40 protein-coding genes and 1 pseudogene are annotated in these 48,334 nt (G+C 72.1%); 24 read left to right on the forward strand and 17 right to left on the reverse strand.

What is annotated here, in order from left to right; translation table 11 throughout:
• The first annotated feature begins 85 nt into the window (after positions 1 to 85).
• Positions 86 to 1,375, forward strand: a complete 1,290-nt coding sequence (tyrS, locus tag G6R24_RS01925) for a tyrosine--tRNA ligase (RefSeq protein WP_163547444.1) — start codon at positions 86 to 88, stop codon at positions 1,373 to 1,375.
• A 170-nt stretch (positions 1,376 to 1,545) separates the two neighbouring features.
• Here tyrS and G6R24_RS01930 read toward each other — a convergent pair whose 3' ends face one another.
• On the reverse strand, positions 1,546 to 2,457 hold the full coding sequence (locus G6R24_RS01930; RefSeq protein WP_163547445.1) for a glycosyltransferase family 2 protein: 912 nt from the start codon (positions 2,455 to 2,457) through the stop codon (positions 1,546 to 1,548).
• A gap of 56 nt (positions 2,458 to 2,513) precedes the next feature.
• Positions 2,514 to 3,782, reverse strand: coding sequence for a glycosyltransferase family 2 protein (locus G6R24_RS01935; RefSeq protein ID WP_225438017.1), 1,269 nt, complete (start codon positions 3,780 to 3,782; stop codon positions 2,514 to 2,516).
• Positions 3,783 to 3,893: 111 nt separating this feature from the next.
• On the opposite strand from G6R24_RS01935, the gene G6R24_RS01940 reads away from it, so the two are divergent.
• Entirely contained in the window at positions 3,894 to 5,108 is a 1,215-nt protein-coding gene (locus tag G6R24_RS01940; protein ID WP_163547446.1) for a glycosyltransferase, read from the forward strand.
• On the opposite strand, the gene pth is transcribed toward G6R24_RS01940, so the two are convergent.
• From pth to G6R24_RS01955, 3 genes are all read right to left on the reverse strand, one after another.
• Positions 5,105 to 5,698, reverse strand: coding sequence for an aminoacyl-tRNA hydrolase (pth, locus tag G6R24_RS01945; protein ID WP_163547447.1), 594 nt, complete (start codon positions 5,696 to 5,698; stop codon positions 5,105 to 5,107). The genes G6R24_RS01940 and pth overlap by 4 nt on opposite strands.
• A 131-nt stretch (positions 5,699 to 5,829) precedes the next feature.
• Entirely contained in the window at positions 5,830 to 6,450 is a 621-nt protein-coding gene (locus G6R24_RS01950) for a 50S ribosomal protein L25/general stress protein Ctc (protein WP_163547448.1), read from the reverse strand.
• Between the two features lie 508 nt (positions 6,451 to 6,958).
• On the reverse strand, positions 6,959 to 7,750 hold the full coding sequence (locus tag G6R24_RS01955; RefSeq protein WP_163547449.1) for a hypothetical protein: 792 nt from the start codon (positions 7,748 to 7,750) through the stop codon (positions 6,959 to 6,961).
• Between the two features lie 295 nt (positions 7,751 to 8,045).
• Here G6R24_RS01955 and G6R24_RS01960 point away from each other — a divergent pair, with 295 nt between their 5' ends.
• Complete coding sequence (locus G6R24_RS01960; protein WP_163547476.1) at positions 8,046 to 9,146, forward strand: 4-(cytidine 5'-diphospho)-2-C-methyl-D-erythritol kinase; 1,101 nt, start codon at positions 8,046 to 8,048, stop codon at positions 9,144 to 9,146.
• A gap of 70 nt (positions 9,147 to 9,216) precedes the next feature.
• The gene (locus G6R24_RS01965) at positions 9,217 to 11,013 is read left to right on the forward strand and encodes an ABC-F family ATP-binding cassette domain-containing protein (protein ID WP_163547450.1); all 1,797 of its coding nucleotides are present in this window, start codon (positions 9,217 to 9,219) and stop codon (positions 11,011 to 11,013) included.
• 249 nt (positions 11,014 to 11,262) lie between these two features.
• On the opposite strand, the gene G6R24_RS01970 is transcribed toward G6R24_RS01965, so the two are convergent.
• Complete coding sequence (locus G6R24_RS01970) at positions 11,263 to 12,405, reverse strand: acyl-CoA desaturase (protein WP_225438018.1); 1,143 nt, start codon at positions 12,403 to 12,405, stop codon at positions 11,263 to 11,265.
• Positions 12,406 to 13,087: 682 nt separating this feature from the next.
• Between G6R24_RS01970 and glmU the strand changes: the two genes are divergently transcribed.
• From glmU to G6R24_RS01985, 3 genes are all read left to right on the forward strand, one after another.
• On the forward strand, positions 13,088 to 14,620 hold the full coding sequence (gene glmU, locus G6R24_RS01975; RefSeq protein ID WP_244957122.1) for a bifunctional UDP-N-acetylglucosamine diphosphorylase/glucosamine-1-phosphate N-acetyltransferase GlmU: 1,533 nt from the start codon (positions 13,088 to 13,090) through the stop codon (positions 14,618 to 14,620).
• A 114-nt stretch (positions 14,621 to 14,734) separates the two neighbouring features.
• On the forward strand, positions 14,735 to 15,709 hold the full coding sequence (locus G6R24_RS01980) for a ribose-phosphate diphosphokinase (RefSeq protein WP_163547452.1): 975 nt from the start codon (positions 14,735 to 14,737) through the stop codon (positions 15,707 to 15,709).
• A gap of 37 nt (positions 15,710 to 15,746) precedes the next feature.
• Positions 15,747 to 16,772, forward strand: coding sequence for a tryptophan--tRNA ligase (locus tag G6R24_RS01985; protein ID WP_163547453.1), 1,026 nt, complete (start codon positions 15,747 to 15,749; stop codon positions 16,770 to 16,772).
• A gap of 39 nt (positions 16,773 to 16,811) precedes the next feature.
• On the opposite strand, the gene G6R24_RS01990 is transcribed toward G6R24_RS01985, so the two are convergent.
• Both G6R24_RS01990 and G6R24_RS01995 read right to left on the reverse strand, forming a co-directional pair.
• A complete protein-coding gene (locus G6R24_RS01990; RefSeq protein ID WP_476695799.1) occupies positions 16,812 to 17,696 on the reverse strand; it encodes a ribosomal RNA small subunit methyltransferase A in 885 nt (294 codons plus the stop codon).
• Positions 17,697 to 17,893: 197 nt separating this feature from the next.
• Complete coding sequence (locus tag G6R24_RS01995) at positions 17,894 to 18,718, reverse strand: TatD family hydrolase (protein WP_163547478.1); 825 nt, start codon at positions 18,716 to 18,718, stop codon at positions 17,894 to 17,896.
• 203 nt (positions 18,719 to 18,921) lie between these two features.
• Between G6R24_RS01995 and G6R24_RS23565 the strand changes: the two genes are divergently transcribed.
• The 3 genes from G6R24_RS23565 to G6R24_RS02005 all read left to right on the forward strand — a co-directional run bounded on the left by G6R24_RS23565 (position 18,922) and on the right by G6R24_RS02005 (position 20,731).
• Positions 18,922 to 19,350: a hypothetical protein gene (locus G6R24_RS23565; RefSeq protein WP_338083880.1), complete on the forward strand. Its 429-nt coding sequence runs from the start codon at positions 18,922 to 18,924 to the stop codon at positions 19,348 to 19,350.
• Complete coding sequence (locus G6R24_RS02000; RefSeq protein ID WP_338083881.1) at positions 19,244 to 20,026, forward strand: type 1 periplasmic-binding domain-containing protein; 783 nt, start codon at positions 19,244 to 19,246, stop codon at positions 20,024 to 20,026. Before G6R24_RS23565 ends, G6R24_RS02000 begins: the two co-directional genes overlap by 107 nt.
• Positions 20,027 to 20,158: 132 nt before the next feature.
• Positions 20,159 to 20,731 (forward strand): YdcF family protein, encoded by a 573-nt coding sequence (locus G6R24_RS02005; RefSeq protein ID WP_163547455.1) that lies wholly within the window; start codon positions 20,159 to 20,161, stop codon positions 20,729 to 20,731.
• On the opposite strand, the gene rsmI is transcribed toward G6R24_RS02005, so the two are convergent.
• Complete coding sequence (rsmI, locus tag G6R24_RS02010) at positions 20,680 to 21,891, reverse strand: 16S rRNA (cytidine(1402)-2'-O)-methyltransferase (protein WP_163547456.1); 1,212 nt, start codon at positions 21,889 to 21,891, stop codon at positions 20,680 to 20,682. The two genes, G6R24_RS02005 and rsmI, sit on opposite strands and share 52 nt — an antisense overlap.
• A 175-nt stretch (positions 21,892 to 22,066) precedes the next feature.
• On the opposite strand from rsmI, the gene G6R24_RS02015 reads away from it, so the two are divergent.
• Entirely contained in the window at positions 22,067 to 23,689 is a 1,623-nt protein-coding gene (locus tag G6R24_RS02015; RefSeq protein ID WP_225438025.1) for a dolichyl-phosphate-mannose--protein mannosyltransferase, read from the forward strand.
• Between the two features lie 362 nt (positions 23,690 to 24,051).
• A complete protein-coding gene (locus G6R24_RS02020; protein WP_163547458.1) occupies positions 24,052 to 24,249 on the forward strand; it encodes a hypothetical protein in 198 nt (65 codons plus the stop codon).
• A gap of 32 nt (positions 24,250 to 24,281) precedes the next feature.
• Here the strand turns inward: G6R24_RS02020 and G6R24_RS02025 are convergent, their stop codons facing one another.
• Entirely contained in the window at positions 24,282 to 24,881 is a 600-nt protein-coding gene (locus G6R24_RS02025) for a hypothetical protein (protein WP_163547459.1), read from the reverse strand.
• A gap of 350 nt (positions 24,882 to 25,231) precedes the next feature.
• On the opposite strand from G6R24_RS02025, the gene G6R24_RS02030 reads away from it, so the two are divergent.
• From G6R24_RS02030 to G6R24_RS02050, 5 genes are all read left to right on the forward strand, one after another.
• A complete protein-coding gene (locus G6R24_RS02030) occupies positions 25,232 to 27,016 on the forward strand; it encodes a glycoside hydrolase family 15 protein (RefSeq protein WP_163547460.1) in 1,785 nt (594 codons plus the stop codon).
• 322 nt (positions 27,017 to 27,338) lie between these two features.
• Positions 27,339 to 29,009, forward strand: coding sequence for an FHA domain-containing protein (locus tag G6R24_RS02035; protein ID WP_163547461.1), 1,671 nt, complete (start codon positions 27,339 to 27,341; stop codon positions 29,007 to 29,009).
• Between the two features lie 82 nt (positions 29,010 to 29,091).
• Positions 29,092 to 30,018, forward strand: a complete 927-nt coding sequence (locus G6R24_RS02040) for a DUF305 domain-containing protein (protein WP_163547462.1) — start codon at positions 29,092 to 29,094, stop codon at positions 30,016 to 30,018.
• A gap of 121 nt (positions 30,019 to 30,139) precedes the next feature.
• Positions 30,140 to 31,723 carry a SulP family inorganic anion transporter gene (locus tag G6R24_RS02045; RefSeq protein WP_163547463.1) on the forward strand — a complete coding sequence of 528 codons (1,584 nt, stop codon included), beginning with the start codon at positions 30,140 to 30,142 and terminating at the stop codon, positions 31,721 to 31,723.
• 66 nt (positions 31,724 to 31,789) lie between these two features.
• Positions 31,790 to 32,929, forward strand: a complete 1,140-nt coding sequence (locus G6R24_RS02050; RefSeq protein WP_163547464.1) for a family 43 glycosylhydrolase — start codon at positions 31,790 to 31,792, stop codon at positions 32,927 to 32,929.
• A 109-nt stretch (positions 32,930 to 33,038) separates the two neighbouring features.
• Here G6R24_RS02050 and G6R24_RS02055 read toward each other — a convergent pair whose 3' ends face one another.
• Together G6R24_RS02055 and G6R24_RS02060 are read right to left on the reverse strand one after the other, a co-directional pair.
• Positions 33,039 to 34,823 carry a regulator gene (locus tag G6R24_RS02055; protein ID WP_225438020.1) on the reverse strand — a complete coding sequence of 595 codons (1,785 nt, stop codon included), beginning with the start codon at positions 34,821 to 34,823 and terminating at the stop codon, positions 33,039 to 33,041.
• 21 nt (positions 34,824 to 34,844) lie between these two features.
• Positions 34,845 to 35,606: pseudogene (locus G6R24_RS02060) on the reverse strand (cysteine hydrolase family protein).
• A gap of 330 nt (positions 35,607 to 35,936) precedes the next feature.
• Here G6R24_RS02060 and G6R24_RS02065 point away from each other — a divergent pair.
• A complete protein-coding gene (locus G6R24_RS02065) occupies positions 35,937 to 36,827 on the forward strand; it encodes an acyl-CoA thioesterase (RefSeq protein ID WP_225438022.1) in 891 nt (296 codons plus the stop codon).
• A 92-nt stretch (positions 36,828 to 36,919) separates the two neighbouring features.
• Here the strand turns inward: G6R24_RS02065 and G6R24_RS02070 are convergent, their stop codons facing one another.
• The gene (locus tag G6R24_RS02070) at positions 36,920 to 38,428 is read right to left on the reverse strand and encodes an MFS transporter (protein ID WP_163547466.1); all 1,509 of its coding nucleotides are present in this window, start codon (positions 38,426 to 38,428) and stop codon (positions 36,920 to 36,922) included.
• A gap of 351 nt (positions 38,429 to 38,779) precedes the next feature.
• On the opposite strand from G6R24_RS02070, the gene G6R24_RS02075 reads away from it, so the two are divergent.
• From G6R24_RS02075 to G6R24_RS02085, 3 genes are all read left to right on the forward strand, one after another.
• Positions 38,780 to 39,604, forward strand: coding sequence for a TetR/AcrR family transcriptional regulator (locus G6R24_RS02075; RefSeq protein ID WP_225438023.1), 825 nt, complete (start codon positions 38,780 to 38,782; stop codon positions 39,602 to 39,604).
• 124 nt (positions 39,605 to 39,728) lie between these two features.
• Entirely contained in the window at positions 39,729 to 40,772 is a 1,044-nt protein-coding gene (locus G6R24_RS02080) for a protein kinase family protein (protein WP_163547467.1), read from the forward strand.
• On the forward strand, positions 40,769 to 42,208 hold the full coding sequence (locus G6R24_RS02085; protein WP_163547468.1) for a hypothetical protein: 1,440 nt from the start codon (positions 40,769 to 40,771) through the stop codon (positions 42,206 to 42,208). The genes G6R24_RS02080 and G6R24_RS02085 overlap by 4 nt, the downstream gene beginning before the upstream one ends.
• A 19-nt stretch (positions 42,209 to 42,227) precedes the next feature.
• Here the strand turns inward: G6R24_RS02085 and G6R24_RS02090 are convergent, their stop codons facing one another.
• Both G6R24_RS02090 and G6R24_RS02095 read right to left on the reverse strand, forming a co-directional pair.
• Positions 42,228 to 42,704, reverse strand: a complete 477-nt coding sequence (locus tag G6R24_RS02090; protein WP_338083879.1) for a hypothetical protein — start codon at positions 42,702 to 42,704, stop codon at positions 42,228 to 42,230.
• A gap of 180 nt (positions 42,705 to 42,884) precedes the next feature.
• A complete protein-coding gene (locus tag G6R24_RS02095) occupies positions 42,885 to 43,394 on the reverse strand; it encodes an NUDIX domain-containing protein (protein ID WP_225438024.1) in 510 nt (169 codons plus the stop codon).
• Positions 43,395 to 43,573: 179 nt separating this feature from the next.
• Between G6R24_RS02095 and G6R24_RS02100 the strand changes: the two genes are divergently transcribed.
• From G6R24_RS02100 to G6R24_RS02110, 3 genes are read left to right on the forward strand one after another with little or no spacing between them, the layout of a single operon-like run.
• The gene (locus G6R24_RS02100; protein ID WP_163547471.1) at positions 43,574 to 43,981 is read left to right on the forward strand and encodes a TOBE domain-containing protein; all 408 of its coding nucleotides are present in this window, start codon (positions 43,574 to 43,576) and stop codon (positions 43,979 to 43,981) included.
• Between the two features lie 39 nt (positions 43,982 to 44,020).
• Positions 44,021 to 45,043: an ABC transporter permease gene (locus tag G6R24_RS02105; RefSeq protein WP_163547472.1), complete on the forward strand. Its 1,023-nt coding sequence runs from the start codon at positions 44,021 to 44,023 to the stop codon at positions 45,041 to 45,043.
• Complete coding sequence (locus G6R24_RS02110) at positions 45,040 to 45,819, forward strand: ABC transporter ATP-binding protein (protein ID WP_163547473.1); 780 nt, start codon at positions 45,040 to 45,042, stop codon at positions 45,817 to 45,819. Before G6R24_RS02105 ends, G6R24_RS02110 begins: the two co-directional genes overlap by 4 nt.
• Here G6R24_RS02110 and G6R24_RS02115 read toward each other — a convergent pair whose 3' ends face one another.
• Together G6R24_RS02115 and G6R24_RS02120 are read right to left on the reverse strand one after the other, a co-directional pair.
• Positions 45,820 to 46,656: a CBS domain-containing protein gene (locus G6R24_RS02115; protein WP_163547474.1), complete on the reverse strand. Its 837-nt coding sequence runs from the start codon at positions 46,654 to 46,656 to the stop codon at positions 45,820 to 45,822.
• A gap of 139 nt (positions 46,657 to 46,795) precedes the next feature.
• Positions 46,796 to 48,142, reverse strand: coding sequence for a phosphoribosyltransferase family protein (locus G6R24_RS02120; protein WP_163547480.1), 1,347 nt, complete (start codon positions 48,140 to 48,142; stop codon positions 46,796 to 46,798).
• Between the last annotated feature and the right edge of the window lie 192 nt (positions 48,143 to 48,334).

The raw sequence follows: 48,334 nt of genomic DNA on the forward strand, positions 1-48,334 counted from the left end.
AATCCGGTGCAGGCGCCCCCCCGCCGGCACCAGCTGGGTGCCCGCGTCTCCGGGGGCGCGGTCGCGTCACTTCTAACATGGCCCTATGACAAACGCGCTCCTGGACGAGCTGTCCTGGCGTGGACTCATCCACGACAGCACCGATCCCGCCGAGCTTCGGGACCACCTGGCGGGCGGTGGGCGGCGCTGCTACATCGGTTTCGACCCCACGGCACCCTCGCTGACCATCGGCAATCTGCTCCCGATCACGCTGTTGATCCGGGCCGCACGGGCCGGGGTCGGCGCGGTGGTGCTGTTCGGCGGCGGCACCGGGCTGATCGGCGACCCGTCCGGCAAGTCGGTGGAACGTGCTCTGCTGTCCGCCGAGGACGTGGCTGGCAACGCCGCCCGACACCGGGAGATCATGGAGACGATCTTCGGCCGGGCACTCGGCGCGGACCAGCAGCCCAGCTTCGTCGACAACGGCGACTGGCTCGGCCGACTCGGCATGATCGAGTTCCTGCGGGACGTCGGCAAGCACTTCCCGGTCACGGAGATGGTCCGGCGGGACTCGGTGCGGCGCCGTCTGAACGATCCCGAGGTCGGCCTGACCTACACCGAGTTCAGCTACTCGCTGCTGCAGGCCTACGACTACCGGCGACTGTGCGAGGACCACGGCGTGACGCTGCAGCTGGGCGCGTCCGACCAGTGGGGCAACATCGTCGCGGGGATCGACTATGTCCGCCGGGTGCTGCGTACCCAGGTGCATGGCCTGACCTGCCCGTTGCTGCTACGCGCGGACGGTACGAAGTTCGGCAAGTCGGAGAGGGGCGCCGTCTGGCTGACCGCCGACCGCACGTCGCCGTACACCTTCTACCAGTTCCTGCTGAACCTCTCCGACGTCGATGCGCACACGTTCGCGCTGTTCTTCTCCCTCACCGAACGGGAGCCGCTGGAGCGGCTGTTCGCCGAGCACGCCGAGGCGCCGGGCAAGCGGGCGCTGCAACGCCATCTCGCCCGCGAGCTCACCACGCTGCTGCACGGTCCGGGTGCGCTGGAGGCGGCCGAGGCGGCCTCGGCGGCGCTGTTCAGCGGGGACGTGAAGGCGATCGGGGCGGACCTGATCTCGGACGTGTTCGCCGATGTCCCCACGGTCAGCGAACCGCTGGACCGGCTGTCCGCGGACGGCGGCTGGTCGGTGGTCGACCTGCTGATCGCCACCGGCCTGGCCAGTAGTCGCCGCGACGCCCGCGAGCATCTCGGCAACGGCGCGGTGCTGGTCAACGGGGACCGGATGGCCGCGGACAGCACCGTCACCGAGAAGGACCTTCTGCACGGCTCGGTGATCCTGATCCGCCGCGGCCGCCGCGAATGGCGGGTGGCCAGGTTCACCTGAGCCGCACCCCCGCCGCCCCGCACCCCCAGGGCATCCCATGGCTCCCCGGGACGGACGGCCCCGGACGGGCACCCGAGGGTCCCCGCCGCACACGACCGTGAACCGGCCAGCCAGCAGGCCAGCTGGCCGGTCGGACCCAGGTGCGGCGGGGTGCGGCCGGGTTCAGTCGGTCAGGGTGCGGGCGGGCCGACGAGCAGGCCCTTGATGTACGCGGCGTGCTCGTCGGCGGTGGCCTTCTGACCGCGGGCCCGGGACAGCACGGTTCGGCCCGCGTAGCCGGCGACCAGCATCGAGCGCATCACGTTCACCCGTCCCGGGGCGTTGTGCTTGCGCAGGTAGCGGACCATCGAGGCGCCCCGCATCTGCAGCATCCAGGTCTTGCCGGCACCGCTGCCGCCGGCTCCGTGCGGCACCAGCAGGTCGGTGCGCAGCTTCTGGCGCAGGCCCGCCTCCCGGATGGCCCGGCCCAGCGCCATGTCCTCGTTGTAGACGTAGAACGTCTCGTCGAAGGCGCCGAGCTCGAGGAACATCGTGCGACGCACGGCCATGCAGGCCCCGGTCAGCCATTCGGGGTTCATCGGCCGGCCCGGCGTCGGGCGGGCGAACAGCGCCGACGTCGGGGCCACCTTGTGCGCGCCCAGGACGTGCAGCAGCACCCGTCGTGGCGTCGGCTCCCAGCCGCCGTTGCCGAGTTCGGGCTTTCCGTCATGACCCTTCATCGTCGCCGCGCTGGTCACCAGCTCCGGGTCGGCGAGCAGATCGTCGACGAGGACGTCGATGACGTCGACGGTGGGGCGGCTGTCCGGGTTGCCGAGCACGACGAACTCGTACCGGGACGACCGGATGCCCATGTTCGCGGCCTTGGAGAAGCCCTTGCCGCCGCCGGAGTCGAGATAGCGGCTGTTCGGCCGGTCGGCGATCAGCTGCTCGACCCCGTCGGCACCGGCGGCGTTGTCGACCACCACCACCGGCATGTCGGTCGGCAGCGTCGCGAACAGACCCTCGAGCTGCTCGCGGCTGTGGTAGCTGACCAGCACGAGTTCGTACTGCCAGGTGGACCGCTTCGGTCGCTCGACGGCCACGGCGACACGCTCCTCACTACCTGATGTGCGGAACTACCTGATGTTCCGGCTGCTGCTCACGGACGGGTGGGGCTCAACGCGTCCGACGTCGAACCCGGCGGCGTCACCGGGGACGATCCGGACGCCGGCGGCAGGCCGGCCGGCGCGGACGCCCCAGCCGGCACCGCACCGGACGCGGTCGCGGTGGGCGCGACCCGCTCGGGCTTGGGCCACACGGCGGGACGGTCACGGGCCAGGAAGCGGCGTACGCCGCCGAGGGCGACGGCCTGCAGGAAGAAGACCTGCGCGACGAGCCTGGTCGGGCCCGGTGGGGTACGCCCGGTGAGCAGGGCTGCGGTGCTCGCGGCGCCGACGGCGTTGCCGGCCAGGAACACCCGGGCGACCCAGCTGTGGCGGGCGGCGGGGACGGCGATCCCGATCAGCACGACCTGGGCGACGGGCCCGAACGACGAACGGACCAGCCGGTGCCCCCACAGCTGCGGGGTGACCGGCAGCGCGCCGGGCACCAGCGCGGCGCGGCGCCGCCAGAGCATGTCCAGGTTGCCGGCGACGATCCTGGTCCGACGTTCCCACTCGCCGTTGTAGTCCGGCGCGGCGGGCTCGAGGGAGTACGCCTCGGGCTCGTAGACGACGCGCAGGCCACCTTCGAGGACGTCCAGGGCGAGCCAGGCGTCGTCGACGGCGGTGTCCGCGGGCAGCGGGCGGAAGGCCTGGCGGCGAAACGCGAGCATCTCGCCGACGACGCCGATCGTGGCCCCGGTCGCGGACTCGCAGCGCTTGAGCCACGACTCGAACTTCCAGTAGAAGCCCTGGGCGCCGTCGGGGTCGTCGACCCGCTTCTCGCCGGCGACCGCCCCGACCGTGTCGTCGGTGAAGTGGCGGGCGGCGGCGCGCAGCGCGCCGGGAGCGAGCACGGCGTTCGCGTCGGTCAGCACGACGACCTCGTGGGAGGCCGCGGCGACCCCACGGTTGACCGCGCGGGCCTTGCCGAGCCGCTCACCGGAGGAGAGCACCCGCACGCCTGGACGGCGCGACGCCTCGGCTGTCTCGGCATCGTCGGCGACGACGATGATCTCCATGGTCCCGGGGTAGTCGGTACCCGCGAGCTCGTCGAGTTTCGTGCCGATGACCGCGGCTTCCCGATAGGCGGAAACGACGACGCTCAGGCCCGGCCAGCCAAGGGGATCGGGGTCCGCCGGCACCGGTGTCTCCAGGCCCCGGCTACGTAGCCCGATATACACCGGGTACAGAACGTGACCGTACACGGTGGCGGCTCCGAGTGCCGCGACGGCGGCACCTCGACTGATGGTCCGGACACCTGTCATGTCGTCAACCGTAGCGTTGCACCGTGGACATCCGGCCATGGGCTCCTCATGCCGCCCGGCGCGCTACCTCCCGCAGGGGCCACCGTCCGCACGCCCGTTACAGTGGGTCGGGTGAGTGACTCCACACGTTGGATCGTCGTGGTCGAGGAACCGTTTCTCCCGGCCGATGCCGGCGGTCGGGTGGAGACGCTGAGTTTCCTGACCGCGGCCGCCGCCGCCGGTATCCGGATGCAGGTCCTCGTCCCCGCGCGCGACGACATCGACATCGCGGCGTACGAGGAGGCGATTCCCGGTTCCGCGGTCACCCGGCTGCGCCGGGACGACAGCCCGCGCGCCCACCTGACGCCGAAACCGTTCATGCACGCCTCCCGGCCGGTGGGTCCGCTGCGCCGGGCGTTGGAGGCGACCCCACCCCGCGCCGACGCCGTGATCAGCTACAGCTGCCGATCGTCGCATCTGGGTGAGGAGATCGCCCGGATCTGGAAGCTTCCCCATCTGGTCCGGGCGCACAACGTCGACTCGGAGTTCTTCCGGGTGCTGGCCCGCAGCGGTTCGGGGCCGCGCGCCCTCGCCTACGAGGTCGAGTACCACAAGCTGCGCCTAGCCGAGCTTTCCCTGCACCATTCGCCGCTGGTCACCTGCATCGCGGACATCTCCCTGGAAGATCACCAGTGGCGGCGGGCCCGGGCGAGTGTGCCGACCTTCCACCTGCCGCCGTTCCTGCCGGTCGGCGCCCTGCGGGCCGGCGTCGGCGCGGATGCGGCCACCGATCCGGCGAACGCCGCGCCCCGCGACGGGCAGCGGCTGGTGTTCGTCGGCTCGCTGGACACCCCGACCAACATCGAGGCGTTGCGCTGGTTCCTCGGCGGATGCTGGCCGTCGGTGCGGGTGCGCCATCCCGAGGCGACGTTCCAGGTCGTCGGACGGCGACCGGAGGATGGCCTGGCCGCCTGGCTCGCCGGCTTCGACGGCGTCGAACTGCACACCGACGTCCCCAGCGTCGTCGGTTACCTGACGGCGGCGACCCTGTCGGTGAACCCGATGCAGTCCGGTTCCGGCGTCAACATCAAGGCCATCGAGGCGATGGCGACGGGAACTCCGGTGGTCAGCACCCCGACCGGCAGCCGCGGGCTGGGCTGGACACCAGGCACCGACCTGCTGGTGGCCGAGGAGCCGGCCGCGTTCGCCGCCGCCGTCAGCGACCTGCTGGCGCAGCCGGCGCGGGCCGCCGAGATCGGCGCGGCCGGGCGTGCCTATGTCCTACGGGAACTCGACCACGGCACGCTGATCCGCACGATCGAGGAGCATCTGAACCCCGCCGTCTAGAGCAGGGCGTGGTAACGGTTCTGGGTGGGCTCGAGGCCGTGGGTGATCAGCATTTCCACCGAGTCGGCGGCATGCTCGAGCAGCAGCGGCAGGTCGCGGCGCTCCGCGGTGCCGAAGTCGCGTAGGACGAAGGCGGCGGCGTCCATCCGACCCGGGGGCCGTCCGACGCCGACCCGAACGCGCAGGTAGTCGCGGGTGCCCAGCGACGAGGTGATCGAGCGCAGGCCGTTGTGACCGTTGTCTCCGCCGCCCTGCTTCAGGCGAACCGTCCCGAAGGGGATGTCCAGTTCGTCATGCACGACGATGATCCGAGCCGGCTCGATCTTGTAGAAGCCCCGAACGGCGGTGACGGGGCCACCGGAGAGATTCATGAACGACAGCGGCCGGGCGAGAACCGCCCGGGCGCCGGCGAGGCGAACCTCGGCCACATCCGCCCGCGAGCGGTGCGACTTCAGCCGCGCCCCGGCCCGCTGCGCCAGCAGATCGACGACCATGAAACCGGCGTTGTGTCGGTTTCCGGCGTAGTCCGGGCCGGGGTTGCCCAGTCCGACGACGAGCCAGGGCCCGTCGTCGGTCGGGATGTTCGTCATGGCCCGTCCATCCGCATGTCGTCATCGGGTGGCATCGCAGGTCCAGTAGTGCGTGTGCGGGTGGTTCGGGTGCAGGTGGTGCGGGTGGTGCGGTGGCGCCGGGTGTCGACGGAGGGATCCCGCCCGCGTGGTTACGCGGACGCGGTCGCCGCGCCGGCTTCCTCGGCCGCCGGGGTCTCGCCGAGCGCTGCCTCAACCTGAGCGGTGGTCCGCTTGGCCAGGCACTGCACGACAACGAGATCCGGATCGGCGTCGAGCACCGAGCCCGCGGGCAGCGCGAGCTGACGGGCCAGCACGCTGGTGCCGGGCTCGAGACCGGTGATGTCGATTTCGATCGGGCCAGGCAGACGGGCCGCGTCAGCCTTGACCGCGATCGTCATGACCTGCTGGTCGATCAGGGTGTCGGGGTGTGCATCCCCGATGACCTGGACCGGGATCTCAGCGACGATCTTCTCGCCCCGGTTGACCAGCACCAGGTCGATGTGCTCGAAGCTGCCCTTGATCGGGTGGCGTTGGACGTCCTTGGCGAGCGCGAGCTCGATACCGTCGCCGAGCTCAAGGGTGAGCAGGACGTTGGTACCGGCGTCGGTCTTGAACGCGTGAAGCAGGTCGTGCGCGGGAAGCGCGATGTGGCGCGGCGGCTTGCCGTGCCCGTAGAGAACGGCCGGTACCTTGCCGGCGCGGCGGGTGCGACGTGCACCGCCTTTACCGAACTCGGTGCGCGGCTCCGCGGCGATGCGGACCTCGGACATGGCGACGCACAGTCCTTCCAGACGTGGGATTCTTCGCCGGAGGGCGGACGAGCCACCGCGGCGCGGTCCTTCACCGTACCGGACTCCACGCGCGCAGGGGCCACCGCCCGGAGTTGTCAAGTTCCGCGCCGCCGGAGACCGCCCCCACGATGGCGCCCCGCACCCCACCGACCCGCCCCGGATGCGCCGTGCTGCTCGCGGTCCGCCCGCCCCGGACCGCGAGCCCGGGCGCCTTCGCAGGTCAGAGGCGACCGTGCGGCGGATTACGCGCAGGTCAGACGGCCTACGAGCCGCCTGGCCCCGCGCTCGGCGCGGCCGCGACCGGCACGTCAGTGCCCCGTACGCAGCCTGACGGTGCACCCGAGCGGCCCGCCCGCGGCCTTCCACCCGCCCGGCGCGGACGGGGTCAGGCGCCCCGTCCCGACCGGGCCGACCGGGCTGTCCGGGCCGATCCGCCGGCTGGCTCATGCCTGGCCGGCCGATCATCCCTGCCACCCTCGGGCCGGCCTCACCACTGCCGGTGATCCCCGCGCAGGTGGCGACGCGCCGACCACCGGCGCCGGTACACCGACCACCGGGACCGTTTCCCCGCCGCCCACTCGCCGGCCGCCCACTCGCCGGCCGCCCACTCGCCGGCCGCCCACTCGCCGGCCGCCCACTCGCCGGGCGCCCACTCGCCGGTCATCCGGTCCGCGGCCGTCCACTCGCCGGCCGCGGGGTCTCCCGAAGTCCGGTCGTCCGCGGCTTCGAGCTCCCTGCGCGCGTTCGCCGCGGCCCGGTCCCGCACGCGTCGGCCACCGGCGATCCGACGGGCCGCGGGACGGCGACCGTGGTGCGACGCCGACCGCCAGCGCCGAGCCGTGGCCGACGCGGCACCGGCACCTGTCGACGGCCGCGCCGAGCTCCGTGACGCGGTCGCGCGGGACCTCGCCGCCGTGGCCTCGGGCTCGGTCTTGGGCTCGGGGGCTGCGGTCATGTCCGCATGCAGCGCGTGCAACTGCTCGACCCGCGTCTGTGGGCTGAGGTCGGGGTCGTGATGGGTGGCGCGGACGAAGGCGCGCAGCTGGGCCCGGCGGCGTGCCGCCTCGACTCCCTCGATGCGATCCGCCGGCGGCCGCGACGCACGCCCGGGCCCACCAGCCGCGGACCCACCAGCCACGGACCTGCCGACCGCGGACCCGCGGGCTCCGGACCTGCCGGCCGCGGCTCCGCCGGAGCGGGAGGTGGTGCTGGTGGAGGTGGTGCTGGTGGAGCCGGCACTCGTGGTGTCGGGCCGGGATGTTCTGGTGGTGATGGTCATGATGATTCCTCCCCCGCCGCGCCTGGTGAGACGGTGGACCGCGGCGCGCGCGCAGCGGGGAGGGAGCCTTCCGTTCGGGGGCACCCACGCCAGCGACTCGTTCGTATCCGCCGCTGCACCAGCCCGACTGTGGGCGTACCCCGTGGCCGGCGGACGTACGCCGTGGGTGGAGCGCGATGCGCCGCGGAGCCGGCGGATAGGTTGGATCGCAGGCCACGCCGCACCGTGAGCCGCCAGTGAGCGTGAGCCCGCGCCCTCGAGGCCGAGCCGACGAGTCCGAGTGAAGGAGCCTCCGCTGACTCGATCCCACCCGGCGCCGCGCCACGGCGCGCACGCCGGTTCCACCGTCACCGTCCGGGCTCCAGCCAAGGTCAACCTGCATCTCGGTGTCGGACCGCTGCGTCCGGACGGCTATCACGACGTGATCACCGTCCTTCAGGCCGTCTCCCTGTTCGACGACCTGACGGCCACCGTGCCCGCGACCGCCCCGGGCACGCCGACGACCGCCAGCACCCCCACGGCCGTCGACCAGCCGGGTTCTGACACGTCCACCGGCCTCGAGATCACCGTGGCGGTGACCGGCGAGGGTGCCGCCGGGAACGGGCCGGCCACGTCCACGCCGGACGTGTCGATCGTCCCGACCGGGCTGGACAACATCGCGGTGCGGGCCGCGCACCTCGTGGCCGAGGCCGCCGGGATCACCTCCGCGCGGCTCCACCTCGCCCTGACCAAGGGGATTCCGGTCGCCGCCGGGATGGCCGGGGGCAGCGCGGACGCCGCCGCCGCCCTCGTCGCCTGCGACGCGCTGTGGCAGACCGGTCTCGACCGGGCCACCCTCGCGGAGCTGGCCGCTCGCCTCGGCAGCGACGTCCCGTTTCCGCTGGCCGGTGGCACGGCCCTGGGGACCGGACGAGGTGAGCAGCTCACCGATGTGCTGGCCACCGGCGAGTACCACTGGGTCTTCGCGCTGGCCGACGGCGGGCTGTCCACGCCCGCGGTGTACGCCGAGTTCGACCGGTTGTCCGAGGGCAGGCTGCGCAGCGGGCCGACGCCGGCGGACGATGTGCTGGCGGCGCTGCGCACCGGGGATCCGCGCCAGCTCGGCGCGGCGCTCGTCAACGATCTGCAGCCGGCGGCGCTGCGACTGCGTCCGGCGCTGCGGCGGGTCCTGTCGACCGGCACCGAGCTTGGCGCGGTCGGCGCGATCGTGAGCGGTTCCGGTCCGACCTGTGCCTTCCTCGCGGCGGGCGCCACCGAGAACATCGAGTTGGCCGCGAGCCTGGCCGGGATGGGCGTGGCCCGTGCGGTCCGTCGCGCCGCGGGCCCGGCCGCCGGTGCCCGGGTCGTCGCCGGTGCGGGCACCGGCCCGGTGGGTCCCACGGGCGACGGACCGTGAGTGTCTGGCGGCTGAGCTCGACGAACGTCCACTCCGATGATCGAATCACCCGAAGGGCTGGGATGCGCTAGTGGCTGTGCCGTTGGTGGGCGCCGAGGCGCTGCACCTGGAGTACCCGACCCGAGTGGTGTTCGGTTCGGTCACCGTTGGAGTGGTCGAGGGCGACCGGATCGGGATCGTCGGGCGTAACGGGGACGGCAAGTCCAGCCTGCTCGGGATGCTCAGCGGCCTGATCGAGCCGCACGGCGGCCGGGTGACCCGCCGGGGCGGGGTGCGCGTCGGGGCGTTGTCGCAGAGCGATGACCTGGACTCGGCGCTCACCGTGGGCCAGTCGATCGTCGGGGATCAGCCGGAGCACGAGTGGGCCGGCGACGCCCGTATCCGCGACGTGATCGGCGGACTCGTCACCGATCTGCCCTGGGATGCGCGGATCGGTGAGCTCAGCGGCGGTCAGCGACGCAGGGTGGCCCTGGCCACCCTGCTGATCGGCGAGTGGGACGTGATCGTGCTGGATGAGCCGACGAACCATCTCGATGTCGAGGGCATCTCGTGGCTGGCCGAGCACGTGAGGAACCGGTGGGCGCGCAACTCCGGCGGGCTGCTGGTCGTCACCCACGACCGCTGGTTCCTCGATGAGGTCTGCACGCAGACCTGGGAGGTCCACGACGAGATCGTCGAGCCGTTCGAGGGGGGTTACGCCGCCTACGTGCTCCAACGGGTCGAACGCGACCGGATGGCCGCGGCCACCGAGAGCAAGCGGCAGAACCTCATGCGCAAGGAGCTGGCGTGGTTGCGCCGGGGCGCGCCGGCCCGCACGTCCAAACCGAAGTTCCGCATCGACGCGGCCAACCAGCTGATCCAGGACGTGCCGCCGGCCCGTAACCCGGTCGAGCTGCAACGGCTGGCGGTCACCCGCCTGGGCAAGCAGGTGATCGACCTGGAGGGTGCCGGGGTTCGCTACGGCGACCGGGAGGTCCTGCGGGACGTCACCTGGCGGATCGCGCCCGGTGAGCGCACGGGGATTCTGGGGGCCAACGGCAGCGGCAAGTCCACGCTGCTGGGCCTGATCGCCGGCACGGTGGCGCCGACCTCCGGGCAGATCAAGCGGGGTAAGACCGTCCGGCTCGGCCTGCTTGACCAGCAGTTCTCCCAGCTCGCGGAGATCGGCGGTGACCGGGTGCGCGAGGTGCTGGCCCGCACCCAGACCACGTTCACCATCGACGGCCGCGACACGACCCCGGCGCAGCTGCTGGAACGGCTCGGTTTCGCCCGCGAACATCTCCAGGCCCGCGTCGGCGAGCTTTCGGGCGGGCAGAAGCGGCGTCTGCAGCTGCTGTTGTTGCTGCTCGACGAGCCCAACCTGATCGCCCTGGACGAGCCCACCAACGATGTGGACGCGGACATGCTGGCCGCGACCGAGGACCTGTTGGACTCGTGGCCGGCGACCCTGCTCGTGGTGTCCCACGATCGTTATCTGCTGGAACGGGTCACCGACCAGCAGTACGCGATCCTCGATGGGCAGCTGCGGCATCTGCCCGGCGGTGTGGACGAGTACCTGCGGCTGCGCCGTGAGCAGGCATCCTCGCGCGCGCCGGGCGAGAGCGGGTCGAAGGCGTCGCAGCCGGGGTCGGGTTCCTCCGGGCTTTCCGGCTCCGAACGTCGGACCGCGCAGAAGGAGGTCTCGGCGATCGAACGTCGCCTCGACAGACTCCAGGCCGAGATGACGAAACTGCACGCCCGGATGGCAGACCACGACCAGAGTGACTACGCGGGCCTGCAGAAGCTCACCGGTCAGGTGCGCGCCGCCGAGCGGGAGACCGTCGAACTCGAGGAGCGCTGGCTGGAACTGTCCGACCTGATCGGCTGATGGCGGCCGGCGCCTTTCCGCGCTTTCCGATCGTGCGGGCAGGCCGCGCGCTTCTTCGGCAATCACCATGCAAACCGCGGTCACCGAAGGGTCACATATTGATTATCGTGGCTCATCGTTGGCGTAGAAGACATGTACCGGGCGCACCGGGCGCACCGGAGGAACCGTCTGACGCTGGGCGAGCGAACGTCGATACCGGCCGGGCCACCGGGCCGGCCGGTATCGACGTTCGGATGGTCGCCGGTCAGGTCACGACGCGGCTCCCTCCGGGGTGGCGGGCCGCGCGGTGACACGCTTGGCGGCCAGGCGGGCCGGGTCCGGCCAGCGGACGTCCCAGACCACGTGGGTGATCTCCATCAGTTTGATCAGGTAGAAGCTGGTGTCGATCTGCCAGGGCCGCACGCCGTGGCGGGCCGAGGTGGGCTCGGCGTGGTGCAGGTTGTGCCAGGACTCGCCCATCGACAGCAGGGCCAGCGGCCACACGTTCGTCGAACGGTCACGGCTGCGGAACGGGCGGGTGCCCAGCACGTGGCAGATGCTGTTCACCGACCAGGTGACGTGGTGCAGCAACGCGACCCGCACCAGACTCGCCCAGAAGAACGCCTGCGCGGCCGCCTCGAACGAGCCACCCCACAGCCCGCCGATCAGCGCCGGCGCGGCCAGGCTGACGAAGGCGCACAGGCCGAACGCGCGGCTGACCCGGACCAGGTCGGGATCGTCGAGCAGATCGGGGGCGAACCGCCGCTGGTCGGTCTGCTCGACATCGAACAGCCAGCCGACGTGCGCGTGGTACAGGCCCCTGAGCATCGGCAGCGTGCCGGGGCCGTAGCGCCACGGCGAGTGCGGATCACCCTCGGCGTCGCTGTAGGCGTGATGCCGCCGATGGTCGGCGACCCAGCGGATGACCGGCCCCTCGATCGCCATGTTGCCGGCGACGGCCAGTGCGATCCGCACCGGACGGGATGTCCGGAAGCCTCGATGGGTGAGATAACGGTGGAAGCCAACCGTTACGCCGTGGCCGCTGATGCCGTAGAACACGACGGCGAGGATGACGTCCCGCCAGGTGATCCAGTGGCCCCACAGGGCGGGAATCGCCGCGATCAGCGCGACCAGCGGAACCAGGATCACAAGCAGCAGCGTGATCTGCTCGGCGCGGGCCTTGGCCATGGACCGCGGCACGGTCGCGTGGCCCTGGGCGTTGGCCGGATCGGCCCGCCGCCGGGACGTCGCACCGTCGTCCGGGCCGGGTTCGTCGTCTGGGCCCCGACCGTCGTCGAGGCCCAGGGCCTGCTCGAGCGCCTGGGCGTCCTCGAGCGGCTGGGCGCCGGCGGCCCGGGCGGCATCGCCCGGCACCCGGCCGTCCCCGGGGCTTACCGTGTCGGTAGCGGTCATGGCCTCGTTCCGTCCGTCGCGGCAGGTCAGTGCACCGGCGGGTCCCATGACCGGCGCAACACGGTCACGGTAGCCCGCCGATATGACAACAGTCCCCACTGTCGACGTCCAGCACGCAAACCGGCGGACCCGTGGGTCGATGGAAGCACAGAAGCCGACCCGAAGCCGACCCGGTGCCCACAGTCACCCACCATCGCTGACGATCCGGCTCGCGCGGGAGCGATCACCGCCTGCGGCCAGGAACGCTACCGCCCTGCTCACGGGGCTGACCCCGAGCGGACTTTCTCTTCTAGGGGACCCTCGATGGTAGAGTTGACGTGTTTTCCCGCAGTCCGCCGTAGTGTAATAGGCAGCACAGGAGATTTTGGTTCTCTTAGTCCACGTTCGAGTCGTGGCGGCGGAGCACTACCAGTAATACCATTCACAAGAATTCATCGAAAGCACCGTGGCTGGCCGGTCACCCCGGGCCGCCGTTTCCGGGGCCGTGGTGGCGTCGGTGCCGCCCCGGTGGCAGCCGGCTGATCGCGTCGGCGGTGTGCCCGCCCTGCCGGGAGACACGGGGTGGGCGCGGTACTGTGTCGGCGTCGCCCCATCGTTGTGTCGACCGAGGATTCGGGGGAATCGTGTGACACCACCACGACCGGCAGCCGTAGTCGTTCTGGCGGCAGGTGAGGGTCGGCGGATGCGTTCGTCGCTGCCCAAGGTCCTGCACCCCCTGGCCGGTCGCACCCTGCTCGAACACGTCCTGCACGCCACGGTCACGCTGGACCCGACGCACACCGCGATCGTGGTCGGGCATGGCCGCGAGCAGGTCACGGCGATGCTCGCCGAGCGGGCGCCGAAGGCCGTCACCGCCGTACAGGAGCGCCAGCTCGGCACCGGGCACGCCGTCCGGGTCGCGCTGGACGCGCTGAGCACCCCCGCGCAGGGCCCGTCGGCGGGGCTCGCGGCGGCGGTGGGGCTCACCGGTGACGACACCATCGTGGTGCTGCCGGGCGACACCCCGCTGCTCACCTCGGCCACGCTGAGCGCGCTGGTCGACCAGCACCACCGTGGCCAGGCCGCGGCGAGCGTGCTGACCGCGGTACTCGAGGACGCCACCGGTTACGGCCGGGTCGTGCGTGCCAGCGGCGGCGACGTGCGGGCGATCGTCGAGCAGCGTGACGCCGACGCCGCCACCGCGGCCATCCGGGAGATCAACACCGGGGTCTACGTCTTCCAGGCCGGCCCGCTGCGTTCCGCGCTCAGCCGCCTGACCACGCAGAACGCCCAGGGCGAGGAGTACCTGACCGACGTCATCGGCCTGCTCGTCAGCGACGGCGCGGTGGTCACGGCGCTGGCGGTGGCCGACCCGGCGGAGGCGGCCGGGGTCAACGACCGGGTGCAGCTGGCGGCCGCCGGACGGGCGCTGCGCGATCGTCTGGTCGACGCGGCGATGCGCGGTGGCACCACCGTCATCGACCCGCAGACCACCTGGATCGACGCGGACGTCACCCTCGAACCCGACACCACCATCGCCCCGCACACCTTCCTGCACGGTCACACCCGCATCGCCAGCGGCGCCGTCGTCGGCCCGGAGTGCACGCTCATCGACACGGTCGTGGGCGCCGGTGCGACGGTCGTACGCACGACGGCGGAGCGCTCCGAGATCGGCGCGGGCGCCACCGTCGGCCCCTACAGCCATCTGCGCGGCGGTACCCGACTCGGCCGCGAGGGCAAGATCGGCTCGTTCGTCGAGACCAAGTCCGCCCACCTCGGGGACGCCACCAAGGTCCCCCACCTGGCCTACGTCGGCGACGCGGTCGTCGGCGACCGCAGCAACATCGGCTGCACCACCGTGTTCGTCAACTACGACGGCGTCACCAAGCACCGCACGGTCATCGGCTCGGACGTGCGGATCGGCAGCGACACGATGATCGTCGCACCGGTGACCATTGGTGACGGCGCCTACACGGGTGCGGGTTCGGTGATCCGCGAGGACGTCCCCCCCGGCGCCCTGGCCATCCGCGAGGGCCAGCAGCGCAACATCGAGAACTGGGTGGCCCGCCGCCGCCCCGGCACACCCGCCGACCAGGCCGCCACCGCGGCCCGTGCCGGTACCGGTACCGACGGTGGCGACGGCGGCGCGGTCGGCGGCGGCCAGGGTGACGTGACGCACAACCAGCCGGAGACGGCCGGCATCACTGGCGTTCCGGGGACTGAAAGCAGAACGTAGAAGCGATCGTCCCAACGCTACGACCAGCGGAGGGAGTCCTGACGCCCGATTCGTCCCCAGGATGTTCGGGGCCTGCGCACGTCCCAGTCGTCCGGCGCGCCCGAGGAGAACGTGGTGGCCTACCAGACCGAGAACCGGCGCAACCTGATGCTCTTCGCGGGACGATCGCACCCGGATCTGGCGGCGGAGGTGGCTGCCGAACTTGATGTGACGCCGGTGCCGACGAACGCCTACGAGTTCGCCAGTGGCGAGATCTTCGTCCGGTTCTCCGAATCGGTCCGCGGCTGCGACGCGTTCGTCCTGCAGTGCCACACGGCACCGGTGAACACCTGGCTGATGGAACAGCTGATCATGGTGGACGCCCTCAAGCGCGCGAGCGCGAAACGGATCACCGTGGTCGCGCCGTTCTACCCGTACGCCCGCCAGGACAAGAAGCACCGCGGCCGGGAGCCGATCTCCGCCCGGCTGGTGGCCGACCTGTTCAAGACCGCCGGCGCCCACCGGCTGATGTCCGTCGACCTGCACACCGCGCAGATCCAGGGTTTCTTCGACGGCCCCGTCGACCATCTCTTCGCGTTGCCGCTGCTGGCCGACTACATCGAGAACAAGCTCGACACCTCCGAGGTCACGGTGGTCGCGCCCGACTCGGGGCGGGTACGGGTCGCCGAGCGCTGGACCGACCGGCTCGGCTGCCCACTGGCGATCATCCACAAGCGTCGCGACCCGGACGTCCCGAACCAGGTCAAGATGTTCGACGTGGTCGGTGAGGTCCGCGGCCGTACCTGCGTCATCGTCGACGACATGATCGACACCGCCGGCACGATCACCAAGGCCGCCGAGTCGCTGCGGGCGCACGGGGCGTCGAACGTCATCGCCGCCGCCACGCACGGGGTGCTGTCCGGCCCGGCCGCCGACCGACTGAAGAACTCCGAGATCAGCGAGGTCGTCCTCACCAACACGCTGCCCCTGAGCAGCGAGGCCCGCATCGACAAGATCACCGAGCTGTCGATCGCACCGCTGCTCGCCGCGGCGATCAAGGCGGTCTCCGAGGACGGCTCGGTCACCGGTCTGTTCGGCGGGGACGCCTGAGCCAGGTTCCGCCGCCTCCTCCGTAGACTTCCCTGCCATGGCAGCGGAACAGCCGAAGGTGTCGCTCACCGGTATCAAACCGACCGGTGAGCCCCATCTCGGGAACTACATCGGCGCGATCCGGCCGTCGCTGGAACTCACCGAGACCTACGAGTCGATCTACTTCATCGCCGACTATCACGCCCTGACCTCGATTCGTGATGGGGCGGAGCTGGCTCGGTACACCCGCTCGGTGGCGGCGACCTGGATCACGCTCGGTCTGGACCCGGCGAAGACGATCTTCTACCGGCAGTCCGACGTCCCGGAGATCTTCGAGCTGTCCTGGGTGCTGTCCTGTGTCACCGCGAAGGGCCTGATGAACCGGGCCCACGCCTACAAGGCCGCCCGCGACCGCAATGTCGAGAACGGCGTGAAGGACCTCGACGCCGGCATCAACATGGGGCTGTTCAACTATCCCGTGCTGATGGCGGTCGACATTCTCATCATGAACACCGATGTCGTGCCGGTCGGTCTGGACCAGTCGCAGCACGTCGAGTACACCGCCGACATCGCCGGCACCTTCAACCATCTGTACGGCGGGGACTTCACCCTGACGGTGCCCACGGGCATCTACCCGGCGGGCGTGTCGGCGAAGTCACTGCCTGGCACGGATGGTCGCAAGATGAGCAAGTCCTACCGGAACACCATTCCGCTGTTCGCCCCCGAGAAGCAGCTCCGGAAGCTGGTGCGCGGGATCGTCAGTGACAGCACCCCCGTCGACGAGCCCAAGGATCCGGACACCTCCGCCGCCTTCGCCCTGTACGAGAACTTCGCCGCCGCCGAGGCGGTCAAGGACATGCGCGCCCGGCTGGAGGCCGGCGGCACCGGCTGGGGCGAACTGAAGAACACCCTGTTCGAAACGCTCAACGACTGGCTGTCGCCGTTGCGCGAACGCTACGACGCGCTGGTGGCCCCCGGCAGCGAACTCGACGCCATCCTCGCCGACGGCGCCGAACGCGCCCGGGAGCGGGCCCGTCCCGTGCTCGCCGGTGTCCGCCACGCGGTCGGCATCACCACCGGCTGACCCGCGGCACCTGCTGACCCACCGCCGGCCCCGGCCGGCTCAGGTCGCCGCGGCGGCCTCGCGGCGGGCCAGGGCCAGCCGGCAGTAGGCGTGGACGTCGAGGGTCTCACCGCGGGCACCTGGATCGACGCCGGCGGCCTCGGCCAGCGCGGTGGCCCTCGCCGGTGAGCCGGCCCAGCCGGCGAGGGCGGTGCGCAGGGTCTTGCGGCGCTGGGCGAAGGCCGCGTCGACGGCGGCGAACACCTCCGCGCGCAGGTCCGGCGGGCCCGGCGGCACATCCCGGCGGGTGAAGGCGACCAGGCCGGAGTCGACGTTCGGCTGCGGCCAGAACACCGGCCGCGGCACCCCGCCCGCCCCGCGGCTGTGCGCGTACCAGGCGAGTTTCACACTCGGCGCGCCGTACACCCGGCCGCCCGGGGTGGCGGTGAGCCGGTCGGCGACCTCCGCCTGCACCATCACCAGCCCCCGCCCCAGCGACGGAAACCGCTCGAGCAGCCCGAGCAGCAGCGGAACCGCGATGTTGTAGGGCAGGTTGGCCGCCAGCACCGTGGGCGGCCCCGCCGCCAGATCGGTGGGCAGGTCCGCCGGGACGACCCGCAGCCCGTCCGCCAGCACCACCCGCAGCTGTGCGCAGGCCTCCGCCGGCAGCCGAGCGGCCGCCGTCGCCGGCAACGCACCCGCCAGCACCGGATCCACCTCGACGGCGACCACCGCCCCCCGCGGCCCCGCCGGCTCGGCCCGGCCCGCCGCGTCGGACGGTTCCGCGGAACCGGACAGCAGCGCCGAACCGGCCGGTCGCGTGGCACCGGGACGCTCGGCGGCGACGGCGCTGACCAGGCCCAACGTGAGCGAGCCGAGGCCGGGGCCGATCTCCAGGACGCAGTCGCCGGGGCTGACCCCGGCCAGCCGGACCAGCCGACGCACGGTGTTCGGATCGACCAGGAAGTTCTGCCCGCGGCGCTTGGTCGGATGCACGTCCAGCGCCTGCGCCAGCGCCCGCAGATCCGCCGGGGCGAGCAACCCCTGCAGCGGCGGCGCGGCCGAGGCCGAGGATGCCGAAGACGCCGAAGACGCCGAGGACGCGGACGGCGGTGGCGAACCGGTGCCCGGCGCGGCGGTGCCTACCAGGGCCCGAACACCCGCTCGGCGTTGGCCGCGATCGCGGCTCCCAGTTCGGCGACGCCGACTCCGCGGGTCGCGGCCAGCACGCGCAGCGTCAGCGGGATGAGGTACGGCCCGCCGGGACGGCCCCGCCACGGCACGGGCGTCAGGTAGGGGGCGTCCGTCTCGACGAGCAGCAGGTCGGCCGGGGCGACCTGAGCGGCCTCCCGCAGGTTCGCCGCGTTCTTGAACGTCACGTTCCCGGCGAACGACATCACGTAGCCGGCGTCGGCGCAGACCTTCGCCATGGCCGCGTCGCCGGAGAAGGCGTGGAAGACGACCGTCTCCGGCGCACCCTCCTCGGCGAGGATGCGCAGCGTGTCCTCGTGGGCCTCGCGGTCGTGGATCATCAGCGCGCGGCCGGTCTCCTTGGCGATCGCGATGTGCCGGCGAAAGCTCTCCTGCTGGCGGGCGTGGCCTTCCGGCGGGGTACGGAAGTAGTCCAGGCCGGTCTCCCCCACCGCCCGAACCTTGTCCTTGCGGGCTAGCTCGGTGACAGCGAGATACGTCTGTTCGCTCACGCCCCGGGACGCCTCGTTGGGATGGATCGCCACCGCGGCGTAGACCTGCGGGTTGGCCTCGGCGACCTCAACCTGCCAGCGGCTCGTCGCCAGATCCACCCCGACGGTGACCGCGCGGGTCACGCCGACGGCGGTGGCGGCGGCGAGCGCGGCCTCGACCTCGCCGTCCATAAGGTCGAGATGGCAGTGACTATCGACCACCGCGACGGGCAGCGGGTCGGGCGACGGCGGCGGATCACCGGTACGACCGGAGCTTCGGGTCAGCTCACCCACCACCTTCCGCCTGACGTGTCGTGACCTGGCACCCTGATGCCCATGGCCGTGCTGGCGGACGACGCGGGGCCGTGCGATCGCCGGGCCGTCCACGCGATGTCAGGAAATTCTACGGGGAGCTTGCGGCGTCCCGCGGCCCGGCCCAATCGGGCATGGGACGCTTATCGGGTGAACCACTGCAAGGATTCCCTTCGATGACGACACCGCTGACCGTCGCGCTCGTGACTCCCCTGACCGGTCCGAATGCCGCCCAGGGTCTCGCCGGGCTGCGCGGTGTCACCCTCTGGGCCCGGGACGAACGTCTGCCCGCCCCCTGGGACGAGGTGAGTCTCACCGCCTACGACGCCCATCCTGAGCCGGCGGCGGCGATGCGGGCGGCCGCCGCGGCCCATCCCGATGCCCTGCTCGGGCCGTACGGCAACCGTGCGGCCCTGGCCGCCTACGGGGCCGACCGACCGGGTGGTGTTCAACACGGGCGCGCCGTCCACCCGGTTCGTCCGGCAGGCGTTCCCCAACGTGGTCAACATCGCCGCGGCCACCTCGACCTGGCCGCGCGGCGTCCTGTCGCTGGTGCGCGCGAACGACCGGCGGGCACGCAAGGTGGTGCTGCTCGCCTCGGGTGACAACGCTGTCGAGATCATCTCGTTGACCCGGGCGGCGGCCGCGGCCCAGGCCTTCGAGGTCACCTCGCACGTCTTCCCGCCCGGACGCGCCACGCTGGCGGCCAGCCGGCTGCCCCCCTGCGACATCCTGATCGTGCACGCGGCCCCCGACGACGAACTGGCCGCGGCGAACATCCTGCTGCGCCGGCCGTGGCGGGCGGCGGCGTTCTCCACCGCGGTCAGCGCGCAGGCCACCGCCAGCCTCGGCGACCTGCGCGAACGCCTGCTCGCGCCGGGCAGTTGGCTACCGGAGAGCACCCGGGCGACCTCGACCGGCCCGACCGCCCGCGAGTTCACCGCCGACTACACCGAACTCCACGGCGTCGCACCGACCGAGACCGCCGCCTGGGCGTACGTCAGCGGTCTGATCCTCGGCCGGGCGATCCGCTTCTGCGGTGGCATCCAGGACACGTCCGTGCTGGCCGCGGCCCGCGGCATCGACACGACCACCCTGCTCGGACGGTTCCGCCTGGACGAGGCGACCGGCCTTCAGGTGGGCCATCAGATCCCGATCGTGCAGTGGCAGGACGGCATCTCCCACACGGTGTGGCCGCGCGACGCCGCCCGGGCGACCTTCGCCCACCCCCGTCTGATCACCCGCTCCCCCGCCATCGCCCCGCGTCCCGTCACCCGCTGACCCGCTGACCGGCGGCACCGCGCGCCGCGGTGGTGGTGGTGGTGGTCCGGCGCGGCGTTACGGCGAGTGACGCGTCTGGAGGGTGTGAATGGTGGTTGGCTCGGCCCAACCGACGCGAGGACGGGAGGCGTCATGGTGTCCCCACCATCCGACGACGCGCCGCCCGCCGCTCCCCCGGCGGTGCGGGGACGGCGGCGACGGCTCGTGCTGGCGGGTGTGGCGGGTGTGCTGGCGATCGGGTTCACGCTGGCGACGGTGCGCCTGTTCGTCCTGCCGCACCGGGACGCACCCGCGAGGGCGGACGCGATCGTCATGTTCGCCGGCAGCACCGGCCGGATCGAACGCGCCGTCGCCCTGGCCCGGGCGGGCTACGCACCGGTGCTCGTCGTCTCCACGCCGACGGCGGACGACCCGTGCCCCCGCGGGCTGACCGAGGTCGAGGTGATCTGCTTCGCGCCCGTACCGCTCACCACCAGGGGTGAGTCACGCTGGCTGGCCGCCGCCGCGGCCCAGCGGGGCTGGCGTTCCGTCCTGGTGATCACCGCGACCACGCAGACCACCCGGGCGCGGCTGCGCCTCGATCGCTGCTACCACGGCGAGGCCCGGATGATCAGCGTCCCGCCGCCCCGTGGCATGTGGCCCTACATGATCGCCTACGAGTGGGCCGCGATGGGCAAGGCGCTTGTGCTGCAGCGCGGCTGCTGACCGGACGGCCCGTCCCGATCAGCGGCCCGGCCGGGCGGGGCGGGCCGGGCGGCGATCTCGGCGGCGTAGACGTCGTTGCGGGACAGCCCGTAGTCGGCCGCGACGGCCCGTCGGGCCTCCTTGCGCGACATCCCGGTCGCCGCCCGCCGCTCCACGTCCGCCGCCAGCACCTCGGCCCGCACCGTCTCCACCTGCCCCGGCGGCGTCTCCCCCTCGACGACGTCAGCCCCGAGGTCGCCAGACCCGAGGTCCGCCCCGACGCCAGCCATGGCAGCGATGGCGGCCCCGGCAGCGGCGTCCGTCCTGGCAGCGGCGTCCGCCGTCGGGGTGGCTGTGTCCGTCCCAGCGGTGCCGCCGGCGTCGGTGGCGTCCGGGCCGGGTCGGTGGGCGGTGCCGGCAGGGGCGGGCAGCGTCACATCGGCGGGCACCGTCACATCGGCGGGGGGGCCGGTGAGGATCGTGGGGGGTGGTCGGCGGGGGGCGCCGGCGAGGACGAGGGTAAACTCGCCGCGGATGACCCGGCCATCGGTGGCCCAGGTGAGCAGGTGGGCCAGATCGCCGCGGACGATCTCCTGATGGGTCTTGGTCAGTTCCCGGCACAGCACGGCGGCCCGCTGCGGCCCGAAGGCGGCCGCGAGGTCGCGCAGTCCGGCCTCGAGCCGGTGCGGGCTGTCCAGGAACACCATCGTGCGGGATTCGGTCCGCAGTTCCCGCAGCCGGGTCCGCCGGTCGGCGCCGCGGCGCGGCAGGAAGCCCTCGAACGTCCAGCGGTCGGATGGCAGGCCGCTGACCGCGAGCGCCGCCGTCACCGCGGACGGGCCGGGCACGACGGTCACCGTCATCCCGGCGGCCGCGGCCGCGGCGACCACCCGGAAGCCCGGATCGGACACCGCCGGCATCCCGGCATCGGTGACCAGCGCGACGGTGTCACCCCGGCGCAGATGCTCGGTCAGCTGGGCCGCACGGGCGCCTTCCACCGCGTCGTAGCAGGACACGATGCGTCCTGTGATGGTCACGCCGAGCCCGGCCGCCAGACGCAGCACCCGGCGGGTGTCCTCGGCCGCGATCACATCCGCTGTGGCCAGGATCTCGCCCAGACGGGGGCTCGCGTCCCGCACATCACCGATGGGTGCACCACAGAGCACCAGGGTCCCGGACACCCGACCAGTGTCGCAGGCGGTAGGATCTACCCTGATCGGTGTGACGGTGACAACGGCCCCCGTGCCCCGGAGTGTGAGCGGACGCGTGAAGGGCACGTCGTCGTCCGCCGTGGGCGGTTCGAGTGCCCACGGCCGGCCACCCGCACCGATCCTGCGTGACCGGCTGTGCCCGCCGATGCCGGGTAACCCGCTGGGCGGCTGGCTGGCCACCCTCTCGGTCGCGGTGCTCGCCGGCATCCTGCGGTTCTGGAACCTCACCCAGCCCCGCGGCGTCTACTTCGACGAGGTCTACTACACCAAGGACGCCGCCGGTCTACTCAAGGCCGGCTACGAGATCGACTCGAACTCGTGTGCCGGCCCGGCGTTCGTCGTCCATCCACCGTTCGGCAAGTGGCTGATGGCGGCGTCCGAGGGGCTGTTCGGCTACACCAGTTGCGACGGGACGCCGCACGGCAGTCCCGAACTCGGCTGGCGGTTCTCGGCGGCGTTGTTCGGCACCCTGGCGGTGCTGGTGCTGGCCCGTGCGGCCCGTCGGATGTTCCGTTCCACCCTGCTGGGCTGTTTCGCCGGCCTGCTGCTGGCGATGGACGGCCTGGAGTTCGTGCAGAGCCGCATCGGCATCCTCGACATCTTCCTGATGACCGGCATCGTGGTGGCGCTGGCCTGCCTGCTGGCCGACCGGGACCACGGACGGGGCAGACTCGCCGACCGGCTCACCGCCGCCGCGCTGGCCACCGCCCTCGCACCCACATCGGCCACCTCGGCCACCTCCGACGCGGCCGCGATATCGGCGGTGCCCGAGGCGGCCACGTCCCAGGGGCTCGACGCCGGGGCGCCGGTGGCTGCCGCCGGGGCCGGGCCGCCGGTGGACGACCGGCGGGCGCAGCTGGGCGAGCTGTACGGCCCGCGGCTGGGCATCCGGCCGTGGCGGCTGGCGGCCGGGGCGGCGCTGGGCCTGTCGATGGGCGTCAAGTGGAGCGCGCTGTACTCGATCGTGGGGCTGTCCGCGCTGGCGCTGGCCTGGGATATCGGTGCCCGGCGCACGGGTGGTGCGCGCCGGCCCGTCCTCGGGGCGCTGCGGCGGGACCTGCCCGGCTGGCTCGCCGGCTTCGTCGCCCTCCCGATCGTGGTCTTCCTCGCCACCTGGACCGGCTGGTTCGTCACCGACGGCGGGTACTACCGCCACTTCTACGGCAACGGTTTCGTCGATGCCTGGCGTGGCTGGTGGAAGTACCAGATGGCGGTGCTGCACTTCCACGAGGGCCTGCACCAGGGCCACGCCTCCGCGTCGCACCCCATGAGCTGGCTGGTGATGGGCCGGCCGGTGGCGTACTACTGGTCGGCTCCCGCCTACGGGAAGTCCGGCTGCCACGACCCGTCGGGCTGTTCCCGCGAGGTGCTGGCGCTGGGCAACCCGGCCATCTGGTGGGTCGGGGTCGCGGGCCTGCTCGCGGTGCTGGCCTGGTGGATCACCCGGCGCGACTGGCGGGCCGCGCTGGTGCTGGTCGGGTTCGGCTCGGCGTTCCTGCCCTGGCTGCTGTTCCCCGCCCGGACGATGTTCTTCTTCTACGCCCTGCCGTGCCTGCCGTTCCTGGTTCTCGGCCTCACCGGCCTCGCTGGCCTGGCACTGGGCCCACGCGGCGCCTCCGACACGCGACGCCTCGTCGGCGCGCTGTCGGTCGGGCTCTACACGATCGTGGTGGTGCTGCTGTTCGCGTACTTCTATCCGATCCTCGCGGCCCAGGTGATCCCGTACTCCTCCTGGCGCGCGCGCATGTGGTTTCCCGGCTGGATCTGACCGCCGCACAGCACATCCACATCCATCGTGGATGTGTCTTGTCTCACATGTCGCGACTCGCACGCGATGTGCACACCACACGCATCCATCCAGTCGCGTGTGGCGATATGGTGGTCGGGTCGACGCCGTTCTCGCACTCTCGATGACCATTTAGTCGCGAAACGCGACATTCCCCGGGCTTCGAGGCCATGACCGCCGCCCTGGATGGAGGGGCCGTCGCACACGGCATGGGCACCATCGGGGATGGTGAGTCGGTCATCATGCCCACGTCCACACGGCGGGTCGGACCCGCGCGTGGATCTCCCTGCGACCTCCGCTCACCGGAGCCGGAGCCGGGGGCAAGAACCTGGAGGAAACAGACCATGGCGGATGTCTCGGTACGCTTCGCGATGACCGACGACAGCGAGATCGTCCTGAACCTGTCGCTGACACAGGCGATCCGGCTCACCGAGGCGATCGCGTCCAAGGTCAGCCAGGCGATGACCGAGCAGCCGCGGGCCGGCATGAACGGCAACGCCTACGGCCCCGGCGTGTGTCCCGGCCCTTACTCCACCTCCTGACAGACGCCGCGGCGTCCCCGGCCGCGTCCCGCTCAGCCGCGGTCGGCGGGGCCGCCGGTGAGCTGGGCGATCAGGGCGCGTAGGAGATCGAGATCGCGGCGGCGACGCTCGGCGGCGGCCGCGGCCGCGGTGGCCTCGTCGGCCGGCCGTCCGGAGCCGACGGCGGGCGCGGGGGTGAGGGCGGCACGGACCCGGCGCAGCTTGTCGCGCAGCGAGTCCAGGGCGACGGGGGGCAGCAGGCCGTCGCGCAGGACGAGGACGACGTGACCGCCGTGCTGGACGACGTCCACCGGCTCGGCCATCGGCACCGTGACGACCCGGACGCCGACGGCTGCCTCCTGGTCGTAGACGAGGCAGAGCTGGGCCTCGTCGAGGACCTCGGCGCTGCCGTCGTCCCACAGGACCGTCGCGCGGGCGCTGATCAGTGGTGCCGCCGCGGGAGACACCTCCACCCGCACGGAACCGGTCTGGTCGTTCGGCGCGCGGCGACCGGCGGGGTGAACAGCGAGCACGGTGCCGCGGCGGGACCAGATACCGCCGCCGAGGTCGTCGATCGGGAAGACCCGGTCCCCACGAGCGAACATCACCAGTGCGGCGGGACCGTCCTCGGCGGTCTGGAGGTGGGCGCCCATGGCGTGATCGTAGGTGCCCCACCAAAGGGGGCGCGCGGCCAGACCCCACGGGAGTGGGCAACGTGATCGGCCTCGATACCGGGAGCCACCCGTGGGCGTGGTCGGCACCACATCCCTGACCAGCCCGCTGACCATGGACGACGGGCAAATCCACGGTGGCGACGCGGCTGGCGTTACCGCGGGTTCACATTGTCGCCGGGGGCGACGCCAGGGTTTACCGACGGGCGTGGGCGAGGGTGCGATGGACGGGTTACCGTCGCGTGGTTGCCCCGAACGCCCCACCTCCAACACAGCCAGGCTCGGCGCCCGGCTACAGCGCTCGTCCCCCTCACGCCTCGCGGAGTCCCTGAATGGCCCACACCGACTATCCGCCCATCGAGGAGCACGCGGTCATCGGTGACCTGCGCACCGTGGCGCTGGTCGCCACGGACGGCACGATCGACTGGTACTGCCCGCAGCGTTTCGATGCGCCGTCGGTCTTCGCGAGCCTGCTCGACGCCGACCGCGGCGGGTCCTTCCGCATTCACTGCCCGCAGTCACGGGCGAAGCAGCTGTATCTGCCCGACTCGAACGTGCTGATGACCCGTTTTCTCGCACCGCGCGCGGTGGGCGAGGTCGTCGACTTCATGGTGCCGATGGACAGCGACGTCACCGAGACGCCGCACGTCATCGTCCGCCAGGCTCGGGCGGTGCGCGGGACGGCGTCGTTCCGGCTGCGCTGCGACCCGCGGTTCGACTACGGCCGGGCGGCCCACACGGTGACTCTGGTTCCCGGTTCGGGGGCGGTGTTCGCGTCCACCACGGGGACGCTGGTGCTGCGCACGTCACTGCCGCTGCGCATCGACGGTACGGCCGTGCACGCCGATTTCGACCTGGCCATGGGCGAGACCGCGGACATCATCCTGGAATGGAACGCCTCCATCCGGCCGCTGGCCATCGGCGAGGCCGACGCGCTGTTCAACCGGACGTTGAAGTACTGGCAGTCGTGGATTCGCCGGGGGCGTTACCACGGCCGCTGGCGGGAGATGGTGCTGCGCAGCGCGCTGGTGCTCAAACTGCTCGTCTACCGGCCGACGGGGGCGCTGGTGGCTGCGCCGACGACGTCGCTGCCGGAGGAACTCGGTGGCGTGCGCAACTGGGACTACCGCTACACCTGGATCCGCGACGCCGCGTTCACCACCTACGCGCTCATGGCACTCGGTTTCACCGACGAGTCGGCCGCGTTCATGGACTGGCTGGAGCAGCGCTGCCACGAGGCCCCGAAGGAATCCGGGCTCTACGTGCTGTACAGCGTGGACGGCAACGCCCACCTGGACGAGATCGTGCTGGACCATCTGGCGGGTTACCGCGACTCGAAACCGGTGCGGATCGGCAACGCCGCCGCCGAGCAGTTGCAGCTCGACATCTACGGCGAGCTCATGGACTCGGTGTACCTGTACAACAAGCGGGTGCCGATCTCGTTCGGGCTGTGGGAGGCGCTGGGCCGTCAGCTCGACTGGCTCGCGAAACACTGGGACTCACCCGATGAGGGCATCTGGGAGACCCGCGGCGGACGGCAGCGTTTCACCTATTCGGCGCTGATGACCTGGGTGGCGTTCGAACGGGCGTGCCGTATCTCGCGTCAGCGCGGGCTGCCCGGGCCGACCAACGACTGGAAGGAACTCGCCGGCCAGGCGTACCGGTTCGTCCAGAACGAGGCCTGGAATCCGACTCGTGGCGCCTACATGGAGTTCCCCGGTTCGCCGCGGCTGGACGCGTCGCTGCTGTGCATGCCGCTGGTGAAGTTCTCCGGGCCGACCGACCCGCGGTTCCTGTCCACCCTCGACCGGTTCGGCGAGGACCTGGTCAGCGACAGCCTGGTCCGCCGCTACGCCGCCGACGGCAGCGACGGGCTGACCGGCGACGAGGGCACCTTCAACCTCTGCTCGTTCTGGTACGTGGAGGCGCTGACCCGCGCCGGACGGGTGGACGACGCCCGGCTGGTCTTCGAGAAGATGCTCACCTACGCCAACCACGTCGGCCTCTACCCCGAGGAGATCGGCCCGTCCGGGGAGGCACTGGGCAACTTCCCGCAGGCCTTCACCCATCTGGCGCTGATCAGCGCCGCGATCAACCTCGACCGCGCGCTGGGCTGACCGCCGCCCCAGGCAGGATGGGAGCCGGCGCGGTGACAGGTCTGGCACCGCGCCCGGCGCCGGGCCTGGCACCACGCCCGGCGCCGCGTCCCGCACCGGTCGCGAGCACGACAGGACCACATCGGCGCATCCGACGTCCACAGACGGGTCGGTGCGACGAGGATAGGGCGATGGCCGGCAGGTGACCGCAATCGGCCAGGTGGACGGGGACCAGGCAGGGACGCGGACGGGGGCTGGCCGGGAATCCGGCGGGCCGCGGCAGGACGGCTGGCACGTGGCGAGGATCGCCGCGCGGCGTGGACGTGGGGACGAGAGGCGAGTCATGGCGGGTCTGGACCATTTCCGGGTGGTCGTCGAGTCCGGGCGCACCGAGAGGACCGGAGTGGTCGTGCGACTGCCCGGGGCGCTGGTCGTCGCCCGGGTCGACCAACCCGAGACCGCGGAGATCACCACCCGGTTGCTGGGGCTGTGCGCCGAGGTGGCCGCCGAGGTCGGCACGTCCGAGGCCACGATGGGCAGGCGCCTGGTGCGCCGGGTCGCCGGGGTCCTGGCCGACGCCGACCCCGAGCGGGTACCCGACTTCAGCCTGCTGACCACCGTCAACGACCGGGTCGCGGCACTCGTGCACGGCGCGATGGACGTCGTGGTCAGTGGCCCGTCCGGGCTGACCCTTTCGGGGGTCGACTCGGCCACCTGGGTCGACCGGCTGCTGCCCGCCGACTGCCAGCGCATCGACGTGGCGCCGACCGGTCTGGTCGACACGCGCGCCGGGGATGCCGGCGGCCTCGACTTTCCGCTGGACCTGCGCCTGGGCACGGTGGCGGGGGTCGGGGTGAGCCTGCTGCTCAGCGACGCACCGGCGATACCGATCTCCAAGTCGTCGGCGGACCGCATGCTCGCCGCCTTCGACCCGTCCCAGGATCCGAAGACCGGCGCCGCCCCCATTCCCGCCTCCGGCGCCCGCGTCCCCGACCCGTCGCTGACCACACCGCCGGCGCTGGCCCCCCTGCTCAGCCAGGAGGAGGAAGCCCACCGTCGGCGCGCCGCCGCCGAGCCCACCCAGGCCGCCGACCTCGACGAACTCGATGAACTCGATGAACTCGATGAACTCGACCCGGACCCGGCGACCGAACTCGCCGGCCGGGACCTCTACGGCGAGGCGCTGGGCCGCTCCGGTCACGACCCCAGCCCCAACGGCCAGCTCGGCGCCGACCACGGCGCCGCCTACGGCCACGACGCTGGCGGCTCCGCCTACGGCCACGACGGCGGCGCTCCCGGCTACCGCCATGACGGTGGCGGCCAGGGCTTCGGCCATGACGCCGGCGGCTCCGGTTTCGGCCCTGGACCCGGCGGGTCCAGGTACGGCCCGGGCGGCGGGGCCATGGGGCAGCAGGAGCCGCTTACCGACGACCTCACCGATGACGAGCACGACGCGCTCACCCAGCTTCCCGGGCAGACCTTCACCGTCTCGGACCTCATCGAGGACGACGAGGCGCCCACGATGCTGCCGAACAGCTCCAAGCCCCAGGTCGAGGGCGTGCTGTGCCCGAACGGCCACTTCAACCATCCACAGTCGCCGTACTGCGTCGAGTGCGGGCAGTCGCTGGCCCAGCAGGCCGGGCACACCGTGTGGGGTCCACGCCCACCGATCGGCATCCTCGTCTTCGACGACGGGATGACGCTGCCCGTCGACATAAATCTGGTCATCGGCCGTCAGCCGGACCGCGACGACGCCGTGCGCGCCGGTACCGCCCGGGCTCTGCCCGTCGAGGACGGCGAGAGCGCGATCTCCCGCGTCCACGCCATCATCACGCTCACCGGCTGGGACGCGGTGATCACCGACCAGGGATCGGCGAACGGTACCTACATCGCGCCCCCGGAGGCGACCGTCTGGACCCCCCTGAACCCCCATCAGGCGGCCCCGCTGACCCCCGGCACCCGTGTCCAGGTCGGCAAGCGCACCTTCGTGTTCAACTCCAACCTGCACCCCTGACCGTCCGGCGGGCCGCCTCGAACCGGGCGGTGGGCGGGGGTGGCGCGCAAAAGGTCGGCACCTACGTCAGACTTGACGAACGATGAGCGATACAGACCCGCGCGCCGGGGTCGGTCTGCCCGCCCCGGCCGCCACCGTAGAGGCACGCACCGGCGACCCCGGCGTCGACGACCGCGGCGCCACCAGCGGCACCGATCCCCGCCCCAGCTCCGGTCAGAACACTCCCACCGCACCGGATGCCGACGACCGTGAATCCGACGGCCGTGAATCCGACGGCCATACCGGTGAAGGCCATGCCGGTGAAGGCCGGGACGATGACGGTCGTGCCGGCGACGGCCGGCGTCGGCACGGGCGGTCGGCGTTGTGGTGGACGCCGCTGGTGCTCGTCGTGGTCGCGGCGCTGCTCGCCGCGGGCGCCGCGATCGGCGGCCTGATCGACCGGTCCCCGGGGGAGAACTCGGTGGATGTCGGGTTCGCCCGGGACATGTCCGAACATCATTCCCAGGCCGTCCAGATGGCGATGATCGAGTTCAGTCGTGGCGCCGACGCGACCAGCCGCAGCGTGGCGCAGGACATCGCGCTCACCCAGCAACGCGAGATCGGTGTCATGTCCACCTGGCTGTCCGGCTGGGGCCGCACCCAGTCCAATACCGGCGCCGCGATGCGCTGGATGGGCGCCACCTCGACCGACGGCTCGTCCACCCACGGCATGGCCGGCATGAACGGCTCCGGCTCCGGCTCCGCTGACGACAGCGCACGGATGCCGGGGATGGCGACGCCGGCGCAACTGCGCCAACTCGCCACCCTGCGCGGGCGCGACCTTGACGTGCTGTTCCTCACCCTGATGATCCATCATCATCGTGGCGGGCTCGCGATGGCGCAGTACGCCTCCCGGCACGGCGAGCAGGACCGCACCCGCGGCGTGGCCCGGGCGATGGTGCTCAACCAGTCCGTCGAGATCGACCAGATGCAGCAGGACCTCGTCCGCCTCGGCGCACCCCGAGCCTGACCCGTGCCGTGTTCGGGCGTCCCGCACACCACCCGGACACCGATTCTGACTACTCGAGGTTCGTTGCCATGCCTTCTGCCGCCCTGTCGGCCGTACCCGGCGTCACTGTGACCGTCGCCGCATGACCGAGATCTCCGCTCGCACCGGCGCCGACCGCACCGAAGCCGACACCAGCACCAACCCCGACGCCGACCCGACCGGTGTCGCCGCGCCGTCCACCGGCGGGCCGGGTGGACGTGGGTGGGCGGTCGGCCGCTGGCTTGGCGCGCGCTGGCCGGGGCGGCGTCAGGTGCGGGTGGAACTGCTGGCGGGGCTGGTGACCGCGCTCGCGCTGATTCCGGAGACGATCTCGTTCTCGGTGGTGGCCGGGGTCGATCCGCGGATCGGGTTGTTCGCGTCGTTCACCATCTCGATGGTCATCGCCTTCACGGGCGGACGGCCCGCGATGATCTCGGCGGCGGCCGGGTCGATGGCCCTGGTGGCCGCGCCGCTGGTCCGGGAGCACGGCGTGCAGTACCTGATCGCCACGACGATCGGCGTCGGCCTGCTGATGTTCGTGCTGGGGCTGCTCGGCGTCGCGCGGCTGATGCGCTTCATTCCACGGACCGTCATGATCGGGTTCGTCAACGCCCTGGCCATCCTGATCTTCACGGCCCAGCTGCCGCACGCCGTCGGCCGGTCGTGGACGGTGTACGCGCTGGTGGCGGCGGGGTTGGCCATCCTGCTCACGATGGGACGGCTGACCCGTGCCATCCCGGCGCCGCTGGTCGCGGTGGCACTGCTGACCTTCGTGACGGTCTGCTTCCATCTGTCCGTCCCGACGGTCGGGGACGAGGGGCGGCTGCCGTCGTCACTGCCGCGACCGGGCCTGCCGAACGTGCCGGTGGACTGGGAGACGCTGCGGATCGTCGCGCCGTACGTCCTGGCGCTCACGGCCGTCGGGTTGCTGGAGACGCTGCTGACCGCGCAGATCGTCGACCGGATGACCGCCACCACCCACAACCCCGACCGGGAGAGCTGGGGTCTGGGCGTCGCGAACATCGTCAACGGGTTCTTCGGCGGCATGGGTGGCTGCGCGATGATCGGCCAGACGATCGTCAACGTCAACGCCGGTGGACGTGGCCGGCTCTCGACGTTCGCCGCGGGCGGGTTCCTGTTGCTGCTGGTCGTGCCGCTGCGCGACTTGGTGTGCCACATCCCGATGTCGGCGCTGGCCGCGGTGATGATGCTGGTCGCGGTGATGACCTTCGAGTGGCGCAGCATCGCGCCGTCCACGCTGCGGCGACTGCCGCGCGAGGAGACGCTGGTGATGGTCGTGACGGTCGCGGTGGTCGTACCGACCCACAACCTGGCCTACGGCGTGGTCGTCGGCGTGGTGCTCTCGGCGTTGCTGTTCACCCGGCGGGCCGCCCGGCTGGCCACGGTCACCAGCGTGCTCGACCCGCACGGCGGCGAGCGGATCTACGTGGTCCGCGGCTCGCTGTTCTTCGCCTCGACGGCCGACCTGGTCGAGGCGTTCGACTACGCGCGGGATCCGCCTCGCGTGGTCGTGGACCTCGCCGCGGCGGACGTGCTCGACTCGGCGGCGGTCGCCGCGCTCGACGACGTTCGGACGAAATACCGCGAGCGGGGCGTCGAGGTCAGCCTGGTCGGCCTGAGCCCGGCCGGCGCCGCCCTGGTCAAGGGACTGTCGAAGGTCAATTGACGGCCAATACCGCCCCACCGTGAATACACTCCGCCATCAGGTGCTCACAATGAGGATGGTGGCGGGATGGGCGAGAAGGGGCTCACCGGCGGGCTGGTCGACTTTGCCCGCCGCCAGCCGGGCATGGTCGTCCTCGTCCTTGTGCTTGCCGGGTTGTACCTGTCGAAGGCCGGCACGGGCGACAGCGACCGGGCGGTGATCGTGGCGAACGTCGACCTGCCGGCACCGTCACTGGTCATCCACAACCGCACGACCTACGCCGTCGGGGTCGACCCGCGGGCCCCCGACGCGATCCAGCTGCTGTCCAGCCGCGACCGGCACACCTGGACGGTCCACCCGAACGCCCTGGCGGCGCCGCCCAGCTGGGCGGATCCCAGCGGCGGTCTGGGCCCGGCCGCGATCGGCGTGTTCGACGGATCGTTCGTCCTCTACTACACCGCCACCGTGCGGGGACTCGGCCTGCGCTGCGTCTCGGCGGCGACCTCGAAGCATCTCGACGAGCCCTTCGAGGACACCTCACTGGCCCCCTTCGTCTGCCAGACCGCCGAGGGTGGCAGCACCGACCCGAGCCCCTACGTCGACGCCGCCGGACGGCCCTACCTGGCCTGGAGCAGTCCCGGCCAGGCCGGCGGGAGCGGCCCGGCACTGTGGGCCCAGCCGCTGCGCTCGGACGGCCTGGTGCTCACCGGCGACCCCGCCGTCCTGCTGCGCCCGAGCCTGCCCTGGCAGGACGGCAGGGTGGCGTCCCCCTCCCTGCTCGAGGACGACGGGCATTACCACCTCGTGTACTCGGCGGCACCGGAACTCAACGACCGCCAGGTGGTCGCGGACGCCTCCTGCCGCACCCCGCTGGGCCCCTGCCAGCCCACCGACCGTCCGCTGCTCACCGGCTCCCTGGCCGGCTCCGGCCCCGGCGGCGCCCACGCCTTCGCCGACACCAGCCACCACTGGTGGCTGGGCCTGCACACCTGGGATTCGCCCCCCACCGGCGCCTACACCCCCGTGGGCCAGTTCGTCGTCGTCCCCCTCCAGCTCCACGACAACAAACTCAAGATCGATATCACCTCCACCGCCCACGGCACCCTGCGCACCCCCACCCGCCGCGACCACGACGACACCGACTCCGGCGGCACCGATCGCACCGAGCACCGCCGATTCGACTTCAACCGCGAGAACCGCGACGCGCAGGACCTCGACCGCAACTGACCCGCACGTCCATGACCCGGGGCACGTCGTCGCGGACGGCGAGGCGTGGTCGCTGAGCACGAAAGAAATCGGCTCAGCGACCACGCCTCGACAGATGGGCGCCACCGGATCACGACGACGCGGTGGCAGCTCTCAGGTCGAACTGCCGGGGGCAGCGGTGACGCTGGCAACGGGTTCGGCGGTGGAACCGGCGGCGGACTCGGTGGCGGCGGCGGGCTCGGTGGACGCGGGGTCGGCGTGCCTGGGGGTGCGCGGGGTCTGGGCGGGGATGCCGTGTTCGCGTTCGAGCGCGATCTCCTCGGCGTCGGGGATGCGGGGTTCTGGGCGGGTCAGCGCCCAGAACCCCGCAGACGACCGCGAGGAACAGGTAGCCCAGGGCGACCTGGCCACCCCCGGCGTTCCACTCGACCTTCTCGGCGTGGATGAGGCCGATGAACGCCAGTCCCGCCCCGGCCGCGGAGGCGATCGTCGCCGAGATGAACCGTTTGTCGATGATGAACGCGACGATCGAGCCGAGCACCAGGCCGGCGAGCACCGCGCCGTCCCCGAGCAGATGCAGGCCGTGCAGCAGAACGCTGTTGCCCTCGAGGTCGGCGTCGGTGACGGTCAGTTTCACCGCGGGATCGAGGTTCGCCGCGACGCCGACCGCGGTCGTCACCGTGTTGTCGATCAACCCGGCGGCCCAGGAGGCGATGTTCGGGATGATCGCCGCGATCACCGCCGCGCCGTGCGCCTTCGGGGAGACCTGGAATGCCTGGGCACCGATGAGCAGTCCGATGTAGAGCAGGATCGGCACGATCGCCGGTAGCGGCAGCACCGCGCCCAGCAGGCCGAACATGCCACAGAAGCACAGCAGTGCGATCACCCCGCCGGTGGCCAGCGAGTAGCCGGTGCGACCGCCGGCGGACTTCCAGCCGGGGTGACCGATGTAGACCGCGGGCGGGAACGGCGAGCCGAGCGCCGAGCCGACGATCGCGCCGAGACCGTCCGCGAGCAGGATCGGGCGCAGGTTGTAGTTGTCCCCGGCGGACGCGGCGCTCTCCACGTTCGTCATGCCCTCGGTGAAGTTGTAGACGCCGAGCGGGATCGCGGTGGCCAGCAGGGGCGAGATGTCGCGCAGACCGTCGAGGAGCCGGTCGAAGTGGAACGTCGGCAGCGACAGCGCGATGTCCTTCGCCGCCTCGGAGACGGCCGGGGTGTCCATGAACCCGCCGATCCAGCCGATCGCCGTGCCCACGGCCAGCGCGACCGCGCCGATCGGCAGGTTCCACGGCAGCTTCAGGTCGGTGAGCAGCCCGACCAGCAGCAGGCCGAACACGGGCAGCGCGATCCAGGCCGCGTCCCACATCTGGGCGGCGGGACGCATCGAGATGAACGCGATCGAGATGCCGGCCAGCGTGCCGAGCATCGCGGCGCGCGGGGCGTACCTGCGGATCGTCGGGCCGACGAACGCGCCGATCACGACGATGATCCCGATGATGAACGCCCAGGCCAGGCCCGCCTGCCAGGCCTGCATCGGGTTCTTCGTCTTCAGGTAGATCGGCAGCATGATCACGAAGACGACGATGAACATGTGCGGGACGCTCGGCCCGTACGGCATGGCCGTGACATCGTCACGGCCCTCCTTCGCCGCCAGCCGCCGGCCGAGGTAGGCGTAGAACAGGTTGCCGATCAGCATCGCGATGCCGAGCGCCGGCAGGATCGCGCCGAACACCTCGTCCTTCGGGATGTTGACGACGAACAGGCACAGCGAGGTCAGGACGATCACGTTGACCAGCACGTTGATACCGAGGCCGAAGAAGGCGTTGGTGTCGCCCCTGGTCCAGTAGGGCAGGCTGGGCGCCGAGGAGCCCGCGGCCGACGGCTGCGCCGACCGGTTTCCGATCTTGATCATGTGACGAGGACCCGTCCTGTCTCAGGAAGCCGTGGAGGCGGCAGCGGCGGTGGCGGTGGCGAGCAGGGGTTCGAGGGCGGCCAGGAACGCCTGTGACGGGGCGACCCAGCCGAAGATGCCGCCCTAGGCCGCGACCATCTCGAGGGCGACCCGTTGGAAGTCGGGGAAGTAGGAACCGACGCAGTCGCTGAGCACCAGGCACTCGTAGCCGCGGTCGTTGGCCTCGCGGACGGTGGTGTGCACGCAGACCTCGGTCGTCACACCGGTGACGACGAGGCTGGTGATGCCCTTCGCGCGCAGCACGTCCCCGAACGCGGTGGCGTAGAAGGCGCCCTTGCCGGGTTTGTCGATGACGGTCTCGCCGTCGATCGGCGCCAGCTCGTCGATGATGTCCTGGCCGTACTCACCCCGGATGAGGATGCGGACCTTGGGTCCGACGTCGCCGATGCGCAGGGTGGCGTTGCCGCGGTGCAGCTTCGCCGCCGGCAGGTCGGACAGGTCGGGCAGGTGACCCTCGCGGGTGTGGATGACGGTCAGCCCGGCGGCACGCGCGGCCGCCAGCACCGCCCGCAGCGGCTCGATCGTGCCGCGCAGCTGGCCGACGTCGTTGCCGAGGCTCTCCCCGAAGCCGCCCGGCTCGAGGAAGTCGCGCTGCATGTCGATGAGCACGAGCGCGGTGGTCGCGGGGTCGAAGGCGAAGTCGTAGGGTCGGGCGCCCACCGTCGGCGGCGTGCCCACGGGGCCGGTCGGGGTTTCGGTCGGAGTCGATGCGGTGTCGGTCATGCCAGCTCTCGCCATCCCGGGTCCACTGGTGCGGGTCCTCGTGTCTGGAGATGAGGGTCAGCGGGGGGCGTTTCGGCCCACCGCCCGGCACGTAACACACCCATGAACTCTGTATCCAGTTTCGTATCCGATGCCGTATACAGTGCCGGATACGAACTGTTTCCCATGCATTTGGGATGGTTTGTGCAGGCAGGGGTACTGGCGGGTAGGTGGCCTATGCCACTTGCGACCCGCGCCTTGGGCGCGAGAGGTCGACATTCGTTCGGTAGGGCCCGTGTCTGGCGGTCCCGTCGAACCGCGGCTCGGCGGTCACCGACGAGAGGGTGCGATGTGGTTGCTCAGCCGGGTCTGACCGGCCAGTCCCGACCGGGCGGCCGGGCGGTGGCCGAACCTGACGCGACCACGCCGCTGATCAACGCGGCGACGCCGGGTCGGTTCACGCTGGCGCAGCTGCTGACGGTGCTGGACGTGCGCGGGGATGTGCCGCCGGTCCCGGTGCGCTCGCTGCGCAGTCCGCATGGCGGTGTCCTGGGCGCGCAGCAGCTCGGTCAGCAGATCGTGCTGGCGGAGCGCCTGACCCCCGGCAAGACGGTGCATTCGCTGCACACCGTCTTCTCCCGGCCCGGTGACTGCGAGCTCCCGGTGTGGATCGACGTGGAGCACCTGGCGCACGGCCGGTCGGTGGGGGCGCTGGCGCTGTCGGTCCGGCAGCACTCGCAGGCACTGTCGCGGACGAACATCATGCTGCGCGCCCCCGAGCCGGACCTCGGCCGGTTCACGCCGACGACGGTGATGCCCGCGGGCCCCGAGACCGCGGTGGGCCTTCCCATTCGGCTGGTCCCGTGGGAGACGCGGCTGCTCCCCCAGCGTGCCGAGTTCCAGCTGGAGCACTGGGTGCGTGCCGCCGACGCGGGCGATGACCCCACGCTCTGGCGGGCACTGATCGCGCACGCCTGCGAGTTCATGCCGTTGGACGACATCGCGCGGCTGTCCGGCATGGTCACGCCGACGGGCGAGATCATGCCGGACAGCACCGCGCTGGTCCTGTCGATCACAGTGACGTACTTCGCCGAGCTGGACGTGCGGGAGTGGCTGCTCTACCGGGTGAGCGCCCTGAGCATCGCGGGCGGACGCACCACCAGCCGGGTCGAGATCCTCACCCGCGCCGGCGAGCTACGCGCCGAGGCCTCCGTCGTCGGCATCCTCCGCCGACGCCACTGACCCGCTGACCCGCTGACCACCGGACCCGCTGACCCACCGGACCCGCTGGCCCGGCAGCGGCCCACAGGCCCGGCGGCCCACAGGCCGAGTACTCAGGCCTGGGCGCCTTCGGCGACCACGAGGGGTTCGCCGTCGGACGGGCCGGCCGGCACGGGCACCGGGACGACCGGGCCACGGCGACGCGGCAGTAGCAGGGCGAGCGGCAGGCCGACCACGAACACGCAGGCCGCGATCAGCAGACCGAGCGAGTAGCCGGAGGTCAGGGCGTCGGGCAGGGCGACGCCCTGACTCACGCGGGATTTGGTGCGGTCCTCGGCGAGCGTGGTGACCACCGCGAGGCCGACGGCCGCGCCGATCTGACGGCCGGTGTTGATGAGCCCGGAGGCGAGCCCCGCCATGTGCATCGGGACCCCGGAGGTGGCGGCGGTGACCATCGCGACCATCACCGTGCCGATGCCGAGGGCCATCAGCGCGATGGGCCCGAACACATCCACCCAGTAGGAGCTGTCCGCGGAGATACCCGTCATCCAGAACTGACCGGCAGCGCCGATCACGACGCCGGTGACAACGAGCGGGCGTGGCCCCGTCCGGCCGATCAGCCGGGTCACGACCTGCGACGCGACAATGATCGAGACCGGCATCGGCAGCATCGCGATCCCGGCGCGCAGCGGACTGAAGCCCTGCACCCGCTGCAGGTAGAGCGTGAGGAAGAACAGCACGGCGAACATGCCGGCCCCCAGCACGGCCGCGATCATGTTCGCCACCGCGATGCCCGGGAACCGGAAGATGCCCAGCGGCACCAGCGGGTTCGCGCTGGTCGCCTCGATGGCCACGAACCCGCCGAGCAGCACGAGCCCGCCGACGAGCATGCCCAGGGTGAGCGGGGACGTCCACGACGTGCTCTCGGTTCGCACGATCGCGTAGACCACCAGGACCAGACCGCCGGTCACCGCCACGGTGCCGGGCATGTCAAGGTCACGCAGCCGGCTGATCTGGCCACGCGACTCGACCAGCACCACCCGCGCGGCGCCGATCAGCACGACACCGATCGGCACGTTGACGAACAGCACCCAGCGCCAGTCGGCGACGTCGGTGAGCACACCGCCGAGCACCGTGCCGAACGCACCACCGCTGGCCGCCGTGGCACCCCAGGCCCCGAGGGCCCGCGTGCGTTCCCGCCCCTCGGCGAACGAGGTCATCAGAAGGCTGAGTGTCGCCGGTGCCAGCACCGCACCGCCGAGGCCCTGGGCCGCCCGCGCGATGATGAGCTGGACCTCGCTCTGGGCGAAGCCGCCACCAAGGCTGGCGAGTGTGAACACGGCCAGGCCGAAGATGAACACCCGCCGCCGGCCGAACAGGTCGGCGGCCCGGCCGCCGAACAGCAGCAGCCCGGCGAAGGCCAGGGTGTAGGCATTGACCACCCACTGCAGCCCGCCCGCCGACATTCCAAGATCGTCCTGCATCGATGGCAGGGCGATGTTCACGATCGAGATGTCGAGCACGACCATGAACTGGGCCAGGCAACAGACCGCCAGGATCGCCCACGAGGCCCGTGGCGCTGCGACCGCCCCCGTTGGAGCGGTCTCCGAATGTGCATCCATCAACGTCCCTCCCTCCCCGTCCGCTGTTCTCTTGTTCTCTCCGCCGCTCCCGTGCGCCCCGGCCCGACTCAGCCGCAGGCCCGTTCGGCCGCGGTTGCGTTCGGCCGCGGTTCAGGTCAGCCACGGCTCCGGTCAGCCGCGGTTCTCCTCGGCCGTGCGTCCGCTCAGCCACGCGGCCGGGCGGACACATGCGTGGATCACACCCACCCGCAGTCGTACAGCGTACGAGCGACGTGGTCCCACTCTACGCCGTACGATGTACGAACGGCAAAACGCTTGTCTGACTCTGGGTTGCGCTCCCTGGGTTGCGCTCGAAGGTCGTGATCGGTTGTGGTCGGAGGTGACCAGGCAATGTCCCGTATGGGCACGGCGGCGAAGGCGGCCGCCTCACCTGCGGTTGTCCGGCCCGTCGTCGCGCGGCCACCGGTGGCGGAGTCCGGCACGCAGGTCGAGCGGCGTGCCGCTGGCGGCACCTGCCGCTCGAAGCTGAACCCCCCGCGGCTGGCCCGGGCTGCGATCGAGATCGCGGACGCGGAGGGCCTGGCCGCCGTGTCGATGCGCCGGCTCGCCACCCACCTCGGTGTCGGGACGATGACGCTGTACTACCACGTCCGGGACAAGGACGAGCTGCTCGACGTCATGTGGGACGAGTTCATGGGCGAGAGCCTGCTCGCCGAGGTCCCGGCCGACTGGCGCGGCGGCCTCACCGCGATCGCGCGCCGCATGCGGGAGTCCTACCAGCGCCATCCCTGGACACTGCAAGTGATCATCCGGTCGTCCCGCGGGCCCAACAAGCTGCGCTTCATCGAACAGTATCTGGGCGTCGTCTCACGACTCACCGATGATCCGCTGGAGCAGCAGCGCATCCTGCACTCGGTGAACGACCTTGTCGTCGGCTGCACCCTGCGGGAGGCGAGCGTGCTGCAGACCACCACGGCGGGCTGGAGTGATCCCACGGTCGACGGCCAGCTGCTCGAGCCCGACTTCGGCACCCTCGACGACGGCGAGGAACTCCCCCGGCTACGCACCCTGTGGAGAAACGGATGCCTGGTGATGGTGCCGCGTTTCGAACAGGCGCTGGGTTGGCTCCTGGACGGCATCGAGGCGGCGCACCCGGACGTCCGGGAGGACGAGGGGAAGAACACCGGGAACGCCAGCGGCACGTGTGAACAATGAGCGGCAACACAGTAGAAGACTGAAGAAGCGGGCGTAGCACCCTTCACGGACACCACCTGAGTGGCTACCGTCAGAGAGGTCCGTCGCCGTCGGCGAGCCACGCGTCGCACCCGGGGCAGCCCACATGACCGTTCGTCTTCCGCGCCACGTGGCCCCACTCGCCACGGGCGAGCCGACCATGCTCGGGCCGTACCAGCTCCTTGGGCGGGTTGACGTGGGCATCACCGGTGTCATCCACCTGGCTCGGGCACCTGGCGGCGCGCAGGTGGCCGTCCGCTCGCTGCATCCCGGGGACGCGCCGCGCGACGACATGCGGGCCCGTTTCGCCGCCGCGGTCGATCGAGCCCGTGTGATCGCCGGCCCGCACACCTGCGGTGTTCTCGATGCCGCGCCCGGCGCCGAGCGGCCCTACCTCGTGGCCGAGTACGTCGGCGGGCCCACCCTCGCCCGTGAACTGGCCGAGCGTGGCCCGCTGTCTCCCGAGGAGATCGATCGCCTCGCCCGCAGCCTGCTGACGACGATCGAGGCGGCGCACCGCAGCGTCGGCCCGCTCGGTGATCTGACGGCCGCCGACATCGTGCTCTCGGTCGTCGGCCCCCGCCTGGTCGACCTGGGGGTCGCCGCGGCCCTACGGCCGTTGCTGGTGACGGCCGCGGCCAGGGCAGGCGTGCCGGCCGCCGACAGCACGTATGTGCCGGGGTACGGCTACGGGCCTGCCGCGGGCGGTTGGGACGGTCCCGCGGCCGACGTCGTCGCCTGGGCCGGCATCGTCGACCTGGCCGCCACCGGGCGTCCGTCCAGCGTGGTGGGGCAGGCCGGCGGGCGTGGCGGTTGGCGCCGCGAGCAGGCCGGGGCCGACGCGAGCGAGCTGACCAGTCCGGGGGTGCGTCGCGCGCTGGCCCGGGTCCGGCTCGCCGACGGCGGCTCCCTGCCCGACACCGCCGAGCTACTCGCCCTGCTCGCCGGCGCCCGCCCCGCGCGTCCCGCGGGACGCCGCCGCGGTCCACGGCCCGCCACCGCTGGGCCGGCATCCGCGCCGGATCCCGCCCCGCGGGTCTCACGCTGCCCCCGCTGGCCGGGCTGCCACCCACCCCTGCCCTGCCCGGCGCCGCACCCGAGGCGACCGCGCGCCGCGCCACGGGCCGACGCGGTGCCACCCCCGGGGTGAGCGCCGCGGACATCGCCGCGTTCGGCACCAGCGGGGCCGTCGAGGTGGACGGCCCCGCGGCCGACGCCCCGCCGTCGCATCGTCGGGTGCGGCGCCTGGCCGGCGCACCGGTGCCGGAGTCCGGTCAGTCCGGTCAGCCCGGCCAGCCGCGTCGCTTCCGGATTCGGCCGATGGCCGCGTTGGCCGTCACAGCGGTGGCGGCGGTGGCGGCCGCGGCAACCGCCGCCGATCTGGGCGCCACCGGAGACGAGGTCACCTCCGGCGCCCAGGCACCCCAGCACGACACGCACCCCACGGATCTGCCGGCCGCCTCCCGCGCTGCCGACCGGTCCACGGCGGGCCTGACTCCCGGCTCGCAACCGCACCCCGGCACCAGCCCGGACGCCGGCGCCGGAACCCATGTCGAGGCCCCCGCGGCGAACGCACCGGCCGGCCCAGCGACTCCCCGCCCGCCGATCCCGCCGGCCACCACCGCGCTGGACCCGGCGGGTGCCGCCATCGGGGCCGCACCCGGCGCCCAGAAGCCGCTGACCGCGGCTCCGTCCGTCCGACAGCCGCTGAAGCTCCCCGCGGCGCAGCGGGCGCTCGACGCCCTCCATCTGACGGACGACGTCACGCCGCCGGCCGCCGCCAGCGCGCCCAGCGGCGACGCGGACACCGCCGACGGGCCCGGCATCGACCTTGACACCTCGTCGCTGGCCGGCCTGCTGATCACCCCCCTGACACCGCTGTCGCCAGCCGAGCAGTCCGGCCAGGAGCCACCGGCGCCCCCCGCCCCCGCGCGGGCGGTCGCCGACCCCGCCGCACCGCCGACCACGGCCCAGAGCAGCCCGGTCACAACCACGCCCGCCCAGCCGGCCGCAGCCCCGGCTCAGCCAGCCGCCCCGGCTCAGCCAGCCGCTGCCCCCGCTCAGCCGGCCGCTGTCCCGGCCCAACCGGGGGGCGCCGACCCGGTCCAGCCAGTGGTGCCGCTCCAGCCCGCCAGCCCGGCTGGGGCGGCCGCCGTCACGCCCACGCAACCGGCGGCCGGTTCCCGGCCAATGGGACGCATCCCGGCGGTGCCGCGCTCGGCCGCGAAACCCGGCGTCCGGCCGAACCCGATCACAGTCACCACCTCGACGGACACCCCCGCGGCCACCAGCACCCCGGCGACCGCCGACACCCCGGCGGCTACCGACACTCCGGCGGCTACCGACACTCCGGCGACCGCCGACACTTCTGCGACTGCCGACACGCTGCCGACCACCGGACCCGTGCCGATCACCGAGCTCACCCCGACCACCACAGCCACCACCGCTGACCCCGGCACCACGGCTGACCCCGCGGCGACGTCCAGCTCGGCGGCGGGGACGCGGGTGGCGGAGAGCACGTCGTCAGAGGCGTCCACGGGGCTGGACCCGACTCAGGTCCTCATCGTCCCGTTGACCCCTCGCTGAGATCTGGGTTCGGGGCTGCTCAGGCCGGTTGGCGGACCGCGCCGGCCGGCCAGACGACCTGTACCGGGCGGCCCAGCCGCTGGGCGTAGGCGACCACGTCCGCCGTCCCGCCGTAGCCGCGGGCTGGCTGTCCGTCCCAGATGGCGATGAGGTGGTCGGAGGCGTCGACCAGCAGCCGGCTCGCGTCCATCAGGCTGGGCGGGTCGGGCACCGGACGGTCCTGTCGGCGGACCTCGGCGGAGCTGCGCAACAGGCGGTCGTAGTCGCGCAGGTGGGTGGCTGACTGAAGATCCCGATAGCCGTGGGCGGGGATCACGGAGATGAGCTGGCCGCCGAGATCGAGCACGACGTCGGCGAAGACGGTGTCGGCACCGTCGGCCAGACAGCTGATGCCCGCGAAACCACGCGTCGCCCGCGCGAGCGGCTCGAGCAGCCGCCGCAGCTCCGCGTCGACATAGCGGCTCTGCACATCGGTCAACCCCCGATGGCCGGTCACGCCGACGACGGACCGGGCCAACGAGGGCCCCTGGGAGCACCCGGACATCCGGCGAATCTAGCTCGCCCGCCTGCCCCCTCGTGCCTGCTTACCAGCACAGAGGTGGGCCTCACGTGTCCCAGCGTCGTCCGAACCGCGTCCCGCGGAACGCCGGACGCATGTCCCGCGGGACACCGGTGATCAGCGGATGGCGGGGGCGCCCTGCCAGCCGGGACGGCCGTGTGCGAGCCAGTCGGGGATCAGCGTGCGCAGGGCCTGCGGCTGTAGTTGCAGCTCGCCGAGGGTGTTCAGTGGGGTCGAGATGACATCCAGATGGTCGAGCCGGCTGCCGAACTCGGCGCCCCACGAGCGGTCGACGGAGAAGATGACGTCGAGTTCACCGACGGCGGTGCCCCGCTCGACGCGTGTTCCGGCCACGCAGCCGACGAACGACACGTGGTTGACCTCGATGTCGGCCTGCTCGTCGAGTTGACGACGCAGGGAGACCTGGACTGTCTCGCCGGCCTCGACCGGGCCGCCCGGCAGGTGGAAGGTCTTCTGGCCGCGCACGTTGGTGAGCATGATCCGGTCACCCTCGACCAGCAGCGCGCGGACGTTGATCCGGGTCGGTGTGCCCGAGGAGGCACCCCGGTCGGGCGGCGCGCCCAGGGTGGTCGGTGCGACGGCGAACGGACGATCGGGATCGGTCACGGCAGCTCCAGGGCCAGAGATCGACACACGGTCAGTAGAATGTAACGCAAACGTTTCGTCGCAGGGCAGATCCACCGCCATAGGAACTCCGCAGAAGCGGTTGATACACGACGGAAATCACCGCAAGATCGGGTAAACCAAGCGGAATTAGCCGAACCTGCGGGGTTACTATCGCAGGTATGCCAAGATTTCGGATCAGCGAGGCAGCAGCCCTGCTCGGTGTCAGCGACGACACCGTCCGCCGCTGGGCGGACAGCGGCCGCCTGCCCACCGTCCTGGACGACGGGGGTCGTCGGGCGGTGGAGGGCACCAACCTGGCCGAGTTCGCCAAGGACATGGCTGGTGAACAGGCTAGCGCGTCCATTCCCGTCGTGGCGGAGTCGGCCCGCAACCGCTTCCCGGGAATCATCACCCGGGTGACCCGCGACACGGTCATGGCCCAGGTCGAGATCCAGGCCGGGCCGCATCGGCTGGTGTCCCTGATGAGCCGCGAGGCCGCCGACGAGCTTGGTCTCGAGCCCGGTGTGCTCGCGGTCGGGGCGGTGAAGTCCACCAACGTCGTCATCGAGATGCCCGACCGCCGCTGACCACCTCGCCTCGGACTCGAGAAAGGCACCTCGCCGGCGATGACGACTGACGCCTCCCTGTCGTGGTCCGGCCCGCCGGCGCAGACCGGCGAGCCGGCGGGCTCCGACGGGCCGCATCCGGCCCGCCGGTCCGGTCAGCGGCGGGAGACCCGCAAACGGGTGCCGTGGGTGCTGTGGCTGCCGGGTTCGATCGCGGTGCTGTTCCTGCTGCTGCCGCTGGTCGGCCTGCTGATCCGCGCGCCGTGGACGGGGCTGGCGCATCTGCTGAGCGAGAAGAGCGTCCGCCAGGCGCTGTTGCTGTCGTTGCGCACGTCCACCGAGTCGACGGTGTTGTCGCTGGTGTTCGGCGTTCCGCTGGCCTGGCTGCTGGCCCGCACCCGGTTTCCGGGTCATACCCTGCTGCGGGCGCTGGTCACGCTGCCGCTGGTGCTGCCGCCGGTGGTCGGCGGTGTCTCGCTGCTGCTGGTGCTGGGGCGGCGCGGGCTGGTCGGCGAGTCGCTGGAGAGCTGGTTCGGTTTCACCCTGCCGTTCTCCACCAACGGCGTGGTGGTCGCGCAGACGTTCGTGGCGATGCCGTTCCTCATCGTCTCGGTCGAAGGCGCGCTCAACAGCTCCGACCGCCGCTTCGAGGATGCCGCCGCTACCCTCGGCGCCGATTACTGGACGACGTTCCGCCGGGTGACCGTCCCGCTCGTGGCGCCCGCGGTCGCCGCCGGCACCGCCCTGTGCTGGGCCCGCGCCCTCGGCGAGTTCGGGGCGACGATCACCTTCGCCGGTAACTTCCCCGGCACCACCCAGACGATGCCGCTGGCCGTCTACCTGGCGCTCGAGACCGACCCGGACGCGGCGATCGCCCTTTCCCTCGTGCTGTTGGCGGTCTGCGTCACGGTCCTGGTGGCGCTGCGCGCCCGGTGGCTGCCCGGCACCCGGTTGATCACGCGTCTGCGGGCCGGCCGCACCGACCCACCCGCCACCGCCACCGCCACCGCCGACACATCCATGATCACGGCTGCCGAGGGCGGCGGTGACACCCACTCGGACGGTTCAGGGGGACCACGATGAGCACAGCCCGTCCGGAGGCGAACGCGCCCACCGACCCGACGAGACCCCCCACCCCCGGCGAGGCTGGCGCGGCCGCTGGTGGGGCGGACGCTACGGGTGGCGTCGGCGAGGGCGATGGTCTGGACGCGCGGATCGTCGTGCGCCGCGGGACGTTCCTCCTGGACGTCGAGGTGCGCGTCGCGCGGGGTGAGGTGGTGGCAGTCCTGGGCCGCAGCGGCGCGGGCAAGAGCACGTTGCTGCGCGCGCTCGCCGGTCTGCTCCCCCTGGACGCCGGACGCATCACGCTCGCCGGCCAGGTGCTCGACGACCCGCGGGAACGCCGCTTCGTGCCGTGCGAGGAACGACCGGTCGGTGTCGTGTTCCAGGACTATCTTCTGTTTCCGCACCTGCGGGCCCGCGACAACGTCGCGTTCGGCCTGCGTTCCCGCCTGCGTCAGGGACGGCGCGGCTCCCGGACGGAGGCCGAGTCGTGGCTGACCCGTTTCGGCGTGGGCGACCTGGCCGACCGTCGACCCGCCGCGCTCTCCGGCGGGCAGGCCCAACGGGTGGCACTCGCCCGGGCGCTCGTCACCCGGCCACGGCTGCTGCTTCTCGACGAGCCGCTGTCGGCGCTGGACACCTCGACGCGCACCGAGGTCCGAACGTTCCTACGCGGCGTCCTGCCGACGCTGTCCGCGCCGGTCCTGATCGTCACGCACGATCCCATGGACGCCGAGGTCCTCGCCGACCGCACGATCGCCCTGGCCGGCGGCCACCAGATCGCCCCGGCCGTCTGATCACCCGTCGGCGCCGGCCGCCACCCGGGGCCGTTGCGCTGCTTGCCCTGGCCGGTGGCGGACCTCGGCGTCCGGGCCCGGGAACACGAAGCTGACGGCTCCGGTGTCGCTCCAGCGCACGGCGAACGGCGGGTCACCGCTGTCCGAGCGGGCGGCGCAGACCTGCCCCGACCGATCCGCCGTCCGCGGCACATGACTGTGGATGATCAGCGTGTCGCCCGGGCGCGCCCGCAGCATCCCGGTCCGCCGTGGAAACACCGGTGACCCGGAGACCCGGACCATCGACGCCGTCTCCACGGGCCCCCCATTCGGGCCAGCGACCATCGCCGCTCGACGGGCGGCGTGGCCGCCCACTGCCAGGCCCGGCCCGGCCCGTCCCACGGGATGGCTGGTCACGACGGGGGATGCTGGTTCGCGGTGCGGTGCGAACGTCTCGTCGTGCACCGCGTGGACCAGGTCGGCCATCTGCCGCTCGCTGCGGATCAGCAGGTCGTCCACGGTGACGATGCCGACGACGCGCCGCCCGTCGAGGACCGGCAGCCGCCGCAGGGCATGGTCGTGGAAGATCTCGTAGGCACGTTCGACGCCCATCCCGGCCGGGATCGTGATCACATCGGTGGTCATCAACGCGTCGATGCGGCCGTCGGCCCCGACCCCCCGAGCCACCCCCCGGATCACGACGTCGCGGTCCGTGACGATGCCGACGAGCCGATCGTTGTCGACCACCAGCAGGGCACCGACCCCCGTGCGGGCCATCTCCCGCGCGGCCTGGCCGATCGTGGTGGTCCGCGGCACGGTCACCGGCGGCCTGCTGATCATCGAGCCGACGTAGACCATCTGTCTCCCCCTCCGATCGGGCTCTACACACCGCGCGAACCGGCCACGCGGCCACGTCCACGTCCTTCCCCCGATTCCAACACGTAGTCGCACGACAACACACGGCACGCATCTCGATGGACGCTCGTCCCGTGGTCGATCACCGATCCGCGCCCGCCTCGGCCTCGCCATCGGGGGCGTCGGGGAAGGCGTCGAGGAACCAGTCGCGGGCGAGTCGTGCGGCCTGGGCGAGCGTGCCCGGCTCGCTGAACAGGTGCGTCGCGGTGGGGACGAGGTCGAGTCGGTGGACGCAGCCGGTGAGGCGCTGCCGCGCCCAACGGTTCCACTCGAGCACCCGCGTGTCCTGTTCGCCGACGATCAGCAGGGTTGGTACGCGCACGGCGGGCAGCCGCGTCCAGGCGAGGTCCGGCCGGCCGCCGCGGGAGACGATGGCACGCACGCGACTGGCGGGTTCGGCGGCGGCGGCCAGGGCGACCGCGGCTCCGGTGCTCGCGCCGAACAGTCCCAGCGGGAGCCCGGACGTCTCCGGTCGCGCGGCGAGCCACGCGTCGACCGCGGTCAGCCGACCGGCGAGCAGCGCCAGATCGAAGTCCTGGTCCTGCGGGGTCGACGGGAGAACCGGCGACGCGGGGACGGCCAGGTCGAGCAGGAGGGTGGCCAGGCCCGCGGCGGTGAGGACCTCGGCGACATACCGCCCACGTGGGCTGTCACGCCCAGAGCCACTGCCGGGCACGAGCACCACCACCGCGCGCGGCGACGGTGGCAGCGCCAGCCGGCCCGGCAGCCGGACGTCCGCGAGCGTGATCTCCACATCCGTCGCCCACCCGGACGGGCCCGTCGTGGACGCCTGCCGGAGCAGGTCGACGACCTCCTCGTCGGAGGTCTGGGTGAAGTCGGCGTAGAACTGTCCGACCCCGACGAACTCCTGGGGAGCGTGCGCCCAGATTACCTCGTCGGCGTCCGCCCGCAGCTGGTCGACGCGGTCGCGGGCGATCACCGGGGTGGCCAGGACGATCCGCTGCGCCCCGGCCGCCCGCAGCGCCCGGCAGGCGGCGCGGGCGGTGGCACCGGTGGCGATCCCGTCGTCGACGACGAGGGCCATCCGCCCGGACAGCCCGATCCGGGGACGTCCCTGCCGGAAGAGGTGGCCGCGGCGTTCCAGCTCCGCCAGTTCCTCGGCCTCCACCTGGGCGAACTGCGCCTGGTCCACCTGGGCCAGCCAGACCGTCTCGTCGTTGACCACCCGGATACCGCCCTCGGCGATCGCGCCCATCGCCAGTTCGGGTTGCCGCGGCACCCCGATCTTGCGCACGAGTAGGACGTCCAGCGGTGCGCCGAGTGCCCGTGCCACCTCGAACCCGACCGGCACGCCACCCCTGGGCAGCGCCACCACGACGATGTCGTGCCCCCGCAGGTGCCGCAGCCGGGCCGCGAGCTGACGTCCGGCGTCCCGACGATCCGCGAAACTCCCGTTGTCGACGCTCATGGTCACCGCACCCTCCTCCGCCGCCACCCGCCGAATCGTCACCCCCCGTTATCTGCCTTCCCTCTTGTGACTATCGCCGATCCCACGGGGCGGCTGCTTGTCTCGCCCGTTCGGACCATCCGGTTGCCGGCGACGTCCGGATCGCGTCGACCAGGCCAGGCCGTTAGCGCAAATCCGTCCTACTTGTCTGGT

Origin of the sequence: Candidatus Frankia nodulisporulans, from assembly GCF_902806475.1 — a bacterium.
GTDB classification, from domain to species: domain Bacteria; phylum Actinomycetota; class Actinomycetes; order Frankiales; family Frankiaceae; genus Frankia; species Frankia umida.

Coding starts and splice junctions, on each gene's coding strand:
- tyrS (WP_163547444.1), top strand. CDS start 86: ATGACAAACGCGCTCCTGGACGAGCTGTCCTGGCGTGGACTCATCCAC.
- G6R24_RS01935 (WP_225438017.1), bottom strand. CDS start 3,782: ATGACAGGTGTCCGGACCATCAGTCGAGGTGCCGCCGTCGCGGCACTC.
- pth (WP_163547447.1), bottom strand. CDS start 5,698: ATGACGAACATCCCGACCGACGACGGGCCCTGGCTCGTCGTCGGACTG.
- G6R24_RS01950 (WP_163547448.1), bottom strand. CDS start 6,450: ATGTCCGAGGTCCGCATCGCCGCGGAGCCGCGCACCGAGTTCGGTAAA.
- G6R24_RS01955 (WP_163547449.1), bottom strand. CDS start 7,750: ATGACCATCACCACCAGAACATCCCGGCCCGACACCACGAGTGCCGGC.
- G6R24_RS01970 (WP_225438018.1), bottom strand. CDS start 12,405: ATGACCGCTACCGACACGGTAAGCCCCGGGGACGGCCGGGTGCCGGGC.
- glmU (WP_244957122.1), top strand. CDS start 13,088: ATGCGTTCGTCGCTGCCCAAGGTCCTGCACCCCCTGGCCGGTCGCACC.
- G6R24_RS01985 (WP_163547453.1), top strand. CDS start 15,747: ATGGCAGCGGAACAGCCGAAGGTGTCGCTCACCGGTATCAAACCGACC.
- G6R24_RS23565 (WP_338083880.1), top strand. CDS start 18,922: ATGACGACACCGCTGACCGTCGCGCTCGTGACTCCCCTGACCGGTCCG.
- G6R24_RS02005 (WP_163547455.1), top strand. CDS start 20,159: ATGGTGTCCCCACCATCCGACGACGCGCCGCCCGCCGCTCCCCCGGCG.
- G6R24_RS02015 (WP_225438025.1), top strand. CDS start 22,067: ATGCCGGGTAACCCGCTGGGCGGCTGGCTGGCCACCCTCTCGGTCGCG.
- G6R24_RS02020 (WP_163547458.1), top strand. CDS start 24,052: ATGGCGGATGTCTCGGTACGCTTCGCGATGACCGACGACAGCGAGATC.
- G6R24_RS02025 (WP_163547459.1), bottom strand. CDS start 24,881: ATGGGCGCCCACCTCCAGACCGCCGAGGACGGTCCCGCCGCACTGGTG.
- G6R24_RS02030 (WP_163547460.1), top strand. CDS start 25,232: ATGGCCCACACCGACTATCCGCCCATCGAGGAGCACGCGGTCATCGGT.
- G6R24_RS02035 (WP_163547461.1), top strand. CDS start 27,339: ATGGCGGGTCTGGACCATTTCCGGGTGGTCGTCGAGTCCGGGCGCACC.
- G6R24_RS02040 (WP_163547462.1), top strand. CDS start 29,092: ATGAGCGATACAGACCCGCGCGCCGGGGTCGGTCTGCCCGCCCCGGCC.
- G6R24_RS02045 (WP_163547463.1), top strand. CDS start 30,140: ATGACCGAGATCTCCGCTCGCACCGGCGCCGACCGCACCGAAGCCGAC.
- G6R24_RS02050 (WP_163547464.1), top strand. CDS start 31,790: ATGGGCGAGAAGGGGCTCACCGGCGGGCTGGTCGACTTTGCCCGCCGC.
- G6R24_RS02055 (WP_225438020.1), bottom strand. CDS start 34,823: ATGATCAAGATCGGAAACCGGTCGGCGCAGCCGTCGGCCGCGGGCTCC.
- G6R24_RS02070 (WP_163547466.1), bottom strand. CDS start 38,428: ATGGATGCACATTCGGAGACCGCTCCAACGGGGGCGGTCGCAGCGCCA.
- G6R24_RS02075 (WP_225438023.1), top strand. CDS start 38,780: ATGTCCCGTATGGGCACGGCGGCGAAGGCGGCCGCCTCACCTGCGGTT.
- G6R24_RS02080 (WP_163547467.1), top strand. CDS start 39,729: ATGACCGTTCGTCTTCCGCGCCACGTGGCCCCACTCGCCACGGGCGAG.
- G6R24_RS02100 (WP_163547471.1), top strand. CDS start 43,574: ATGCCAAGATTTCGGATCAGCGAGGCAGCAGCCCTGCTCGGTGTCAGC.
- G6R24_RS02105 (WP_163547472.1), top strand. CDS start 44,021: ATGACGACTGACGCCTCCCTGTCGTGGTCCGGCCCGCCGGCGCAGACC.
- G6R24_RS02110 (WP_163547473.1), top strand. CDS start 45,040: ATGAGCACAGCCCGTCCGGAGGCGAACGCGCCCACCGACCCGACGAGA.
- G6R24_RS02115 (WP_163547474.1), bottom strand. CDS start 46,656: ATGGTCTACGTCGGCTCGATGATCAGCAGGCCGCCGGTGACCGTGCCG.
- G6R24_RS02120 (WP_163547480.1), bottom strand. CDS start 48,142: ATGAGCGTCGACAACGGGAGTTTCGCGGATCGTCGGGACGCCGGACGT.